This window comes from Alteromonas sp. 4NS20-0143 (genome assembly GCF_057542855.1).
Window position 1 is genome coordinate 115,343 of record NZ_BAAJLR010000001.1, and the last position, 57,671, is coordinate 173,013.

Below are 57,671 nucleotides of genomic sequence, written 5' to 3' on the forward strand. Positions count from 1 at the left end.
TCGCCTGTGGCAGCTATTTGTCCAGATATAAGAGCTATCGCGTCTATTGTTACGTCTGGGGTTGGTTATTCAGTATTGCCCGATTACCTTTGCAAGCAAGGCATAAAGCAGGGTGAGCTTATCCAGCTGGGCAAGCCTGGTCCAGAGAATGATTTATACTTAGTGTGGAAAAAGGGCGCACTTTCTAACCCGAGAGTAGATTTTGCTAAGGACGTTATCACTGCATTTACTAACTTAAATTACCTTGCCGAATATCCAAGCTAGAACGAGGGCTAGTACGAGGGTGAAAGACTCAAAACGCAGTACAGGGGGCACTGTACTGCGCATTTCTTTTAAACTGAACAGGCGAGTTAATCGAACCAAAAGCTAGAACGTGCCTACAATTTTTACTGAGCCATCAACTTTGCTCTCATCAATGAAGCCGATAGTGTTCGGGTTTGTAGCAACGAGCGTTAGCATTTCATCTTCGTTTGAAATCATTTCAGGCGGCGTCCCTCGACCCGTGAACACAAGTTTTGACCAAAAGGCTGAGTATTGAGATTCAGACTTTCCAAGTACGTCTTTGTTAAATGTATCTCGAAGTCCATTACCTGTTTCAAACGTAAGGGGGATAGCTCTGCTCCCATCAGGAAACGCCTTTGATTTACCAAGATAAATGCGTTTCACCATTTCAACGTCAATGCCCGAAGCATTGTTGGCATTAATGATGATAGCCGTGCTAGCAAATACAGGCGTTGAAAGCAAAAGACACAGTGCGAAAATAAATTTCATGAAGGTTACCTTTAATCGTTGTAAATAAATCCGTTATAGAACGCTCGTCATTCAGATGGTCTGAAAACAGTTTAGCCAATAAAGGAAAGAAACAGTGAGTCGTGTTTACGTCTGTTAAAGTATAGCTGAAAATAACACCATGCTGCGATTGTACAATGGTAGCAAAACGTAGAATGAGTATTGGCGAGGTATTGATGGCAAAACCCCGAAAAAAAGCCCCGGAAAAAACCGTTCAGATCTATTGTGCTAAGTGTAAAACCTTACTCTATAAATACAAAAAAGGCGGTAAAGGGGCGTTGGTTAAGTGTTTCAAAGAGCGAATAGTTGAGGACTTCACAAAAGAAGAGGGCATATGCCCTAACTGCGAACAGCAATTTGCACGAGATGCATTAATTCGAGGAACTCCTTCTCTAAAAATGATTGGCGGTAAGGTGAATATGAAGTAAATGATAAAAAAATTTGCTCTATGGAAAAAGTTACCTAAATTTAAGTATATGGAGTGCGTTAACTAGGGAAGGTGCCTGAATAACAATAATTAGCAACTAGCATTAACAACCTTCATGAGCGAGCGAAAATTGTATGTCGATCCAGCGTAAGTTTTTATTAGCAATTAGTTCTGTCATCGCCTTATTAGCCTTGGTTATCGCAATTATCACAGTAGTCACCACGTCTTCCAGTGTCGTAAAGCAGATAGAAACGCAAAAACAAAACACAGCAGACAGGCTCGTTAATATTCTCACCGTTACTGACGCTATTGTACTGGAGCGAGTAAAAAGCAGTATGTCGCTGCTCAAGCAGCGAGGCGAAGCGCTGGGCGTTCCTAGTCATGGTGGGGTTGTCACCGTAAAAGATACACCAGCTCAACAATTATTTCTCGGTTCTCAAGCGCAAGCTAACGACTTTTCATTGGTAGACGGGTTGACTGACGTAATGGGCGGTACCGCCACCTTATTCAGTAAAACGGGCAATGATTATATTCGGGTCAGTACCAACGTTATTAAAAACGGTGCGCGAGCTATCGGTACTAAGCTCGCTCCATCCGGTAAGGCTATAAAACAAATAGAGCAACAACAGGCCTATTATGGTGCGGTAGATATTCTAGGTAGCCCTTATCTCACTGGCTATGAGCCCATGTTCAACGCCCAAGGCCGTGTTATTGGCATATGGTATGTAGGCTATTCTGCAGATTTAAACGTGCTCGAGGATGCAATTAAGAAAAGCCACCTTCTTGATGAAGGCTTCGTCGCCTTGAGAGATGGTAAGGGCAATATTCGCATGCACTCGTCTCATGTCAATGAGCAAACAGTGCAGTCTGCACTCAGTAATAGTGATAAATGGTCGACAACGATCGTGCCTTTTAAAGCGTGGGGCTACGATATTATTTTGGTCGCGTCGGAAAGTGAAAAATCGTCGCTCATAAGCGCGGCTGTTTTTGCGGTGATTGCAAAAGTACTGGTGGCCAGTGCAGGTGTACTTATTACGATATGGTTGCTCGTTAAATACATAGTGGGTAGGCCCCTAGAGGAATTTATTGCGGTGGTAACAAACTTAACCTCTGGCGAAGGCGACCTTACTTTTAGGTTTGAAGGCAAAAGGGGTGATGAGTTTGGGCAAATGGCTAGAGCCTTTAATCAACTATTAGGCCAGCTTCAAGAGACATTGCAAAACGTAGATGCCACAACCGGCGGTATGCTGACTAAATCACAGTTGCTTAACAAAACCGCAGAGCAGTCTAGCGAGTCAGTGTCGTTACTTTCTTTAGAAACCGATAAAATTGATTCAGCCATCGTTCTCCTGCAAGAAAATACTGACAACGTCTCTGCCAGTATTACCAGTTCCAGTGAAGCTGCCACAGCCGCAGATAGCGACACCAGAACCAGCGTAAGCGTGCTTGCGCAAACTATCGATGATATTCAAGCCCAGGCTAATGATGTTGATGAGTCAGTTAAAGTCATTGATGAGTTAGCGCAAGCCAGTGAAGAAATTAGCGGCGTGATGGAAGTGATACGCAATATTGCCGAGCAGACAAACTTGCTGGCATTAAACGCGGCAATTGAAGCGGCTAGGGCGGGTGAGCAAGGACGAGGCTTTGCTGTTGTAGCTGATGAAGTTCGCTCTTTGGCAAGCAGAACGCAGTCATCGACAGAAGAAATTCGCATTACGATTGAACGTTTACAACAAGGTAGCAGAGAAGCCGCATCAAAAATGAATCGCAATAAAGATACGGCTTATAATACCCTTGAAGTCACTAAAAATGCAGGAGTCTCACTGGAACAAGCACTAGGTGCAGTGGCTCGAATTACTCGATTAAACCAAGAGGCCTCGCATACTGCACAAGGGCAAAAGGAGGTGGCAAGAAACGTTATTCAAGGGGTTGAGAGTATTAAGGCCGTTGGTGATGCCAATCGAAACTATGCCACCGAGGTGGCAATAAGCTGCAATGAGTTGGTTGATCAAATTAAACAAATGCAAGCGCAGCTTAGGCGCTACCGTTTCTAAGGAGAGGCCGCTAAGGCCTTTTCAATTAAGCCATTGACTCAATCAACTATTTGCGACGAATCTACCAATTGTCAGGCTTGAAACGAACGGTAACAATTTCATTATTGATTATGACAGCTTGGCATTGCCGTAGTCCTTGTTCCCTTTTATTCTATGCAGTGGAAAAAACATTGCAGCGGCGATATCGCACTGCTTCACACATGGAATAATTATAATGAAACGAATAACTGCGCTGTTTAATACGGCAGCGGTGCTGCTCACATTAAACATGCTATTGAGCAGTTTTGCTAACGCAGCCGATGTTGCTAACGCAGTCGATGTTGAGTATCGTCTGCCATCGTCAGTAAGCCCCACCTTTCAACGTATTCACTTAAATGTCGACCCGGATAAACCATCGTACTCGGGGACGACGGAGATTGACGTTGTTGTCAATTCACCGACTCAAAAAGTAGGTTTTTATCAGCACGATCTATCCATTACGTCTGCTGCGTTAGTCAACGCTGAGCAATCGTTGTCGCTAAGCGTTATGGAAAGTGACTATGATATTAATTGGGGGACGGCTGAGAACGTTATCAAGCCTGGCAACTACACGCTTAAAATTGCGTTTGAAGGCAATGTAAACACGTCGTCAGACGGCATGTACCTGTCTCGTTTTGAAGAAAACAATTATATCTTTACCCAGTTTGAAGACATGCACGCTAGAAAAGCGTTTCCAAGCTTTGATGAGCCTATTTTTAAAATTCCATATCAAATGACCATTAGCGCGCCTGCCCATCAGGTAGTGGTATCAAATACGCCTGTGCTTGAAGAGTCGGTAAGCGGTGGTTTGAAAACCGTTCAGTTTGAAAAAACAAAGCCTATGCCGACCTACCTTATCGCTTACACAGTAGGCCCATTTGATAGCACTGAGATGACAGGGTTGTCTGTGCCAGGTCGTATTTATGTGCCAAAAGGCTATATCGACAAAACGAAGTTTGTTATCAAGCACACCCCAGAAATACTGACGTCTTTAGAAGATTTCTTTGGCATCAAATATCCATACAAAAAAATGGATTTTGTGGCTGTACCTAACTTCACACATGGCGCTATGGAAAATGTGGGTCTAATTACCTATCGCGATAGCCTATTGCTTTTAGCTGATAACCCAAGTGTTACTGAGCGCTCTGGCCCACTTAATGTGATTGCGCACGAACTTGCCCACCAATGGTTTGGCAATTTAGTGACCATGGCCTGGTGGGACGACCTGTGGCTAAACGAAGCGTTTGCTTCATGGGTTGCAAGTCACACAATGAAGACGTTATATCCTGAGTTAAACTATGCCGATCGCCTTGTTCAAGAAGGCGCTTTTGGTGCAGATGCAAGCCCAACGGTAAAGCCCGTGAAAAAAGTAGTGAAACGTCAGCCAGACGTTATGGATGGTTTGGGGCTTAATTACTCAAAAGGCGAATCAATTTTGCAAATGATTGAGTCGCTAATCGGTACCGACAGCTTCCGTGAGGGCGTGCGTAATTACATGAAAACCCATTCATGGGGTAATACGGTAGCTGGTGATTTGTGGCGAGCGCTTGATGGCGTATCCGACTTTAATTTAAGCGCAATGATGAAAGCCTATTTAGAACAGCCAGGCTACCCCATCATTCATATTACAGAAGACGGTAAGGTCACTCAGTCTCGCTTCCATTTTGCTGGTGCATCGGTAGAAGAAAAAACGTGGGCCATACCGCTTAAGTTGACCTACCAACAAAACGGCGAAATGAAAAGTGAGGTTGTGTTTATCGACAAAACCACTACAACGCTTCCTCAGCTAGCTGAGGCTGACTGGGTGTATCCTAATGACAATGCCACAGGCTATTTTCGCTGGTCTGTCTCGCCTGCGCAGTTAGACAATTTACTGGCAAATATTGAGGTACTGAACAAGCGTGAAAAGAAAAACGTGTTGTATAACTACCAAGCGCTGTTAAATGCTGATGAGGTTGGTGTTGATAGTGTGATGAAAGTACTCAATGCATTAAGTGCTGACGAAGACCCTGCCGTTATTCGCGCAGCTGTAGGTGTACTGCAAGAATTTGATTACTTAGTTAATGATAGCAATCGCGATGCGTATGCTACCTTGCTTACTAAAAATTATATGCCGCTATTAGATTCACTGAGCCTTACTCAGGCAGATGATGATTCGACAGACATTATTCGCCTTCGCAACCAGCTGTATGGCTTTCTAGGTATGTATGCCGATAGCGATAGCTTGGTTGAGAAGAGTAACGTGCTCGCTAAAAAGTACATCGACGATACAACAAGTGTTTCTTCTGGCCTTGCCGGAACTGCCATTGCTATTGCGACAAAAAATAGTGCAGATAAAGATAACGCCAAATGGTTTAACGATGTGGTAAGTGCATTTAAAAAAGCGCAGTTGCCAAACGTAAAAAGTACGCTGATTTATTCCATGCGTTTTGACGACAAGGAATCTGTATTCAAGATGTTAGACTTGGCATTAACCAATGAGATAACACCAGCAAACACCATGTATATGGTTGCTCGGGTGGCAAGAAATCTTGATGATCATACCTTGTTGTATCAGTGGCTTGATAATAACGCTGACGCCTTGATTAAGAAGATGCCAGACTATCACGTAGCGCGCATGCCTGAATTTGTGTCTTTAAGCTGCTCTGAAACAAACCTTGCCATGGCGAACACGTTTTATAGCAAGATTCAAGACCGTTACGAAGGTATGTCGCGAGGTGTTGAAATTATGCAAGACGAATCTCAACAGTGCCTTCGCTTAAAAACAGCGTTTCAAAGTGACTTTGATAAGTTTCTTGCTAATTACGCCAAGTAGCTATATCAGAAATACATAGCAGGCAGCGCTGTTTGCTAGCAGTTAGAAAAAAGCACCGAAAGGTGCTTTTTTATTGCACGTGCCGACATGATGTCCGTCACACACTAACCGATTTACACTAACCGACCCGCAAAACCAACTCACAGTAAACACTCATTGCGAATACCCTGCCTGATTAAAGTTTATATTTACACGCGGCTTAAAATGAACCACACTGGCTAAAAGAACACGTTTCTTACAGCGGTTAGCCCGTAACGCTTATTTTGTAATCTCTATTGTGAATGCGTTAACAAATAGCTTTGCCTGTAAAAATACTCTGTCGAAAATAATGAGGCGCTTTAATGCTAGATACCATCTCTTTTTCACAACGCCAGCGACTGGCTTACATCGATTTTTGCCTCTTATTTAAAGGCGCTATTCATCGACAAGACCTTATTAAGCGCTTCGAAGTGGGGCTGTCTGCCGGCTCTCGAGACTTTACGTTGTACAAAGAGTTAGCGCCTGACAACTTGGTGTATTCAGCGCAAGAAAAGCGGTATTTTCAAACAGAATCCTTTTTGCCACTCTTCGAGCACGATGCTAGACGTACGTTAGTCAAATTAGCCAATGATATTTCAGATGGCTTTGATGCTATCGGTGATATTCATTTTCCCGTTGAAAGCGCATCGTCCCTTAACGTGCCAGATATATTTGTCGTGGCTAAAGTAGTGCAAGCTATTGTGAATCAAAAAGCCATGAGCGTGATTTATACGTCGCTTTCAAGCGGCTCTGGCGCGCGAGAGCTGGTTCCCCATAGTATTGTTGATAACGGGCAGCGGTGGCATGTTCGCGCATTTGATAGAAAGTCTCAGAGCTTTCGAGACTTTGTATTAACCCGTATTAGCAAGGTTACGGTTAAAGATACACCTAATGAAAATGAGCTCAAAGACTGTGACGAGGCGTGGCAAAGAATGATTCCCCTTGAAATTGTTCCTCACCCTAAAAATATCAAATACCCTACTGCGATAGAGCTAGACTACGCCATGGAAGAAGGCGTATTGGTACTTCAAGTTCGTGCTGCAATGGCGGGGTATTTGCTCAGAAGGTGGAACGTGGATTGCACTAAATTAGCCAGTCTGCGAACAGGTGAATATCAATTGTGGCTGAAAAATCAGGCAAGCTTGGCAAATACAGACAATCTTGCTATTGCACCGGGCTATACCAGTGAGGAAGTTGAGTATCAGTAACATGATGCTAACCATTACGCTATTGCTCTAGCTGATGTGCAAGCCAGAGCAATAGCTATAATGCTAAGAATAAAACTCTGGTAAAGGTGCAATGGGTTAATGGGTTAATGGGTTAATGGGGTAATGTTAAGCATTAAGGCTAGGTCATTCACCTAGGTACTTTTTGATGCAGGTAATTAGGGTGTCTTTGTCTATAGGTTTGGTAAGAAAGTCGTTCATGCCAGCCGCCAAACACTCCTCTTTATCCTCGGTGAATGCGTTCGCTGTTAACGCAATAATGGGTGTTTTTAAGTCTAAAGTGGCTCGAATAGATATGGAAGATTCAATACCACTCATCACCGGCATATTGCAATCCATGAGAATGAGGTCAAAGGTATGCTTGATACAGGCCTCAAGGGCGTCTTGCCCATTTTTAACGTGCAAAATAATGAAGTTTTCTTGCTGTAAAAGTGCTTTGACAATTTCCGCGTTAATCTCATTGTCTTCCGCTAGCAGTATGCGTTTTTTCTTTACCTTAGTTTTTGGCGTTTCAGAAATAGGAGAAGGGCTGGCAAGTAATTTACGCAAATCTTGTTCTATTTCACGTCTATTGATGGGCTTAGCGTGTGAACGCCATATCACTTCCGTAAGCGTGTCCTGACCGTTTAGCCTTTCTAATTCCGCGGACACTACAATTATCTTAGGCAGGGCACTGTGCTTACTGTGTTTCAATTGTTCAATGAGGTCTAAACCACTTACGTCCGGCATTGCTAAATCGACGATAATAGCGTCGTAGTCAAAAGGCGTGTGGTTTAAAAAGTCGCTGGCCGAAGAATAGCAGGTACCTTCAATATGCAGAGAAGCCAATATATGGGCCAGATATTCTCTACTCGTTTGTAAGTCGTCGATGATGGCACAGCGAATATTTGCTTTAGACTGAACGGACATGGGCGGTAAACGGGCCTCCTGTGTGTTCATAGTAAATGAAAAGGTCGTCCCTTTTCCTACCGCTGAGCGCACGTCTATATCGCCACCCATCAGCAGCGACAGCTGTTTTGCGATGCTTAAACCAAGCCCCGTTCCGCCAAACTGGCGGGTAGTGGTTTGGTCGGCTTGTTCAAACTTTTGAAAAATTTTGTCAATGACACCTTCTTCTATGCCAATCCCAGTATCGATAATATCAAACGTGAGTAAAAGTGAATCGCCCGACATGGCGTGACTCACATTCAATGAAACGCTGCCGGATGAGGTAAACTTAATTGCGTTGCTCAGTAGATTATGAAGAATTTGTGAAATACGAGTCACGTCGCCCTCGATAATGGGGGGAAGACTAGCCTCTTTATGGTAATGAAACTCGAGCCCTTTCTTTTGGCAGAAAACACGTTGCAACGACACTACGTCATCTAACACTTGAAGCAGATCGACAGGCACTTTTTCTACTTTAATTTTGTTTGCTTCAATCTTTGAAATATCGAGGATATCGTTGATAAGAGAGAGTAGCTGCCTACCTGAACTCTTCGCTTTTTTAAGGTAGATATTGCTTTTACTAGGCGTATCAATGGCGAGTTCAATCATCCCAAAAAGCCCGTTCATCGGCGTTCGCAGTTCATGGCTCATGCTAGAAAGAAAGTCGGACTTTGCTTGGCTTGCCCGTTTTGCGTTCTCTGCTTCTTCCATAGCCACGTTCTTCAGTTTAGTGAGACGGGCTAATGAACGACGTATTTGCTTTTCCATTGGCGTAAAAACAAATACCGCCTCAATAATAAGCAGTAGTAAGGTTACTAACCAAAGATACAGCGCAAAATTTTCTGCATTGTTCACACGGGCGTTGGCCTCGTTTTCAAATAAGGTGACGGCCATATCTAAGTGCTTAAGAAGTTGCGTGGAATCTGCAATTATCGAAGATGAAGCAGATAGTTGAACTGATGCGTTTAGCAAAGGTGCTGTGGAGCATTCTTTATTGCTTTCACTGACTTCACTCATTGCATTGGTTGTACTAGATGCATTCGCAAGTTTGTTTCTGCCGCTTTTTACATAGGTATTAACGGCTTTATCGAGGTTTACATTCCCAAAATATAAGTCTTTGTGTGCGGCTGATAAATTATCAAGGGCGATGAGTTTTGCGTGGTTACTTTCGAGCTTATCTAATGAGGATGCTAAATAGCTTTTGGTCTGCGTGCTGCCACACAAATTAGTGGCTGACTGTAACAACGCAATTCTTTGAGAAAGCATTCGCTGCTGGCCGGCAATATTGATTATTTCTGCATCTTGACGCTGGTCGCTCAATAAATCGTTAATGATAAAAAAGGATAGAGAAACTGCGGTGGCAGTAAGCAAAAGGGCAAAAATATACTGAGACTTTATGGTCATTACAAACGCATTCGGCAAACCTTACCTTACAATGTAATAGACACACATTTTATGTGCAACTTGTCAGCTGTTTAATCTTATAGACAAGCTTAGGAAATTAGAGAAAATCGGAGAAAAAGTAGGGGGAATAACACTTTAACTATTTCTGTGTACGACTCAACTAGGCAGACTTCCTCTCTGTGCCATGTAAGAACCTCAAAGCCCTCGACTTACCTTTAGGTCTATCAGCTGGCGATGCAAAAGGCGCTTTAGACTCAGCAAGCACCTTATTAAAGGGCTTTTTTACCTTGCGCTCCAGTTTTTTAGGTTTATCAATTGGTGCTAGCGCTTTTTTGCTTTCAAAGAGTTCATCTTCGCTTGGCAAGCGAACCACACGAATACTACTGTGTTCAAAGTCTTTATTGATTAATCCTTTATCGGCATAGGCACAAAGAATATCTTTACGGGGATAAAGCCCCCATTTTTCACGAAAAACTTGTGCGTTATGGACAAAATCTAATAGATGGTTAACGGGGCATCGTGTGAGGTCACGTGCGGGAGAGAAAGCAATGGAAGGATGGTCGGTAAGTGATAATCCCACATTGCGGCACTGGGTGAAGAAGTCTTCGTCGTTTAGCCCGTAACCGTCGTAGGTTTCATCGAAGCCGTTGGTTTTTTCAAAGTCTGCCTTACGTATAAAAAACATTGCAGAAGCACTGCTATCGTTACTAAATTTTCCATGATTATTGTCCTGTTTGTCTACTGACCCTGTATTTTTTAGCAAACTCGCTTTCGGTAAAGCGTCGTTAAATGAAGTGTCGCTTGTTTGTGTTACAGAAAAAGGTTTATCTGTACTAATTTCGTTTTTGGTATGTAAAAGCTCAGCATACGGTTGATTGCGAGAGGTGATTGGAATAAAGCGCACCGGAGCTCTCATAATTGATGATGGAGCGAATGTTGATACCGCCTCTTTAAGGCATGCCGGCGAAAAAATAGTGTCGACACTGATATACGCTAACAGGTCGTTTTTCGCATCGAACATTCCTTTATTCCTTGCCTTCGCAATTGGGAGCTCTTCCTGGTTGACAAATTTATGTTCAATGTTGAACTTGTCGCTTGTGATTAAAGATAAATCAGACGGTGGTGTCATCCATACAATGAGTAACTCATCAGGAGTAGGGCTGCATGCCTCAAGCTGATAAATGAGGTTGCAGAGCTTTTCGGTTCTGTTCTTCACTATCGTTATCACACTTACTGGTGCATTCATTTAAACTATCCTTTTTCATCGCTATAAGAGGAGGCTTTTACCGGATAAGAGCGTGAACTGGATGTGCTCTTATACTTTCGTCTTAAACGACTGATTCTTAGCACTAGATAAGCAATAGTCGATCCATTGTTTAATTAATTGTTTTATATGGTTTTTTGTCTTTTTTTGCTTTGAAGTGTAGAGATGCGTTGCGCATCTTTGTAAATAAAAGGGTAAAAATTACAGGCAAATATCCACATCACTACAGGATAGGGTTTTTCACTTTATTTACACGATTAACGCTATGCGATAGAAGGGTTATTTGGTAATCTAACAACAATGGTTAAGTAATTATTTTTCAATAACTTATTAAAGTTATTTTTTTAGATTATATGCATTTAATACCAGTGTAATACCCATGTATTATCGATGTATTATCGATGTATTAGCCTTTTTTTAACCTTTAGCTATGCCTCACACGTAAAACTAAAGGGTCATCTTTTTTACTTTTATTTTCTTATTAATGGTGGTTAATTCTGTGTCATCCCAGTCCTCTGTAGAACTTCGACACTACGACAAGCAAACGCTACGCCTTGTCGATGTTATTTCAGGTATTTCACCTAACGCCATGCGCAGAGTGTTTGGCGGTTGGATATTCTTTGCTGCGGTGGTTGCTGTAATTGTTATTGTGGCCCCAGACCTGAGTACCCAGTTTGTTGGGCTAACACTTTTTGTATTGGTTGCCTTTACGCTTATCATGTTCGGCCAAAGCCGAATTTCAGAGGGGTGGCCTGCAATTATCAGCGACGACAACGTTATTGGCGTTGTTCGCGACCCCGTTAAACGAGAATACATATGCGTTGATAAATCATTAATTGTGGATGCGATACCCACATTAATAAAACCAAACAAAAAAGCGGTAGAAATTCAGCTACGCAGTGAACACCTCACTGTTGAAGATAATGAAGTTTTAAAACAAGCAGTGTGGCCGCGAGAAGGAAAATTGGTAGGACTCGCACATTTTAAACGCCGTGAAGATGCGTGTGAAAGCGTTATGTGGTGCACGAAAAAGTCGGCCTCAGCGAAGTCATAAGATGTAAATCGGAGCGCTTTCCCATAAGCCCTTTCACACAAGCGCTGCCAGCACGCAACGTTACTTCACTGACAGGTTGTAATGAGTGAGCCCCCAAATTGGGGGCTTTTTTGTATGCGAGCTATTTGGTTTGAGCTTGGCTTTAGTCCTTGTAACCGCTTTGGTCCTACTTTTCATTCGCCTCTTTAAGCACAAGCTCGGTGTAAAGTGGGTAATGATCTGAGCCAATATCAGAGAGCCTCTCTAGGTCTACTAGCGCAAAGTGTGAAGAATGAAAGACGTGATCTAGCGGCCATTTTATTAACGGGTAGTGAGCGTGAAATGTGTTGTAAAAGCCGCGTCCTTCCCTAGGATCTAAAAGTCCGCTTATCTTTTTAAATTTGCGAGTCGTAGGCGACCATGCCACATCGTTTAAATCTCCCGCAACGATGATAGGCCCCGCCGTCTGCGCCACTTCTTGTCCTACTATATTAAGTTCAATATCTCTTGGGCGAGCATATTCATTTTCTGTGGGGCTAGGCGGTTTGGGATGAAGAAACTGAAGAATGACACGCTCACCATCAACCTTTATGGCTATTTTTACCGACGGAACATCATCTTCCACTATAAAGCGAAGCGTGTGCTCATCAAATTCATACTTGCTGTACAAATGCATACCGTAAAGATTCTCCAAGGCGCAAAACTGCGTGTATGGGTAGTCTTTTTCAATAGGCTTTAACGCACGCTCCCACTTTTCATTTGATTCCAGGGTGACTACAAAGTCGGGCTTTTTATTGTTGATATGGTCGATAAGTTTTTGATAATTGCTGTTAGGCATAAAAACGTTACTGGAAAGAATGCTTATCGTACGCTGCTTTTGCGGGTTTCTTTCCCAGTGTACTTCTTTGCGATAAAGCCCAGTGTAAGGAAAAATCCAAATAGCCTGATACAGTAAACTTATGCCTAACCCTGCGACAAGTGCAGCATGCAGCCAAAAAGGCAGTGAAAGATCGTTATAGCAGAGTAGGGTGATAAGTACCGCAGTAATTAACACCGCGAGTTGTAACCTTGGAAATTCCCAGACCCTTACTAGCCAATGAGACGATGGCAGTAAAGGTGCAGCGCTAACTGCTATAAAAAATACCGAAAGTGATACAAGAAAAATGTCCATTAAATATCCATATTAACTGTTTAAGACTCACATAGGCTTAAGGCTGAGGTAAGCTATGTCTGTTCTATGCAAAGTGATGCAACTTGTGCAAGTGCTCAACCGCACATGCTAAATGCGTGCCTTTGAGTGTGAACATCCGCAAAAAATGCGTTTGGTTAAATTACTCTACTGGGTTCATCTTACCAGTACAACTGTGATAAACCCTATAACCACACTGACTAATGTCGAAAACATCTTATCTCTATGAACAGATCCTTCGGCGACTTGATGTACTAAGAACTCTAATACCTCAGTGCAATATTCAGAATTCAACCTGTACACCCAACACTCATCTATATTGAAGGATATGCTTCGCTATATAGGCGCTTGAGTTCGCTATATAAGCGCTTATATAGCTGCTTGAGATAAATAGGTGAGTTTATCAACTCAGCATTAATCTAAATGAGAATCAGTAAAAATTGCTTGAAAGTAAGCAAACTTTGCAAATATATCGTTCCTATTTGTAATTGGATTTAAATAAAGCCATATATAACAAGTGCTTACTGCGTTGGCATGAACTTAGCAACATATCTTGTGAGTTTCAACAAAGGAGAAATGTTATGAAACGTACAATACTATCTATTATTGTTGCTACATCATTGTCTACTGCTGCTGTTGCAGGTGATATGAATTCAGATAGCCAAACAGATAACGCATGGGAAAAAGGTGCCAAAGACGCATGGATTGATGGCAAAGCGGAAGCTACGCTGCTGTTCAATGGTAACCTAGATTCTTTTGATATTAATACCGACGTAAAAAACGGAGACGTTATTTTAACCGGTAAAGTCGATAACTCAGTGGACAAAAAGCTCGCTGAAGAGTTAGTTGCTAATATCGACGGCGTCATGTCAGTAGATAATAAGCTTACAATTATCGAAGACTCTGACATGGATTCAATGACCTCAGATATGTCTGACGACGTTGAAGACGGCGTCGATGAAGGTACAAGCGAATTGACTGATGCGAAAATCGCCACAGTAATTAAGACTCGTTTGCTGATGGACTCTGATATTTCAGGTTTTGACATCGACGTAGACGTTGAAGACGGCAATGTTGTGCTTACGGGCACCGTAGACTCTGATGCTGAGGAAGACTTAGCGGTAGAGATTGCGAAAAACGCCTCTGACGTGAAGAACGTTGAAAACAATCTCAAGGTTGTAACAAAAACAGCGATGAACTAATTACTTAGTTATATTGATAAAAAAGGGGCTTGCGCCCCTTTTTTGTGCTAATTATTTAGCTATTTAGCTATTTAGCTATTTGGCAAAATACTCATTCATTGCCGATTTCTTAAGGCCGCTTATTCAAAACGGGCGTTAAGCTTGTTTCTCTAGAGTTAATCTTTCTAGTTATTCAACATCTACAATTTTAAGTGTATTCGTCGCACCGACTTTTTCCATTTCATCGCCGTAGGTCAAAATAATACTATCACCGCTCTCCACTAAGCCTTTTTCTTTTAAACAAGCTACAACGTCGTGCTTAAGTTTGCCTGGCTCGCTGTTAGACGAGTCGAAAAATACTGGCTTAACACCGCGATAGAGGGCCATTGCGTTCAGCGTGCCCTCATGACGAGACATGGCGATAATTGGCAGTGATGTAGTAATTCGAGACATTAATTTCGGCGTGGTTCCGCTTTCTGTCAATCCTACAATTGCTTTTACGCTTGGCAAGTGATTCGCAGCATAAACCGCAGATAGCGCTATAGACTCACTCGTCGATGAAAACTGCTGATCCATGCGATGTTTGGAAATTTTTACGCTAGGGTGAGTTTCAGCTCCCTCGCAAACACGTGCCATAGCTTGAACAGTCTCAATAGGAAAACTTCCCGCCGCTGTCTCAGCTGATAGCATAACTGCATCTGTACCATCTAATACGGCGTTAGCCACATCCATAACTTCTGCACGAGTAGGCATAGGGCTATCAATCATAGACTCCATCATTTGAGTCGCTGTGATAACCACTTTATTGAGCTGACGTGAGCGAGCAATAAGTTTCTTCTGAACCCCAACGAGTTCTGCATCGCCAATTTCAACACCCAAATCACCACGGGCAACCATGACAGCGTCAGAGGCGCTAATAATATCGGTAATGGCGTCGTCAGTCGCAACGGTTTCTGCGCGCTCTACTTTTGCGCAAATTTTTGCATAGCAGCCGGCTGCTTCAGCAAGTTCGCGAGCGTAATTAAGATCAGCGCCGCTGCGTGGGAATGATACGGCAAGGTAGTCTACGCCAATGAGCGCTGCCGTTTTTATATCTTGCTTATCTTTTTCTGTTAAGGCCTCAGCTGACAAACCACCGCCCTGGCGGTTAATGCCTTTATTATTAGACAGCTTGCCGCCAACGGTAACTTCTGTAATTACCTTTCGACCTTCTACACCCGTTACCTTTAACTGTATGCGTCCATCGTCCAGTAATAGAATATCGCCAGCAGACACATCATCAGGTAGTGCTTTATAATCTATGCCTACGTGATCAACTGTGCCTTCATCTCGCTCAAGTTCAGCGTCTAATACAAACTTTGCACCAATCTGTAATTTAACGGCGCCTTCTTGGAATCGGGCAACGCGAATTTTAGGTCCCTGCAAATCACCGAGTATTGCCACATATTTACCCAGGCTTCTCGCCGCTTCACGAACACGTTTTGCGCGCTCAATGTGGTCTTCTGCTTGTCCGTGAGAAAAGTTCATGCGGACCGTGTTTGCTCCGGCAGCAATAAGTTCTTTAATTTTTTCAAGTGAATCGGTTGAGGGGCCTAATGTGGCAAGAATTTTGGTTCTTCTGGTCATGGGATTCCGTCGCTGCTTCTTTTATAGAAAAGATGGGTAAAGCTGATCTTTCAACACAATGAGCGCTGTAATCGCTTTACGTAATTTTATTACAGAATAGTAGAGTATTTTGACAAAAATGTGAATGGAAGAAAGAAAAACTCCCCACTGGCTTGACCAGTTGTCGTTAACTTTCCTCTATTTTGCGAGAAACAGATTAATAATCGCGGTAACGTTTGAGTATAGGTTACTGACGCTTACACGCAAGCGTCAGTCATGTATAAGTAAAAGAGAAGGGCATGGAAAATAATTGATAGAGAAAAGAGCGAAGAAAGAGGCGTAACCCCTAGCCATCCCTTTTTTCGTAACGAGAACCACGCAGTGTATCTTTCACCCGTTTTAGATTTTCTCTGAATTTATTACCACGGCGAAGCGTAAATCCGGTAGCAAGCACATCGATGAGGGTCAGCTGTGCAATGCGCGATGCCATTGGCATGTACATGTCGGTGTCTTCAGGTACTTCTAGCGATAATACGTAGCTGCACTCCTGCGCCAGTGGGCTATCAGCTGATGTTATGCCAACAACGGTGGCGTCGTTCATTCGCGATATCTGCGCAATTTCTACCAAGCTTTTAGTGCGACCTGTGTGACTTATCAGCACCACAACGTCCCCAGCCGAGCAATTCATACAGCTCATTCGCTGCATCAAAATATCTTCAAAGTAAACAACGGGCACGTTAAACCTGAAAAACTTGTTTAACGCATCGTGAGCTACAGAGGCCGATGCACCAAGACCAAAGAAAGAAATCTTCTGTGCTTGAGTAAGCAAATCAACAACGCGATTGACCACATTGACATCTATCGACTGTCTCGCTACTTCTAAAGAAGCCATTGTCGATTCAAAGATTTTGTTGGTATATTCGTCTGGGCTGTCGTTCTCGTCAACATGACGGTTCACGTAGGGCGTACCGTTTGCGAGACTTTGCGCCAAATGGAGTTTAAAGTCCGGAAAGCCTTTAGTATCTAGTCTGCGGCAAAATCGATTCACAGTTGGCTCGCTGACATCCGACATTTTAGCTAAGGTTGCTATACTTGAATGGATGGCAGTTTGAGGATTAGCAAGTATAATCTCAGCAACTTTCTTTTCTGATTTGCTAAACGCAGCTTTGTTTTGAGTTATTTTTTCTAAAATGTTCATACAGATACGGCAAGTAATTGGCTCGGTTTATTGTAAGGTACACCCTAATAGTACCCAATGTGAAAGCTGTGACAAGAAAAATGTAATTTTTTAACATTTTTTGTACTGTAAATGGTAATAGACAGGGGTCTATATCATCGAAAAGTAAAGAATCTCATCGTATAGTTTGTAGAAGTTGTAATTTTACTACATTTGGTGTTAACTATACGGTAATAATAGTCGTTAGTGTTGTAAATAAAGAACCAACACGGCACTTAAAACCACATTTAAAAGGTCGACGAATATGGTAATGGATAATTCCTACGAACCCTGTGATTTTGTACTCTTCGGTACACTTGGGGATCTTTCACGACGCAAGCTGTTGCCATCACTTTATCAGCTTGAAAAAGCGAATTTAATGCACCCTGAAACCACTATTGTGGGTGTTGCTCGCCATGATATGTCTTTGGAAGATTACATTGAAGAAGTGCATACAAACTTAGTCAAGTTTGGCGAAAAAGAGCTGTGTGAAGCGACATGGGAAAGAATGCGCGCTCGCCTTCATTACGCGTGTGTTGATATGAAAAATGTCGACAGCTACTGTGTGCTAGACGACCATGTAGACCCATCTCGTACCATGGTGTGTTATTTAGCAACACCGCCTGCTATTTATGGTGATATCTGTCGTGGTTTGCACAGCTGCAAAATTATTGATTCAAGCGTACGCGTTGTACTTGAAAAGCCAATTGGTCATGATCTTGAGTCGTCGAAAATAATCAACGAACAAGTTGCAGAGTACTTCGACGAGAAGCAGATTTACCGCATTGACCACTATCTTGGTAAAGAAACAGTACTTAACCTAGTGTCGTTGCGTTTTGCAAATTCAATATTCGCCACAAACTGGGATCATAACTGTATAGACCATGTGCAAATCTCAGTGGCTGAGTCTGTGGGTATTGAAGGCCGTTGGGGTTACTTTGATGACGCCGGTCAAATGCGTGATATGGTGCAAAATCATTTGCTGCAGATATTGAGCTTAGTGGCCATGGAGCCACCAACAACACTAGACGCAGACAGCATTCGTGACGAAAAACTTAAGGTGCTTAAGGCGCTTCGTCCGATCAATGCCACTAACATCAGTGAGAGTATTGTTCGCGGTCAGTACACATCCGGTTTTGTGAAAGGTGAAGAAGTACCTGGATACCTTGAAGAAGATGATGCCAACACTCAAAGTAAAACTGAAACGTTTGTTGCTATCAAAGCTGAAATAGATAACTGGCGCTGGGCAGGTGTTCCATTTTATTTGCGCACCGGTAAGCGCATGCCAAATAAGGTGAGTGAAGTTGTTATTTACTTCAAACGACAGCCTCACAACTTGTTCGGCGACAGCTTCAAGAACTTACCACCGAATAAATTAGTCATCCGTCTACAGCCAGATGAAGGCGTAGAAATTACCGTAATGAACAAAGTGCCGGGTTTGACTAACTCGGGCTCTATGGACCTTCAAAAGTCGAAGCTTAACCTAAGCTTTTCAGAAGCGTTTGCAGATGAGCGCATTCCCGATGCCTACGAAAAGCTATTGCTAGAAGTTATGCTGGGTAATCAGGCGCTGTTTGTTCGTCGCGATGAAATTGAGCAAGCGTGGACGTGGGTCGATTCAATACTCGATGCGTGGAAGTCATCAAATGAGCCTCCAGAGCCTTATCAGGCAGGTACCTGGGGCCCAGTAGACTCCATTGGTCTGTTAGCGCGTGAAAATCGCAGCTGGTACGAAAGCAAAACGGTAAAGAAGAAATAATATGGCACTCACTACATTATCATTCGACAACCCAGATGCGCTTACCAGCGCGTTTGCTGAAGATTTAGTTAGTATCCTTAAAACAGGTATTAAAACCCGTGGCCGTGCGTCGCTTATTGTTAGCGGTGGTCGCACGCCGTTAGCGTTGTTCAAGCAGTTGAGCGACACCGACCTTGAGTGGGATAAAGTAGACGTTACTCTTGCTGACGAACGTTGGGTAAATGAAGACCACGACGCCAGTAACACCAGTTTAGTAAAAAATAACCTTATTCAAAATAAGGCCGCAGCCGCACGCTTTGTTGAATTAAAAAGCGATGTAGAAGATGCAAACGAAGGTGTGAATGTTGCCGAGCGTAATTTAGCCAGCATGTCTCAGCCTTTCGATGCACTTATTTTGGGGATGGGGGAAGACGGTCATACTGCATCGCTTTTCCCATGTTCAGAACAGGTTAACGACGGCCTTGATATGAGCAGCGGGCGAACCTGTATCGCTGTTCAACCTACAACAGCACCTCATCAACGTATTTCACTAACGTTACCCGCTTTACTCAATAGCAGAAATATTTTCTTGCACCTTACCGGTGAGAAGAAAAAACAAGTGCTACTCGACGCTATTGAAAACGCCACCGAAGCGCAAAAGCCCATCACAGCCGTTGTCAATAGAGCGCCGGTTACCTTGATGTGGGCGCCATAGGAGACAAGAAATGAACCCAAAAATTGCCGAAGTCACGCAACGCATTATTGAGCGTAGCAAAGAAACGCGTAAAGCGTATTTAGAGAAAATAGAAAAGGCTCGTCGCCAAGGCCCACATCGCGGTGTGTTATCTTGCGGTAACCTTGCCCACGGTTTTGCCGCATGCGGCACAGAAGAAAAGGGCGACTTGCGTTCAATGACGAAAGCAAACGTTGCTATTATTTCTTCATACAATGACATGCTTTCAGCGCATCAGCCTTACGAGTCTTATCCCGCTATTATCAAAGAAGCGATAAAAGAAGTGGGCAGTGTGGCCCAGTTCGCCGGTGGTGTGCCTGCTATGTGTGATGGTGTAACTCAAGGTCAGTCTGGTATGGACCTGAGCCTAATGAGCCGTGACAACATTGCACAAGGTGCAGCAATAGCGCTTTCCCATAATATGTTTGATAGTGCCATGATGCTGGGTATCTGTGACAAAATTGTCCCTGGATTACTCATGGGTGCATTAACCTTCGGCCACCTACCAACGGTATTCGTTCCTGCAGGACCAATGCCTTCTGGATTGCCGAATAAAGAAAAAGCACGAGTTCGCCAAGAATTCGCGGAAGGTAAAGTGGGCCGTGACGCGCTGTTAGAAGCTGAATCACAGTCTTACCACTCGGCAGGAACGTGTACGTTCTACGGAACAGCAAACTCTAACCAGCTTGTGGTAGAAATGATGGGGCTGCATTTACCGGGCTCTTCATTTGTTAACCCAGGAACGCCTTTGCGTGAAGCGCTAACCAAAGCCGCTGCAGTGCAAGCAACTCGGTTGACTGATTTAGGCGACAACTACACGCCAATTGGCCATATTGTCGATGCTAAAGCTATTGTTAACGGCCTCGTGGGCTTGTTAGCCACAGGCGGTTCAACAAACCACACCATGCACTTAATTGCGGTAGCTCGCTCAGCTGGCTATATCGTTAATTGGGATGACTTCTCAGACATCTCTAACGCAGTGCCGTTAATGACGCGTATTTACCCTAACGGTTCAGCCGATATTAACCACTTTGTAGCTGCTGGCGGTATGTCATTGCTAATGAAGCAGTTGCTTGACGCTGGTTTACTGCACAATGATGTTAAGACAATTTGTGGCGAAGGCTTAGACTTCTACACCAAAGAGCCAAAACTTGTTGACGGTGAATTAGAATGGCGCGACGGTCCAACTGAATCACTTGATAAAGAAGTACTGGCAACCGTTGAAAAACCGTTTAAACCAGACGGTGGATTAAGTGTACTTGACGGTAATTTAGGCCGTGGCGTTATTAAAACGTCTGCTTTACGCACGCCACACTGCACACTGAAAGCGCCGGCAGTGGTATTTGAAGATCAGTTCGAATTAGACGCAGCATTTAAAGCGGGTAAATTAGACCAAGACTGTATCGTGGTTGTTCGCTTCCAAGGTCCATCTGCCATCGGCATGCCAGAGCTTCACCGCTTAACGCCTCCATTAGGTGTATTGCAAGATAAAGGCTTTAAGGTTGCGCTAGTCACCGACGGTCGTATGTCTGGAGCGTCAGGTAAAGTGCCAGCTGCTATTCATGTAACCCCAGAAGCCTATAAAGGCGGTTTACTTGCTAAAGTGCACGAAGGCGACATGATTGAGCTCAATACGGAAACAGGTGCACTGACTCTTCATGTTGATGATGCAACATTGGCAGCCCGTGAACCAGCTCCTGCTAATTTAGCGAGCCACCATGTTGGAATGGGTCGCGAGATGTTTGCCGGAATGCGCGCAATACTGACTGGCGCTGAAGAAGGAGCTTGCTCTCTTTTTTATACTCAGGAGCAAGTGTAATGAGCCAGAGATTTGTGGCTGACGTTGGCGGAACCAATATTCGTCTGGCTCGGGTTACCGAGTCTGGCGTAGCCGACATTAAAAAATATATGTGCGAAGAATTTGCCAGTATCGATCTAGCCATTGCACAGTATTTTTCAGATATGCCTCATGTTTCCTTTAGCGAAGGCTGCATTGCTATTGCGTGCCCCGTACTTGGCGATCAGGTAGAAATGACCAACCACAGTTGGGCGTTTTCACAAAATGCGTTGCGTTCACAGCTCAAGCTAGATGCACTGTTTGTGATAAACGATTTCACTGCAGTAGCTCACTCACTTCCTGTGCTAAGTAGCGACCAAGTTATACAAATTGGTGAGGGTACTGCCACTGAAAACGGCAACATTGCTGTTTTCGGCCCAGGCACAGGCCTTGGTGTTGAGCATATCACCATGACGGATTCAGGGTGGCAGACGTTAGACGGAGAGGGTGGTCATATCGACTTCGCTCCGGTTGATGAAACTGACATTGTTGTTTGGCGTCATTTGCAGTCTTCTTTTGGAAGAGCATCCGCTGAAGAAGTGATGTCGGGTCGTGGAATTTTGAACATTTACACGGCACTTGCTAAACATGCTGACAAGCCGGTTGCTTTTCAAGAGCCAGCGCAAATTACTGACGCAGCCCTTGCAGGAACCTGCGAGATATCTGCAGCTGCCCTTACTCAGTTTTGCCGAATAATGGGAAGTTTTGCCGGTAACTTGGCACTGAATATGGCAACCACTGGAGGTATCTTCATTGGCGGCGGTATTGCTAACCGCTTTCCAGATTTTATACACAATAGTGACTTCAGAGCGAGATTCGAAGCTAAAGGTCAAATGAAGCACTATGTAAAAGATATTCCTACCTATTTGATAGCAGAGCCTGATCATGGCCTTTTAGGCGCAGCTGCTTATCTGAATCAAAACACAGCGAGTTAAATTATGACGACTAAATGGAAGTACACTCCAGAGGAAATTTTTGCGGCCGGACCTGTGGTTCCTGTATTGGTTATCAACGACGTAGAAAAAGCCGTTCCTTTGGCAAAAGCGCTGATGGCCGGTGGAATAAAAGTGCTAGAAGTTACCCTTCGCACACCTTCTGCCATTGACGTTATTAAGCGTATTGCGCAAGAAGTACCTGACTCTCTGATTGGCGCCGGTACAGTAACCAATGCACAGCAGCTAAAAGCAGTTGTTGATGCGGGTGCTAAATTTGCTATTAGCCCTGGTATGACTGCTGATTTATTGAAAGCGGGTATGGACGCAGAAATACCGCTGATTCCAGGTATTTCATCAACGTCAGATTTAATGAAGGGTAAAGATGCGGGTTACACGCATATGAAATTTTTCCCTGCTGAAGCATCTGGCGGCGTGAAAGCTATTAAATCAATCAGCGGCCCGTTTCCAGACGTGACATTTTGTCCTACTGGCGGCATTGGCCCTAATAACTACAACGATTACCTTTCACTGAATAACGTGAAATGTGTGGGTGGTTCGTGGTTAGCACCTGATGACGCGATTGAGTCAGGTGATTGGGACCGTATTACGCAGTTAGCGAAAGAAGCGGTTGCCGGTGCAAAGCATTAATTATACTGGCTTAAGCACAAGCTAAACGTATCAGCATTAAAAAACCTGCCAATTGGCAGGTTTTTTGTTTTACTCAATGGGTGTATGTCTGACGTTTCACCCACGCTACACTTTAGACTTATTTCGGTACTATTATCTGAGCCAGTTCAAACTTTTCTCCCGGCTCAAGCTTAAGCCCTTTTGTTACCGACGATTCTACGCACAGCATATGCTTGTAGCCAAACGGGTCCATATCAGAAATAGACGCTGCACCTTGCCATGGGTTCCACACCACGAGTGAGTCGTTACCTTCTGAGATGACATCAGTAAATTCAGTGCTATCGACCGAAATGGTTGCTTGTTTTACCGCGGATAAGTGAATACGGTCTGTTTCGGCATCAATAGTGTAGGGTACAGGTGTGGGCTTTACCGCCCAGTCATCGAGCTTATCTTTATACTCACCCGTTATTCCAACAAGCTCAGTATGTTTAATATGGTCTACGTGAAAGTAGGTGTGTAATGCTGTGTTAAACGAGAAAGGAGCCACACCCGTGTTTTCAGTTTCTATGGCCACACGTAGACTTGCGCCTACGTGTATTCGAAGTACAACGTTACAGTCGTGTTCAAAGCCTTCTGCACGGGTAAATGAAGGGGTCAAGGCTAGCGTTGTTCCACTTTCGTCTTCTGACGACTCTGCGAGTTGCCACACTTGAGTTCGTAAAAAACCATGAGACGGCAACTCACCAGCCTCTTTGCCGTGGTCGTTAGCAAACCACGGCCAACAAATAGGGATACCCCCTCTGATAGGGCGTTCGCCGTTTAAATAAGCATGAGGGCTAACCCAGAGCCTGTCTTTACCGTCTAAAGCGGGCACAAAGGATAAAACGTGCCCACCGAACAAACTGATTTTTGCCGACGCAAACTCATTGTTGACGTTGAGAAATGAAAGTCCGTTAGACTCACTGATAGAAATTGACGGTACCGGCGACATAGATGCTCCGCTAAAAAATAAAGAAAATGAAAACGTAAAACTTAAACGACAGAAATAAAATAACAGAGCTTATACGTCAGAGCTTAAGCTAGAAGTGACGAAACATTACCACTGTCACAGAAACAAAAAAGGCGCAGATGTGACATCTACGCCTTTAGATTACCTTAACTGTAAAACAAATAAAGCGCTAACGCTGCAAAATTTGTTATTGCTAAGTTATTTAGAGATGTGAGCAACCAAATCAAGTACTTTTGACGAGTAGCCCCATTCGTTATCATACCAAGATACCACTTTAACGAAGGTGTCAGTAAGTGCGATACCCGCTGTCGCATCAAAGATTGATGTATTTGCGTTGCCAATGAAGTCATTAGACACAACAGCGTCTTCGGTGTAGCTCATAATACCTTTAAGCTCACCCTCAGAGGCTTCTTTCATTGCCGCACAAATATTGTCGTAGCTTGTTGGTGTTGCCAAGTTTACGGTTAAATCAACCACTGAAACGTTTGGCGTTGGAACGCGAAATGCCATACCAGTAAGTTTACCGTTAAGCTCTGGAATAACTTTACCTACCGCTTTAGCAGCGCCAGTTGACGAAGGAATGATGTTCTGGCCAGCACCACGGCCGCCGCGCCAGTCTTTCATTGAAGGACCGTCAACGGTTTTTTGCGTAGCGGTTGTTGCGTGAACAGTTGTCATTAAGCCGTCAACAATACCAAACTTGTCGTTAAGTACTTTCGCAAGCGGTGCAAGACAGTTTGTGGTGCACGATGCGTTAGACACAATGCTTTCACCCGCATAGCTGTCGTGGTTAACACCCATTACAAACATTGGCGTGTCATCTTTAGATGGCGCAGACATAACAACTTTTTTAGCACCCGCTTCGATGTGTTTAGCGGCTGTTTCTTTCGTCAAAAATAGACCTGTTGATTCAACAACTACATCTACGTTAACGTCACCCCATTTCAAAGAGGCAGGATCTTTTTCTGAGGTGATGCGGATAGTTTTGCCATTAACGACTAGACTTCCATTGTCCACTGAAACTTCACCGTTGAAAACGCCGTGAGTTGAATCGTATTTTAGTAGGTAGGCGATATAATCTGTGTCTAGTAAGTCGTTAATTGCTACAACTTCGATGTCTTGACGCTCTGCTGCTGCGCGCATTACTAGGCGACCGATGCGGCCAAAACCATTGATACCGATGCGAATTGTCATAACGTACCTCGAAAATTTAAAATAAAATGAAAATAAATTACGTAAAGTATGGATCAAAATGCCATAATTAGCAAAATAAAAAGATAAAGTGTTGCAAAATTACGAACAAATACTTATGCAAACGTATTCAGTTTCGCCAGCGCGTCGTTTCTAGAATAATGTTAAAAAATTGTTTGTAGACGCTTTCTGCAAGTTTGCCTATGCCAGCGTCTTTTGCCGAATTACAGGAATGACTCATAATGACAAAACAACTTCTGCAACAACTGGTTGAAATGCGTGGAATCGAGACTCACTACGTCGACGCATGGGGCAAGCCAACAACCATAGCAGAACCGAGTAAAGCGAAGTTATTGAACGCGCTTGGCTACGACACATCCAGTGATGAAAAAATTCAGTCTCAAATAGCTCAAGATGTTTCCTCCGTTTGGTTGTCGCCCCTTAATCCCGTTCAAGTAGTAAGAGCTACTGAGGCAATTTATTTGCCTGTGCGCTTACCTATCGAACTTGTTAATGACGAGCATGTGTTTGAGATTACCTTGGAAGATGGTAGTCAAAAACAGTACCCGTTTACGCCTGTGGACCAAGAAATGACGTCAATGGCCCATATCGATGACGTAGAGTTTCATGAGTACGCAGTGAAACTGCCTTTGGACTTCCCTCTGGGCTATCACAATATAGTACTTAAAGCCGACGACGACCAACTTGGCACCTCAAGACTCATCGTTGCGCCAGAAGCGTGCTATAGCCCAAAAGAAATCAAGGAAGGGAAAAAAATTTGGGGCCTAAGCGTTCAGCTTTATTGTGTACGCAGCGAAAACAATTGGGGTATCGGTGATTTTTCTGACCTAGCAAAACTGATTGATAATGCTGCGGGTGTGGGGGCTGACTTTATCGGTCTTAATCCAATACATGCACTTTATCCGGCAAACCCAAATGCCTGCTCCCCTTATGGCCCAAGCTCACGTCGTTGGTTGAACTATCTTTATATTGATGTCACTGCCGTTGAAGGCTTTGATGATAAATCCGTTCAAGATGTGGTCAATGCAGGTGACTTTGTCGACACCTTGAAACATGCCCGAGACGCTGAACACGTAGATTACGAAGCGGTAGCCAAGCTAAAGCTTTCCGCCCTATACGCCTTGTTCAATATCTACGATAAACAGTTTCTACGTGGCAAAACGCCGCAAAACAAAGCGTTTAATGCCTTTGTTGAAGCCGGTGGTGAGAGTCTTGATATGCTTGCGGTGTACGACGCATTGCAGTCTAAGTTAAAAGCCGATGGCAAAGAAAGCTGGGGATGGCCTGTATTCCCTAAAGCATACAAAGATTACCACAACTCTGCGGTTGCAAAATTTAAGAAAGATAACGCTCACGACGTTAAGTTTTATCTTTTCTTGCAGTGGGTTGCTGCCCAGCAGCTCGACATGGCAAGCAGCAGAGCACTTGATGCTAACATGACCATTGGTCTTTACCGCGACTTGGCCGTTGGCGTGAGTGAAGGCAGCGCTGAAATTTGGGGTAACAAAGATTTATACTGTACCGATGCAAGTGTGGGTGCACCGCCAGATATCCTTGGTCCGTTAGGCCAAAATTGGGGTTTGCCGCCCATGGACCCTCAAAAGCTCTACGAGCAGCAGTATCAGCCTATTATTGATTTGTTTGCGTCGAACATGGCGTCTTCTGGCTCATTGCGTATTGACCACGTGATGGCACTCCTTCGCCTGTGGTGGGTGTGTAAAGGTGATAGTGCGAAAGAGGGTGGGTACGTTTATTATCCTGTAGATGATTTACTTGGGATTTTAGCGTTAGAAAGTCACCGAAATGAAAGCTTAGTCATTGGCGAAGACCTCGGAACAGTGCCAGAGGAAATTCGTAGTAAGCTTGCCCAAAACGGCGTTTATTCATACCGTGTGTTTTTCTTCGAACAGGCCGATGACGGTGGTTTTTATTCACCAAGTCACTACCCTGAACAGTCGATGAGTACATTAACAACCCACGATATGCCAACGCTTATTGGCTACTGGCATTGTTTAGATTTAGAGTTGGGTAAAGAGATTGGGCTGTATCCAACGGATGATATATTGCAAACTCTGTATGCTGATAGGCATGAAAACAAGCAGGAGATCCTTAATACACTGCACGGGCATCACTCTATCCCAGAACATGTGGGACACGACGTCAATGTTACCGGTATGAATCGAGAGCTTAACAACGGTATGCAGGTTCACATGGCTGGCGGTTCCAGTGCACTGCTAAGCTTGCAATTAGAAGATTGGTTAGAAATGGATAAGCCTGTAAATATTCCGGGCACGTTCAATGAATATCCAAACTGGCGACGAAAGTTGACACAGAATATTGAGTCAATTTTTGAAAGTCATGATATAAATACGTTAGCGTCTAAACTTACTGCTGCAAGAAAACAAGCGAGTCATCGTTAAACTTGCAGGGTAATTTACTGAGAGGTGCGCTATGTTGCCTCTCACTATGACTTAGTTAGGCCCGCGTAACGCGGGTTTTTAATAGGAGTAACAAATGCAGTTAGTGCAGAAGGTCGTTGAGCAGTTTGAACAGGCAAAGTGTTCACAACCGTTTTCCCAATTAGGTGTTATCGAGGGTGAAGGTGAACTACTCCTTCGCATATGGCGTCCAGAAGCAACATCGATAACGATAACGTGGGATACTCCTGCACTGAAAGATATTTCGTTACTTCCTATTTCAACCTCAGGTTTATTTGAAGCTTCAATAGATAGAGACAGCGCTAGTCATGTTTATCGCGTTGTTGTTAATAAGGGGCAGCAACAGTACGACTATATTGACCCATATCAATTTAAAGAACAGGCTTACCATGCGGTACACTTCATCGATAGCACGCCGTTCAACTTGTATCAGCAGGCTGGCGCTCAATTGCTTGCGGTAGATGCATCAGATAATACATCCATAGACGGGGTGAGATATTGTGTGTTCGCACCAAATGCGTCGGCAGTATCGGTGATAGGTGATTTTAACCAGTGGGATGGTCGCGTTCATCCTATGGAAAAAACATCCATGGGATACTGGGTGTTGTTTATTCCAGGTATGGCCGAAGGTGAGCGCTACAAGTATCAAGTTAAAGACTCTCGTGGCTACGACCTTCCGCACAAAGCCGATCCTCTAGGATTCAGCGCTGAGCAATATCCTTCCCACGCATCAAAAGTGTATAACCACGACAGCTACACGTGGAATGATGATGAATGGCTAGAGAAACGAAAAGCGAATAAATACACTAGGCCCATGAGCATCTATGAAGTTCATTTAGGTTCATGGAAACGTCCGAATAGCGAGAGCGATGCACGCTACCTAAGTTATAAAGAGTTAGCTGATAACTTAATCGATTATGTTAGCGATATGGGCTATACCCATGTCGAGTTGTTACCTATTTCTGAGTTTCCGTTTGATGGTTCGTGGGGATATCAGCCAGTGGGTATGTTTGCACCCACAAGTCGCTTTGGCGCCCCTGATGAATTTAAGTATTTTGTTGACCGCTGCCACCAAGCAGGTGTAGGCGTTATTATTGATTGGGTACCTGCTCACTTCCCAGAGGATGGCCACGGCCTGGCGCGTTTCGATGGTACTTGTGTCTATGAATATGAAGATCCAAAGAAGGGTTGGCACCCTGACTGGAATTCATGCATTTACGATTTTGGCAAAGACACCGTTCGTCAGTTTTTAGTCGCCAACGCGTTATTCTGGTTAGATAAATTCCACATCGACGGTTTGCGCGTCGACGCCGTAGCGTCAATGCTGTACTTGGATTACTCACGCAATGATGGCGAATGGATCCCCAATGTGGATGGCGGCAACGAGAATTACGAAGCTATTAGCCTATTGCGCTGGATGAACGAAGAAGTCTACAAACACTTCCCTGACGCGATGACGATTGCTGAAGAGTCAACGTCTTTCCCTAAAGTATCTCGTCCTGTGTTTGACGGTGGTTTAGGGTTTGGTTTCAAGTGGAACATGGGGTGGATGCACGATTCATTGCACTACATTGCCAAAGACCCCGCATACAGAAATTACCACCACGGCGACATCACCTTCAGCATGGTTTACGCATTTGACGAAAGCTTTGTTTTGCCAATTTCTCACGATGAGGTTGTGCACGGCAAGGGAAGTATGTTGCGTAAAATGCCGGGTGACGAATGGCAGCAAACAGCGAATTTACGTTGCTACGCTGGGTTTATGTACGGGCACCCGGGCAAAAAGCTAAACTTTATGGGTAACGAGTTAGGCCAGTCTTCAGAATGGAATCACGATAGCGAACTAGACTGGGGGCTCTTGAACTTCGACCGCCATGCAGGGGTGCAAGCTGTTTACAAAGCACTTAATCATTTATACAAAACAACCCCTGCGCTTTATGAACAAGATCACCACGCCGATGGTTTTGCATGGATAGACCACAGTAATGCAGGGCAAAGCATCGTTTCATTTGTTCGAAACGCAAAGTCCTCAAAACAAAAAGTGTATGTCATTACAAACTTTACACCAATACCTCATGAAAACTTCAGGGTAGGGGTAGACTCCAAAAATGCGCTGACGCTTGCGCTTAACACCGACGATGAGAAGTTTTGGGGAAGCGGTATGACGGTATTAAGTAAAGCTACACCGCAAAAAACGGCGTGGAATGACAGAGACTACTCGGTAGAACTTACGATACCGCCCCTTGCGACAATATTTTATGTGGTTAATGAAAAGTAGCTATGAAAAGTAACTATGAAAAGTAAATAGGCGCGGTACGCCATAGGCACAGAAAAACGCCCCCTTAGTTATAATTTCGCAAAGTGAATGAGCAGTGAATAAAAACGTGAAGCTGAATAAAATAAACAATATAAAAAGCGGTACATCATTTCCTTTAGGAGCCACTGTAAACGCAGACGGATGTAATTTTGCAGTGTATGCACCTGGGGCATCCACCGTTATATTGTGCCTTTTTAACAGCGATACAGAGCAAACTACTCACGAGCAAGCGTTACCAGAAAAAACCGGGGACGTGTGGCACGGTTTTGTAGATGGCATTGCCGCCGGGCAGCTTTATGGCTATCGCGTTGAACGAGCAAAGGGTGACCTTGACGAAGTAACGCGAGAAAAGCTGTTAATCGACCCCTATGCAAAGAAAATTAGCCGACCTATTAAATGGAATCGCCGCCAGTATGACGATGATTCACAGTTTATGGTCCCTAAATGTTTAGTTATTGATGACGCGGCATATGCGCAATGTGATACCTCTCGCCCGAATATAGCGAAACACAACCGCATTGTTTACGAAGCCCATGTTAAAGGCCTAACAAAGTTACACCCTGACGTTCCTAAGGCACATCAGGGCAAGTTCCTTGGCGCCGCCCACCCAAGCGTCATTAATCATATTAAAGCACTAGGCGTCACCACCGTGCAATTTATGCCGCTGTGCTCGTTTATGCCAGAACCCTTTATTACAGATAAAGGGCTAACCAATTACTGGGGATATAACCCTGTTAATTTTTTTGCACCAGAACCGCGCTACGGTGTGTCTGACGCACTGGCTGAACTTAAAGAGATGGTGAATAGTTACCATGAGGCCGGTATTGAAGTCATTGTGGATGTGGTATTTAACCATACTGCAGAGGCCGGATTTGGCGGTCCAATATTGTCCTACAAAGGGCTGTGTCCTCATGAGGCCTATTTACTTGAGCAGACGGACGCCGGTGAGGTATTTTATTCAAATCACTCTGGCTGCGGCAATACTATTAACACAGCGCAACCTTTTATGATGGGGCTTATTCTTGATGCCATGCGCCATTGGGTAAACGTTATTGGTATCGATGGGTTTAGGTTTGACCTAGCAGTGTCTCTTGGTCGGGAACCTCAGCATTTTAACAGTCAGTCGGGCCTACTAAGAGCAATTAGTGCAGACCCGGTGCTCAGCGACAAAGTATTGCTTGCTGAGCCGTGGGACATTGGTCCTGGAGGCTATCAAGTCGGTAACTTTGAATCACCGTGGCTAGAAGTGAATGACAAATACCGAGACACCGTTCGCGCGTTCTGGCGCGGCGATGATGGTCAAACACCTGACTTTGCAACCCGCCTAATGGGCTCTAGAGATATATTCCATAAAGGCCATCGCCATATCTCTACGTCAGTCAACAATATTACGTATCACGATGGATTTACTCTGCACGATATGGTGACCTACGCCGATCGCCACAACCTCGATAATTTAGAAGACAATCGTGATGGTCATGGGAACAACCTGTCTGCCAACTACGGCGTTGAAGGGGAGACCAAGGACAGTGCCATTTTGGCAGTTCGTGAACGCCAAAAACGCAACTTGTTTGCCACGCTTATTTTTTCCCAAGGAACCCCGCATATACTCGGTGGCGATGAACTAAGCCGAACGCAAAACGGAAACAATAACGCGTACTGTCAAGACAATGCCATAAGCTGGCTGAATTGGGAGATGAATAAAAGCAAACAAGACTTCCTGCAGTTTTGTCAGTTTGTTATTCGCTTGCGTCAATCATCCACTTTATTGAGCGAGCTAAAACTTCACGATGATTCGTTTACGCTGTCGAGGAATGTGAAAGCCATTAATTGGTTTAAACCAGATGGTTCTGACAAAGCCTCCGAAGACTGGAATGCGCATCACAACAAGGCTTTTGGCGTTGAAATTAAAGGTTACCGTGACGGTAATGTTAAGCCCGAGCATTGGTTTTTATGCGTTAACGCCAGTGAAAATGACGTAAGGTTCCATCTGCCAACGTCAAAACGCCTTGGCGGCTGGACACTACAGCTAGATACCCGTTATGCCTCACTTGATGACCAGCCTTCAATTTGTATTCAGCAGGTCTTTTTACAAGCAAGCAGGTCGTTAACCTTATTCAGTTTCTCTGAATTAACCCGTTAACAGCGAATTAACCTTTACCAGCGGTGGTAAATACGGCATACCGCACTAAATTTTCGATGTTTGACTGTTCTTTATATCATCAAGTGGTAACATGCTCTCCCATCTAAATGTGAGGGTTTTCCTATGCAAAATAATGGTGGCAGTTCGCACAAAGACACTTTGTGCGATATCGGTTTTATCGGTTTAGGGGTAATGGGTAACAACCTTACCATGAACCTAGTAGATCATGGTTATCGAGTGGCATGCTTCGACTTAGATCAAAATAAAGTTGATGCAATTCTTGCCAAAGATGACAGTGAAAGAGAAAGCAATACCCCCCCACGGGTTGAAGGTTGCAGTTCTTATACTGAATTACTCAGTAAACTTAAAGCGCCACACCTCATTATCCTCTCAGTGCCGGCCGGCGACCCCGTTGACCACGTATGTAACCACCTTATTGATGCAGGCATTCAAGCCGACGATATCGTTGTTGATACGGGAAATAGCTTGTGGACCGACTCAGTTGCTCGCGAAGAGCAGTACAAAGGCAAATTCATATTCTTCTCTACTGCTGTATCCGGCGGTGAGGTAGGGGCTCGTTTTGGTCCCTCGCTAATGCCATCGGGTAACCCTTACGCGTGGACGCGTATTGAGCCTGTTTTGAAATCTATTGCAGCAAAAGTTGACGCTGAAACCGGCAAGCCTATCGAGAGCTATGTACCGGGTAAGCCCGTGGTTGGCGGTGAGCCCTGCGCGACTTATATAGGCCCTGTGGGTGCAGGCCATTACGTGAAAATGGTGCACAACGGCATCGAATATGCCGATATGCAGCTTATTTGTGAAGCATACCAAATTATGCGCGATGCGCTTCACATGGCGCCTGCCGAAATAGCAGAAGTATTCCGCCGCTGGAACGATGGTAAACTGAATAGCTATCTTATTGAAATCAGTGCCGAAGTACTCGAACAGCTAGACCCTGAAACCAAGCAGCCTCTAGTGGATGTTATCTTAGACCGAGCAGGGCAAAAAGGCACTGGCCTGTGGACTGCGGTAAGTGCGTTGCAGGTGGGAAGCCCGGCTCAAACGATCACGGCAGCGGTATTTGCTCGCAGTATTTCAAGCCTCAAGGAAGAACGCGTTGCGGCAAGCCAAGTACTGGCAGGCCCAGAAGCCTCTGTGTTTGATGATGAACAAAAAATGTCAATCATCAACAAGCTTGAACAGGCACTATATTGCTCGAAAATCTGTGCTTACGCTCAAGGTTTCCAGCTAATGGCAATGGCAGGTAAAGAGCATGGCTGGACATTAGACTTTGGCGAAATAGCAAAAATATGGCGAGCTGGATGTATTATCCGCGCTGTATTCTTACAGTCTATTTCAAAAGCGTATGAAAATAACGAAGACCTGGCTAATTTGTTAATGGACCCGTATTTTGCAGAGCAAATTACCGAGTATCAGGCTGATTGGCGTGAGTCTATTGCGCAATCTGCACTAGCAGGAATTCCGTGTCCTGCAATGATGTCGGCACTGAGCTATTACGATTCGTACCGCTCAGCAGTGTTACCGGCAAACCTGCTTCAAGGGCAGCGTGATTACTTTGGTGCACATACCTACCAGCGCGTAGATAAGCCAGCGGGTAAAAAGTACCACATAGAGTGGAGTGATCCTGCAAGACCAGAGACTGCTATAAAACGTTAACGTTAAACACATAGCGAGTTAGCGTAAGGGTGTATTTGGCAACAAATACACCCTTTTTTGTTAGCCAGTTTACCCACATTATTTTGTTAAGAGTGAGGTTTAACAGACTGGCTACAAAGGTGAGCACTGGTAAACCGCTAACGTGAATTGGATTATATTAAACAAAGAGAGGGCGTAATGTCAGACGATAAATGGAAAGAAAAGCTGAGTGAGCAAGAATATCGTATTTGCCGTCAGGCCGAAACAGAGAGACCATTCACTGGCGCATTGCTCGATGAAACCCGTGGTGGTGTGTATGTATGCAAATGCTGCGATGCGCCATTGTTTCCCTCAGACACAAAATTTGATGCAGGGTGCGGTTGGCCTTCGTTTTATAAACAACTGGACGATGGCAATGTAGATTATCGCGAAGATGTATCTCACGGCATGCGTCGAGTAGAAATAATATGTAAGCAGTGTGATTCACACCTAGGCCATGTATTCCCAGATGGCCCAGAACCAACAGGCCAGCGATACTGCGTGAATTCAGTCTCTATGACATTTAAAAGTGAGAATAACGAAGTAGTAAAAGGCTAGCACCACGGGCTTGGTTAAAGGTAAACAGGTGGTTAAAATTTAAGCTTGTTTCGTTATCGCTTTCAATAATAGAAAAAAAACCGCCAACGAAAGGCGGTTTTTTTGTGTTTTATACGCTTTTAAAATGTAATTTACTTTCAATATCAGAGCTTATTGAGCTTTAATTTTGCAGCATCAAACGTATTGCTATCGAGGGCACTGATGATGTCAGCGGTGACCGAGTCTAGTATATCTGTAGGTAAGTCGAAGCGTTCACCTAACTGCACGCGCTGAGTGTCAGGTAATCTATCGTCATACTCTTCTGCTACGCCATACCACACATAAGCCATTCGGTAGTTGTCTGCATCAATGCCTATTGATGCCAGAGAATGATAAACGCCAATATCAATGTCGTCACTGTCGGTATACAGGCTTAGTGCGCGATAAAGTGTCTCTATGGTTCGCGTAGGATCATTCTTAATTTGCACAGAGGCCAAATTAACCAGCAGTTCAGGATCTTTGACTTGGTTACTCGCTGCATAACGTTCGAAGCGATGAAACGCGTCGTCATCACCGAAGCGCGTCCAGTGATAATAGCTTAGGTGAGGGTCTAAAGAGTCTTTTGTTTCTCGGGCTAAACGCTGCAATTCTCTTCTCGCGGTAATCACCCCTTTTAGACGCGTTGCTTCCTTGCCTTTACGCTTTATATGCTCAATGTGCTGTACTTCTTGAACGCACTCAAGGTAGGTTTCGAAAGACAGGAGTAGGGGGTATTTATATGCATCACTCGACGGGTTTTGATTGTAGTAACGCAGCCTAATAATCTCTGCTCTTTGCGGCGTGCATCGAGCATCTAAGCTCAAGTCTACGCACATGTTCTCATGTTCTGCGCAAATTTCTTTGATGGTAGGCTCGAACCAATCACTACAGCCACTTATCACAACTAACGACGCCACAAGGCAGACAGCTTTATAATGACTTGTTGGAAACTTACTAAATAATGTACGTCCATTCATAAAATATACTGCATTTTTGAAATTAATAGACAATTTGGTCTTCCCTGCGTGTTTAATTAAGATACGTCCCACGATCGTCAGGCAAAAACTCACCTACGTGTACCCTAAGAATAATAAAAAGCTGACGTGAAACCAACGTAAATTTACATCCATGAAGGCTGAAGCATGAATCAACAGTACGAGCAGGAATTACAAAGTAGCTGGCAAGAGCGTCAGGAATACGCAGAAATTATGCTGCCTCTAATAGGTAAGCTGTATCGCAACAAAGCCGTAGAGATTTCCGTATACGGCCGCTCTCTTCTCAATGCCAGTGCTATCGACATCATTAAAGCGCACCGCAAGGTCCGTTTGCACGAAGGCATCAAGTTACGTTTGCGTGAAAGCTACCCTATATTGGAAGCGCTCAGTACAATGAAGATTGCTCCAGCGCAAATTGATATCGGCAAGTTGGCGTTTGACTTTCACTATGGTTCTGCCGTTGATAACGATGACTTAACTGCTTACCTCACTGACAAACTCAGTGATGTGGTTGATAAAGACGATAATCAGCAGCCTCAAGATGTTGTGCTTTACGGTTTTGGTCGAATAGGTCGTTTACTAGCTCGTTTGCTCATCGAGCGTCAGGGTAAAAACAACAAGCTTCGTTTACGTGCCATTGTAGTGCGCGGCGGTCGCGATGGCGATTTGGAAAAACGTGCAAGTTTACTTCGCAGAGACTCAGTACACGGTCCATTCAACGGCAGTATTACGATTGACCACGAGCGCAATGCACTAAAAGCAAACGGCTCGTTCATCCAGGTTATCTATGCGAACAGCCCTGATGAAGTGGATTACACACAGTACGGTATCGACAACGCTATTATCATTGATAACACCGGTATTTGGCGCGACCGAGACGGATTAGGTCTTCACTTAAAAGCAAAAGGCGCAGCAAAAGCGGTACTGACCGCGCCTGGTAAAGGCGATATTAAAAACATCGTACATGGTGTGAATGATGGCGAAGTGACCCTTGATGACACCATTGTATCGGCGGCCAGCTGTACCACCAACGCTATTACACCAGTGTTAAAAGCCCTTGATGAAGAATATGGCATTAAGAATGGTCACGTTGAAACTGTTCACTCTTACACAAACGATCAAAACCTTATCGATAACTATCACAAAGGGGACCGTCGAGGCCGAAGTGCTCCACTTAATATGGTGATCACGGAAACCGGCGCAGCGAAAGCAGTGGCGAAAGCATACCCTAAATTAGGCGGTAAGCTTACGGGTAACGCGATTCGAGTGCCTACCCCGAATGTGTCTATGGCAATTTTGAACCTTAATTTAGAGAAAGCCACAGACAAGCTATCGGTTAACGAATTCTTACGCGATACCGCCTTATTCTCTAAATTGCAGCACCAAATAGACTACACAGCGAGTAAAGAAATTGTATCTACCGATTTGGTAGGTTCAAGAGCTGCATCAGTCGTAGATTCACAGGCAACTATCGTGTCTGATGACCGATTAACGCTTTACGTATGGTACGACAACGAGTTTGGTTATAGCTGCCAGGTGCTTCGCGTAGTTCGCGATATGGCTAACCTTAGCTTTCCAACGCTACCGCTTTAGTAAGTTAAGCGGCTGCTGAAATCAGTGCACCGCCGCTAGCTAGAGCACCAAGCGTTAATTGATTAAAAAACCGACCAACAAGGTCGGTTTTTTATTAGTGTAAACAAAATGTGTACTTCATGCTGGTAAAACCAGCCAGTGCACATGGTATTTGTGTCGCTGACTATGCTAAATTAGCGCACAAATAATAAGGGAAACGACAGTCTATGCATATCTCCAGTCAATTCGACAGCGGCAACATCAATGTTGTGAGCGCAGAGTCTCCAGAAGATATTCTTCTCACTATACCGAAAGACAACCAATCAGAATTTGCCCAATGGTTTCATTTTCGTCTTGTGGGCGAAACGTTTGTCACTCACAAAATGACCATCCAAGGGTTGGCAAAATCTGCGTATCCAGATGGTTGGAAGGGGTATAACGTCCTTGCTTCTTACGATAGGCAAACCTGGTTTCGCGTTCCAAGTGAATTTGACGGCGACAATCTTACCTTCTCACTCACGTTAGAACAGCCAAGCGTGTATTTTGCGTATTTCATTCCTTATAGCTATGAACGCCACCTAGATCTAGTTCACGACGCGCAAATGTCACTGTTGTGTGAGCACCGCTTTCTAGGGCTAACGTTAGATGGCCGTGACATGTCGATGTTAGTTATTGGCGAAGAAACACCTAACAAGAAAAAAGTATGGATAACAGCCCGCCAGCATCCTGGTGAAACCATGGCTGAATGGTGCGCAGAGGGCATTATTTATCGGTTACTGGACGAACAAGACGGTTTGGCTCGACAGTTGCTTGATAACGCCGTGTTCTATGTCGTGCCAAACATGAACCCGGACGGCAGTGCCAGAGGGCATTTGCGTACAAACGCTGTGGGCACCAACTTAAACCGCGAATGGGCAACACCGACACCTGAAAAAAGTCCTGAAGTACTGTTTGTATTAAAGGCGATGGAAGATGCAGGCGTGGATATGTACCTCGATTTGCACGGTGATGAAGCACTGCCGTACAATTTTGTTGCAGGCGGCGAAGGAAACCCGAGTTATAACGACGAAATAAAAGCGTCAGAAGATACATTTAAATCGGCTCTACTTAATGCAACACCAGAGTTTCAAGATGAATTTGGCTACGACAAAGACGCGCCGGGTAAAGCAAACCTAACGGTGGCGTCGAATGCAGTGGGCGAAAAATTCACTTGCATGGCGTATACCGTTGAAATGCCGTTTAAAGATAATGCAAACGTGCCTGACGATGTTTATGGTTGGTCTGTTCAGCGATGCCGTCAGCTTGGCGAAGATATTCTCGTCGCTGTTAATGCTGTGGTAAAAAAACTCAATAACGATAAATAAAAAGAAGCGCCCGCTTCTAACAATAAAGGCCTCAGAGAATGAGGTTTTTTGATAAAAACAACAAAACGAAATAATAAAAAAGGGGAAATACCTTGGAAGGGTTATACGGTTTACTTATCACGCTTGATAGCTTCTTGGGGGGCGCAAGTTGGTTTCCTTTTGTGCTTCTTGGTGTGGGTTTATTCTTCACAGTTTACTTGAAGTTTCCGCAAATTCGATTCTTCAAACATGCATGGCAGGTTATTACTGGTAAGTTTGATAAAGAGAGCGATCCTGGTGATACCACACACTTTAGAGCGTTAACCACGGCACTTTCAGGTACCGTTGGAACAGGTAATATATCTGGTGTTGCTTTCGCTATTTTTCTCGGCGGCCCGGCGGCGCTATTTTGGATGTGGGTTACGGCCTTTTTAGGTATGACGACAAAGTTCGTCGAAGTGACCTTGTCGCACAAGTACCGAGTTAAGACAGAAGACGGCACGATGGCCGGCGGACCTATGTACTACATGGACCGTCGCTTAAACATGAAGTGGTTAGCCGTCGCATTTGCAATTGCCACTGTAGTAAGCTCGTTTGGAACGGGTAACCTTCCACAAAGCAACGGTATTGCACAAAGCATCGAAGCCACCTTTGGTTTCGAACCTTGGCTTGTGGGTAGCGTGCTAGGTATTTTGCTTGCGCTGGTTATTCTAGGCGGCATTCAACGTATTGCGGCATTCACCGCCCGCGTTGTTCCTGCAATGGCGGTTATCTACCTCATTGGCGCTATGGCGGTTATTTTTGCCAACCTTGAGAATATCATTCCCTCGTTCTTATCGGTAATCAGCGATGCGTTTACCGGGTCTGCCGCAGCAGGTGGATTCTTAGGTGCCTCACTTGCCTACGCATTCAACCGTGGTGTAAACCGAGGTTTGTTTTCAAACGAAGCGGGGCAGGGTTCTGCGCCTATCGCTCACGCGGCTGCTAAAACCAAAGAACCTGCATCAGAAGGTATGGTGTCTTTATTAGAGCCATTTATTGATACTATTCTAATTTGTACTATTACTGGCTTAGTGATTCTTTCTTCTGGCGTGTGGAAAGAGAAGCATGAAAATGTATTCGACCGTTCAGACATGTTCTTTGTAGCAGGCGAATATGATGATAGTGAATCAAAAGATGTCGAAACGCTATACGGCTTTTTAAACGGGGTTGAAGGTAACGAAATTAAACCATTTACAGGTGCGATTACCGTAGTCAATGGCACCGCAGTAAGCGGCGATTTCACCCTAATAAACTCTCGTTCAGTAGCAGAAGACGTGAAGTACTCGGTGGGCAGTGAAGATTTATTTACCGGTACGTTGAAAATAGAGGACGGTAAACCGCTAAAAGAGAACCTAGAGGTAAGCGGTAAGTCCTTGGTTCACTCTGCTGCACTGACTACTATTGCATTTACCCGAGGCTTCTTCGGTGATTTCGGGCAATATATCGTGTCGGTTGGTTTGCTTTTATTTGCGTTCTCAACGGCTATTGCATGGTCGTATTATGGTGACCGTGCGATGACATACCTTCTCGGTCCCCGTTCTGTCATGCCTTATCGAGTCATTTATGTCGCTGGCTTTGTATGGGCTGCGTTCTCAGATACTACATTGGTATGGGCGCTCTCTGCGGTAGCAATTGTGGTTATGACGCTACCTAACTTATTTGGCATATTAATGCTTAGTAAGGAGATGAAAGAGACAGTGAACGATTATTGGTCAAGAACCAAAAATAACCGCGATAAATGAATTAAGATTAAGACAAACAAGTAGTCTTAATCGGCTTCTAAACAGTAATAAAATGCGTGTTACGGCGTTATTCTTAGAATAACCCTTACACGCATTTTTGTTTGCGAAGTGTATAATCCGACTTCATTGTTGTAATCAACTTCAGTATGATACTCGTCCGCGAGATAATAGTACGCGCTGGCGTATTGTTTTCGTTTCTTACTCGCAGCGAATAAACAGGAGCAACACATGGCATTAGTTGACTGCCCGTCATGCAAGAAAAAAACATCTGACAAGGCAAAAGAGTGTCCACATTGCGGATTTAAAGTTGGCGATGCAACGTCTGAAGATGTTGAGCGCAAGCAAAGCCTTAACCGTTTTCAAAAACTTCAAAGCATTCAAAATCAATCACTGCTGGCTATGCTGATATTTGTGGCAAGTTTTGGTTTTATGTATTGGGGTGGAACTAGACCGGGTGATTTGCAGCACAACCTCGCTATTTTAGGCGCTATTGTAGGTTTCGCTTGGTACCTCGTAAACCGAGCTCGAATTGTAATGATAAAGCGTTTCTCATAAATGAATATAGATGCACTAGTAAGTAGCATGACGCCAGAGGTTTACGAACGCTTGCGTCAAGCCGTAGAGACCGGGAAGTGGGTTGATGGAACGCCACTTAACGAAGAGCAAAAGGCCAGCACTATGCAGGCCGTGATGTTGTATCAGGCGAAAATTGAAAAATCGTCTGAACACATGACAGTAGGAGAGGGTGGCGAAATTGTGCATAAAAGCAAAGCCGATTTCAAACGCTCTCTATCGGACCACCAAAATGATAACAACACGATAGCGCGGTTCAAACAGGATGATATTTAGTCGTATATTTGCTCCTTCTCATACCAGTCAAAAGCCAGAAAAAAGACTGGAAGCCATTGAAAAACTCTCACCGGAAAAACCTCAAGACAAAACGATTCTACATGAGCTGGCTTTTAACGATGATAATGCAGACGTTAGTCTTGCGGCGTTGGCAAAGTTAGATAGTTTCGTGCTATGGCAAAAGATGGCACAAATTGCCAAGTCGCCAAAAGTAAAAAAAGCGGCCCAGCACAGTGTGAACGAAGCGATATCAGGCAAGGGCAGTGTAGCCCTTAGCGCAGAAGAAAAGTCTTCGTTTTTGCAAGAAACGGCAAGCACGGATGTAATCATTGATGTAGTCCAGCGCGAGCCTGAGCTGCTAGGCAATACTGAGTTGGCCTTTGCGCTATTAGCCAAAGTCGACAAGCCTTCGTTTACGCAACACGTTTTTTTACATGCGAATAATGGCCAATTACAACGCCAGCTTATCAGCAGTCAGTCTCAGACAAATACACTGCAAAAATGGGCAAAAAAACTGAGCGATTCCCCTACGCTTGATGCGATCAATAACCGAATCGATGAAATAAGGGCAGCAGAGCAAAAGCCTGTAGAACTTAAAAAGCAACTTACACTGTGCTTGTCTAAATACCGTGCGTTACTTGATAAAACCGATGTTGAACAGGTTGTAGATTTGCAGTCCAGTTACCACAGTGAGTTGGAAGGCTTGTTTGCACAAGCGTGCATTCTTTCAACTGACGATAAGCAAGAGTTCGAAGAAAAGCGTAGTAAAATTACTGAGCAAGTTACGCGCTATATAGACAGGATCCGTCCTGCGTGGGAAGAGAAGCAAAAGTCGGCGGTACTTGCGAATACACAAGCCCTTTGTGAACAGCAGCTAACTCATGCGAAAGAACAAGTAGGTTGGTTATTCAACACGCGCTTGTGTGAAGCCACGTTAGCCGATGTTGCAACGGTAAATGAAAGCGTAAGAGGTGTCGAGGCTACGCTGGAACAGTTGGGGCAGCTTGGCAGCAATGACAAGCGAGTCAACGAGATTCAATTAGCTGTTGATGGGCTAAATACAAAGCTTGAAGCTTTTTCCATGCAGCAGCAGTACGGTCAAAAGTTATTGTCTAGACTGAACGTCGTTGAAGACGTGGCGCAAAAATTAAACAGTGCTGATGTGAGTGATGAACACAAGCGCGACTTACGCAGCGAATTTGATACTGCGATAGAGGAATACTCAGCTATCAGTCGCGAGCTTATTGCGCAGCCCAAAGCGCTTTTACAGCGTTTTAAGGCAGCAACTAAGCAAGTGAGAGCCGATGAAAAAGCCGCTAAGTCAAAGCACCAAGACGAACTGAGACACGTTAGAAAGCAAATAAGCATTGTTGATAACCTAGTTTCACAGGGTAAGTTTCGTGCGGCGATGGCTAAGTTTAAGAAACTGTCTGATAATGTGGCTTCGCTGCCTGAAAGTTTAAAGAAAGACATCGATAAGCGTTTTCAGAAGACGGCTGACGACATAGCCAGGCTAGAAGGATGGCAGAGCTATATCGCCGCGCCGCGAAAACCTGCTTTAGTTGAAGAGGCCAAAGAGCTGGCCGCTACGCCAGCAGAGAACATAAAACAGCGCAGTGAGTCGATAAAGTATTTACGCAGCCAATGGTTATCGCTGAATACATCATCTGCAGGTGACAATGAGCAAGAAAATGCAGCGCTGCAGCAGGATTTTGATAATGCACTAGAAAAGGCGTTTGAGCCTTGTAGGGAGCATTACGCTAAATTAGATGCTGAACGAGCTGCAGCGTTAGAACTGCGTCGTTCGATTATTGAAAAAGTAGCGTCGGTACCCGAAGACATTGAACCAACTGAATTAAGCAAAACCCTCGACAGGCTTGCCAAGCAGTGGCGAGCTTGCGGTCAAGTTGAAAAGCAAGCTTACGAGGAACTCAAGGTCGAGTGGAAGGCTGTGTTTTCACCCCTTCAAAAGCGCGTTTATGGGTGGCAGAGTGACAATCAGGCGCTCAAGCAAACGCTAGTGGATAAGGTTAATGCGCTACAAGATGCTGATGATATTAGTGATGCAGCAGAGTCTGCGCAGCAACTACAGCAAGAATGGAAGCGTATTGGACATGCCGGTAAGCGCGAAGAAAGCCGGTTGTGGGCAGAATTTAAAGCCAGTAATGATGCTATTTTCGAACGTTTAAAAACCCAGCGTAAAGCGCAAACTAGTGAGTATACTGAGCAAGCTGAAAAGCTGTTGTCTTCTATCGCGTCTATCTCTGTAGAAGTTGACGACAGTACTTTTCACAGTGCAGTTCAGCCTATTCAAGAAGCCATGTTAGCACTGCCAAAACCACAGCGAGTGAAGGTAGAACGCAAGCTTGAGACGCTCTTTAAGCAAAGAGAGTCTATGCAGCGTGAACATGACGCAAAAGTGATAGAGGCGCGAGCTCATGCCATTATTCGGTTGCTGCAAAATGATGAACCTGAGTCTAGGAATGAGCTTTTAGAAATCTTAGGCAAACGTTGGTCGAATTTGCTGACTAACGTTAGTGCATCAAATGCGCCGAGGCACGATAGAGCGTGGTTAACGGTAGCGTTAGAGGTGGCGAGCGGTATGCCTAGTCCGCAATCTGATGCATCGGTACGTTCGAGTGTGCAGCTTCAAATGATGACGGCAAAACTTGAGCAAGGTGAAGCCCCAGAGGCCCAAGAAATATTGAGCGATTGGTTACAACATGGTGAAGTAAAAGAAGACGAAAGCGGTCTTTTACAGCGTGTAGTTACCATTATCGATAACAATCCGAGTATGTTGGCATAGATGGAAAATAGTGTAGAGTTTCAATTTGATACAGAGATGTCAGCGTATCGATTTCTCAATACTGTAAAACATGTTGATGCAGACGGGTTACGGGCTAAGTTTGGTCAAACTGATCATCATGTTAGTGTGAAGTACACCTATATTGTGGGTGAATTTGATGAAACCCTGTCGATACTAGATGACTTGGCAAGGGATCTCGGCGGTATAGAGGTTTCTTAACGTCGTTCTCTTTGCGTCAGCCAAACTCAGTTTAAACAAGGGCCAGTTTAAACAAGGGCCAATTTAATAAGGTCAGTTCAAACAAGGTCAGTTCAAACAAAGACCAGGACACGCAAACATAAAAAAGACCGGTATAAACCGGCCTTTTTTGATTTCTGTAAAATATGTAGGTAGCTATGCTTGTCATCTAGCTACACAACTACACAATTACATAACTACTTAGTAAATTAACAGTCGTCGTCTTCTGCTTCAACGCCTTCTTTAACGTCTTCACATGCATCTTCTACGGCGTTACCAGCGTCATTGGCCATATCGCCAATTTTGTCACCTCCGTCTTCAAGCGCATTGCCAGCGTCTGTGACCATTTCGTCAAGTTCTTCGCCTGCGCTTTCCGCGTCGTTTTCACTACATGCTGCTAGTGAAAGTACAAATGCTGATGCTGCTACTACTTTTAATAAATTCTTGAATGAACTCATGTCCTTACTCCTTTTCAATTACTACTGTATATAATATGTTGTTTACGCTTTCGGTGCTTTACCGCGCAAGGCATTCACTAGAAGTGATATGACAAGAAAGGCGACAAATACAAAAAATAATATCTGTGCAATTCCTGTTGCTGCCCCAGCGATGCCTCCGAAACCAAAAACTGCTGCAATAATGGCGATAATAAAAAATGTGATTGCCCAACCTAACATGACTTATTCCCTCTTGTTGCTTCCGTTACGTTCACAATAGCTGTTGCTATGATTAAGCTTCTGCTATGTATAAACTGTTGTTACATTAGTTAATGCTATCTTCGTGCCTAAGTTGCAAGTAATTGAAAATATTAAAGTAATTTTATTTTCTAAACATTTTCTTGGTGTGAAGTTCACAATGTATAGACAATAGTTACAGGTAAATTGCATTTTTTACATTCTTACTAAAATACTTGGCTATGTGATTGGAGCCATGTAATAAGTGCTACGTAATAAGGGCTACGTAATAAGGGCTACGTAATAAGGGCTACGTAATAAGGGCTACGCAATTTGCGTTGCGCATATAGGTAACAAGGCGATAGAGTTTAGTTGTTAGAATCGAGCAGATGATAAATGGTCGTGTGCACAATTGTTCACATAACATTATTCATAAAAAAAGGAGACGGCGTTTATGGCAAATACACATTCGGCATTTATAGGGCTTATGCAGCGTGCGCGCAACGTCAAGCGCTGGCCGCTAATGGCGCAGTTCCAAGATGAAATGCTATCGACTCACATTTATGAGGCGTCGGTGGTAGCGCATATGCTAGGCGCCATTGCATGTGATGTATTTAACGAAGATGTGGACCCAGATCGTGTGGCGGCAATGGCTATTTTCCACGAGGGAAGTGAAATAGCGGGGATGAGCGATATTCCGAGCCCGGTCAAATACCACGATCCTGAAACCACTGCGGCGATTAAAAAATTAGAACGTCGTTTTGAAGCTATGTTAATAAAAACTTTACCTGAAGCACTCCAGCAGCGATATCAATCGCTAATTGAGCAAGACAAGGAAGATGTTCATGTGACCCTTGCAAAGGCTGCTGACGTGCTCTGTGCTTATTTAAAATGTGACTACGAGCTATCCAAGTCGAATTCTGAGTTCTCCAACGCGATGCAAGAAATGGAAGTGCAGCTTAAGCGCTATAAGGAAAAGCTACCCGCCGTTGGCTATTTCTGTCAAATCTTCCTTGAAGATGCTAAGGGAACCCTAGATGAGCAAACAAAAGATTTAGAGTGGATAGAGCGAGCGAACACGCTCCATCTTGATAGTAACGAAAGCGGAGAGTAAAGCAAACAAGCCTATGTGTGTACTGCAAGCATTCGCGATAGGGAAGGTCAACGCTGATAGCAGCATTTAAAAATCGGCAGTCAAAAAACGGCATTCAAATAGCGGTATTCAAAAAACGGCATTCTAAAAGCAAATCACCGATGATGCAGTTTATTTCATTCTCTTGCGTTTTGCCCAAATAGCAAGCAAAGCAGGGCCTATATACATTGCAATACCGTACACGCCTGGCGCGATAGCATAATCAGGCGCTTTTAAAAATGTAATACAAATCAACATGGCGAGAGCCGCGTTCTGAACACCTATCTCAATAGCAAGGGTTAGAGAATCTTTAAACGAAGCTGCGGATACTTTTGCTAGTATTAATCCCATCAACACAGAGCTGAGATTAAGGGTAAGGCATACTAAAAATGCGCTTTCAAATGAAGTCGCTAAGTTATCGCGCTCTGACACGAGTACGCCCACAATCATTGCCAACATAAAATACATGGAAAACTGACGAAAAAAAGTTTCCGTCTTTGTCGCAAAGCCTGTGAAAAGACGTCGAATGATCATGCCTATCACTACGGGTAAGATAGATACGCCAATAAGTCCCAATACGGTTTCAACAACCGAGAAAGCAGGCGCATTTTCTTTTACAAAGTAATCGATAGCGAACTGAATAATGAAAGGCGTGGTAAAAACACAGGCAATAGTGGAGATGGCGGTTAAACTTACAGACAGCGCCAGATTAGCTTTCGCGATATGACTGATTAAGTTACTCGTTGTTCCCCCAGGGCATGCTGCCAAAATCATGATACCCACAGCAATATAGGGCGGCAGTTCAAACGCGAGACAAATAGCAAAAGTGAGTAGAGGCAACAATACTATTTGACCCAAGAAACCGGTCAAAATAGCTTTAGGCGCTTTAAGTAACCGTCCAAAATCAGAAATAGTTAGCGTTAAGCCCATTCCGAACATCACAAACGCCAACGCTAGAGGTAGTAATACCTCAGTAAGTACAGATGCCTGCACGCATACGCCCCTTAACACAGCAACTTATTATAGTGGCGCTAGTGTACTCTGTTTAACAATAGATAGAAGTGATGACCCGTTATTAAGATTGATTAATTCTACGAATGATAAAATGAGCACAAACGTATATCGGGCGCTTTAATGAAAATTGGCAAGGGCTGTCATGATAGCTGCCGAAAGCGTTAATAGAATTGCCCAAGGGCGGTCATGAAAATTGCCGAGAGCGTCAATGAAGAATAACGAGTGCACTGTCATTAAGGCTATAAAATCAAATAGCCCAAAATTTATTGAAAAAGTTCAGCACGTACTATTAAAAAGACCAGAGTGCTAAAGCGCTCTGGTCTCTATTGTTCAGGAGCTTTGCTGGCTATTTTTATTAAAAACACGCTATTCGCAATACCGTATTTGCCAAACGCTATTCGCAATACCGTATCTGCCAAGCTCTACTCACAAGGCTCATTTGAAAAGCCCATGTAGAGAAACGGTCTAGGCAGACTAGCTGGCAGTGGGGTTGTAAGGTAACGACGATTGGTGAGCAACAATACGTAAGTTTCCGTCACTGTCTTTAACATAGGCAAAGGTATACTCCACTTTAGTTTCGCCGCCATTGGTATCTGTGAAAAAGTAATTGCCCATGGCAACTGCCATTCTGCAGCTATTGTTGATAATGCCTACATTGTCAAATTTCACATTGGTATACGGTTTTATTGCAAAGCCCTTATCTTCTTCGTACGCATCGTTACCGCCCACAAAATAGGAAAGAGCGGCATCGAAACTTGAGCGAAATTGATCTTCGGCTGCCAAGGTTGGTTTAAACAGTACACTACTCAGATCGTACCCATACATATCTTGGATAAAATCAGCAGCTTCATCAGAATAGTTGCCGCTATTAGTAAACACTGAGCCGATTCTGACAATGCCGTTCCCCCACATTTTTTGCGCAGCAATGACCTCTCTTTCCGTAATGCAGGTGTTTGAATACAGTAACGAGTTGTCTAGTGCTTCTGCAGTAAGCGAAGCCTTTGCTTGCGCGCCACTTTTGGGAGGTTGCGTATCGGCTACAGCACTGCATGCAGACGCTAACAGGATTGAGGCGATAGCAGCGGTAATTTTTGAGCGAGTTGCTTTTACATTTTTCATAGCATACATCCTAAATTTAATAACAATAATTTTGCTAGAAGCATGTGCAATATCAAACTCATTGCAATGCGATAGCTAAAGGATATACACAACGAATGACGTGTACTTTTTCAGAGGATTAAAAACTGATTAACGCAGGGTTAATCTTAAACGCGTTCAGTGAAGGGGAGGCATCCGATGCGCTGAAATCTGATTAACAATGCATCGAATGTATTTTTTAAGGCTACGTCTTAGTAACCTTTGTTTTCTTCATCAAGCGGCGTTGCAAGAAGTTCAGATACCGAAAATGCGTTTACACCTAAGCTCTGCTCGTCATTCGACATTGAGGTGACGATTGAAAAGTATATGTCTTTCATTGCCGTTTTTTCAATATCACTTGGATTTGGCACAGTAGAAGGTTGCGCAACATCTGAACAGCCTGACATGGTGCACTGTTTATCTGACGGAAAAACCACGGGCTCATCGTTGCTCATGATAACTTCGCGAGCAAGCACACGTTTTTTAGTGATGTTGGTCTTTGTTACTGCTACGTAGTCGAAGTTATTTTGTTTTGCTATTTCTGCCGCTCGACGCAGCGCGTACTGCTGCACTTTGTCAGCAGGTGTTCTATCCGATGCCTTAAATAAAATACGGTATTCACCATTGCCCAGCTCTTCGCTTGAATAGCCGTAACTTTGTTCAGAATTTGCCGATTTATAAGGCGTTGGCGTGGCAACAGGTACTGACGAGCAGCCTGTTAGTAAAGCGGTGACTGCAATGCCCACGCCTAAGAGTAGGTGAGTGGGTCTCGATTTTACGTGGCTGCTTTTTAGAGCGTTTTTTTCCAACTTACGGCGCATTTACTACTTCCTTTCGTCACACAATTATAATTTAAACAGCGATAGCAAAGCAGTTCTGCCTATCGTTATGAGTGCAGTTTTACGGTTGCTCTTCACTTTTGGTTTTGCATCGGACATACCTTTATAGGCACCTAACCCTACAATACCTAACAATATTTCTGGTTTGCCCACTAAGTAACGGCATTGTTGCTTTGCTGTTTTTTCGGCAAGGTGAGCATGATGACGCTGCGCATAAAAATCCCGTTCTTTTTGTGCAATGTCAGTCATGTTTTTCTTCAACAAAAATTTATTTAACAATGCGTCTACCATTTTGGATGTCCTATAAACTATAGCGTAATTCTTGCTAGATGTTAGGTTAGGTGTTGCGTTAGATATCGGGTTAGATTCTGGGTTAGATGTTGTCGTTAAAAAGCGTGCTTAAAGAGAGCGCTTAAACAATGCGATTAGCCGTTCAAAGCTAACGAAACACAGCGATTTTTTCGCAATTCGATAAAACAACACGCTGAGCCCAAGGTTAAAACACAACAAGATAGCAGCGATAAAAATAATACTGATACCCAAAGAGTATAACGCGCCGCCAATCGCTACATTTACGAGCAGCCAGCACACAATGCCAATAACAAAGGCGGCAAGGGCTGCAAAAACTGAAATAAACAGCGACTTTTTGACGAGCATTATTTCGCTATTTACCAAACTTAAATAGGCCGCACCCTGTTTAGTTCGCTGTTTCGCCGCATTTTTAAGTGCGTCAATAACCGCTTCATAGGATGGGTCAGGGTAGGGTGCTTGTTGTTCGTCTAGGTTTTTTTTGTCTTTTGGGGAGGCGTCGTGATATCCAGTACTAACGCTGCCATCGGCGTTAACCGCTATCACAGCATTGTCTACGCCAATGAAATAGAGCGCCTGCTCCGATGGTGGAGTCAGGCGAAACGGATTTTCAGCGCTCATTGTAAAATGAGCGCTATGAAAATCAGGTATTGTTGCCATTATTACTTCTTACGGAATAATGAAGTAACTAGCATGCCCGCTGCAAACGCAAGCCCGGCTGTTGCCACTGGATTTTCAACGGCATAGTTACGCACAGAAGATGCCTGCCATTTTTGTTCAGCGAGACGTTTACGCTCTGACATATTCTCAGCCGATGACGTAGCGGTACGACGAATATTTTCTTCAGCAACACTCGCGTTATCCGCAAGCTTGTCTACAGACTGATGGAGCGACTCTTTCAGTTGATCCGTAACTGGATGACCTTGCTCATTAGAAGTATTTGCTTTTGTCGATGTATTTTTAGCTGTTTGTGTAGCCATAGTATTCTCCTTGATTTTACTAAATGCATCTTTCCCTATTAGTAAAGCAATGGCTGTACCACTGTGCAGGAGGTTCGTAATCTATTGATTTTCAAACATAAAGTTTTTTTGATGCAAGCGGCTATATTATGAGGCAGGAAGAATGCACACAGTATTGTGAACACCCTGTAATAATTTCGCGGATAAGAGTTTAGCAGATAAGCATGTCGAGACTGAGTGGCTCTAGGCTAAGTAGTTCTAGGCTTAGCTAATCCATAGCTAAGCCTTTTGTGGATAGGCCTTTTGTAGGTAGGTTAGTCGTTATAATGAATTAGCGGCTCAAGCAATAACACTTTCTAAGTCATCTTTCGTCACCGGCTTGAGCAAGGCGCTATCAATGCCAATTGTTGACATAATATCTTTATCTGCTTGATGCCCGCTAACAATAGTCAATATGCAGTTACGCTGCTGCGCTTTTAATTCTTTTGCTAGCTCGTAACCATCATAGTCGGGCAATGTTAAGTCCATAAGAACATGGTCAAATTGCTGTTCACTCATTGCTTGCAAGGCATCATTTCCACACAGGCTTTTTACAACATCGCATCCAAGATGTGTTAGAAATAATTGCAACAACTCTGCGGCATCTTCGTCATCCTCGACAACTAATACCTTCTTTTTGCCACTTCCTGCAGTGTCTTTCTCTGTCACCTCATCCGCTATCTGCTCTGTAGTTTGCTGTGAACCAGAAGAGGTTCGCGCTTTCAATAGTTCTGGAATATCTAAGTTGCTGCCACGCTGATGTGACAATGCCGACTCAGGGGCAAAAGGTTTTGTGGTCGGCATGTTCGATACTTGAGCTTCAACATTGGAAAACGTAATAGGGTTGTCTGCAGGTAAGTAAAGTGACAGCAAGCTGGCCAGTGCAAATCTATCAATAGGCTTGCCGATAACATCGTTAAAGCCTTCGCGTATTAGCGACTCTTTAAGTCCTTTTCGACTCGCCGCGGTAACTGCAATAACAGGGAGATTTTTACCATGTCGCCTTATGGCATGAAGGGCTTCAATACCATTCATTACTGGCATATGGATGTCCATGAGTACCAAGTTGAAAGGGGCGTTCTGCTCGTCAGCGTGTAACACTGCTTCAAGTGCCTTAACACCATTTTCCGCATAGCTAATATCGGCTTTTGATTGACTGACTAAGTGACCAGTAAGTCGCCTTATTTCTCTAAGGTCGTCTACAATAAGCACTTTTCCAGTCAACTTTAAATTTAAGTTAGCTGGCTCAACGATTGAAAGTTGACCTAAGGCAAGCTCTTCTATTGGCTGAGTACTTATATCCCCTGGGTTAATATAAAAACTAAAGCTGCTGCCTTCTCCCATGCGAGAGGTCACTGAAATATCACCATCAAGTTTGCAGACCAACTCTTTACAAATTGCCAGCCCCAGGCCTGCACCGCCATGATTGGCACGCATCACATCTTCAATTTGTTCAAAGGGATGGAAGATATTTTCAAGCTTATCAGGCGCCATACCAATACCGGTATCGTCCACGGTAAATCGCAACACGGTGTCTGGCTGAACAGACTGTTCTTCTAGCGCTAGGTTGCCCGCCTCGGGGGTTTCAATTTCAATGGTAAGTGTAATGGTGCCGTTATCTGTAAATTTCACCGCATTGGTAATTAAATTGAGCAATATTTGGCGAAGACGTGTTGGGTCTGTTTGGATAAACTCAGGCATCTTGGTTTTAGCAACCACATTGAGACTGAGCCCTTTGTCTTTCGCATTCAACTGCATCAAGGAATGTATATCGGTGAGAAATGACGCTAGGTTGACTCGCTTTACATTCAACTCAAGTTTGTCTGCCATGATGCGGGACATGTCGAGTAAGTCGTTAAGCAGGCTCAAGAGGTGTTTACCATTAGAGTGAATAATTGATAACTCTTGCTGAAACGGGCTATTTCTCGCGTCATCAATCAATAGCTCTGTGTAGCCTAGTATTGAGGTAAGTGGCGTTCTTAACTCATGACCCAAATGGGCAAGAAATTTGTCTTTTGCTTTGTTTTTTTGCTCTACTTTATTACGTTCTATCCGCTCGTTTTCAATGTCTCTTCGAACGAGAGCATAGCGAATAGTTCGCATAAAGCGGGGTGATTCAATTTCGGACTTTTGTAAGTAATCTGCGGCGCCTGCGCGCATCACCATTTCATCAACCATGGCGTCAGATTGACCCGTTAATATAACAACGGGTACGTTAAATTGATTTGCTTTTAAAATACTTAACACATCGAGCGCATTTTCTGCGCCCAATAAAAAGTCGAGCAAGCACAAATCGAAAGAGCGTTCTTTCAGTGCTTCTAATGCAGCATCGCTGTCGGTCACCCACGTCAACTCGAAATGTGTAGATTCGCACCGTTCTAGATAGTCAGAGGTAAGGAAGTAGTCATCTTCATCATCCTCAATCAATAGAATTTTTATTACCTCTGTCATCTAGTACTCCGCTACTCGTGTGGTAGTTCTACGAATTCAATCCAATAGCGACCAAGTGCTCGCATTAGGTCAACCAAACCCTCAAAATTCACTGGCTTGGTAATATACGAGGCACAACCTAAGTCGTAGCCACGCAACATGTCTTCCTCTTCTTTCGAGGTGGTTAAAATAACCACGGGAATACTGCGCAGTTTAGGGTCGTTCTTCAGTTCTTGAAGTGCTTCGCGGCCATCTTTACGAGGCATATTCAAATCGAGCAAAATGAGACTTGGGCGCGGATACTTTTCGGCATCCGCGTACTTGCCTTCATGGCGCAAGAATTCAAGAAGCTCTACGCCGTCTTCAACACAAAAAAGTGTGTTTAAAACACGAGACTCTTTAAGTGCATCAACGGTGAGTAAACGATCATCCTCGTCATCATCGGCCATTAGTATATTTATTGATTGGGCTTGTTTACGCATCATGCGAAGACTCTCCATTTTCGTTATCTGAGCCGAAAGGCTCGCTGTCTAGAGGTAATATTATATCGAACTTAGCGCCTTTACCGGGTTCGCTGGTGGCGGCTATGGTTCCGTTATGTCTTTCTACAATCCGTCGGCACACCGCAAGTCCAATCCCGGTGCCCTTATATTCACTTCTACCGTGCAACCGCTGAAATGGGGCAAATATTTTTTCGGCAAAAGATTGCTCAAAGCCAATGCCATTGTCAGTAACGGTAATTTTGATCCATTGATACTCATCAGACTTCAGTAATGTGCTTTGCTCATCACTGGTAAGGTCGTTACAGGTTATGTCTATAACTGGTGCCACGTCGGCTGGCTGAAATTTAAGTGCATTAGAGATAAGGTTCAGAAATAGTTGCTCTAACTGCGATTTATCACCACGAATACCCGGCATGTCTGCCACGTTGACTTGTGCAGACTTTTCTTCAATTGCGATTTCAAGGTCGCTCAACACACCAGAAAAAATGGTGTTTAGCTCTACGTCTACAAAATCCTTTCCGCGGGTGGAAACGCGAGAGAATGAAAGCAAATCTGAAATGAGCATAGACATACGCTCAGCAGCGTTAAGCATTCTCGCGAGAAAGTCTTTGCCTCGCTCATCAATCACATCGCCATAGCCAGACTCTATTCTATTGCCGAAAGCGCGGATTTTTCTTAAAGGTTCTTGAAGGTCATGCGAGGCGACAAAAGCAAAGTCTTCTAATTCCCTGTTGCTTCTCGCAAGTTCATCAGAATATACACTTAACTCTTGAGTGCGCGCTGCTATTTTGGCCTCTAATTCTTCGTTAATCCCTTCAAGATCAGACTGGTGTTTTTCGTTTTCTCTGGCATTAACCTTAAGCAGCAAAAAGATGGTGACAATAAGAAGTAGGGTAGTGGCTGAAGAAATAATTAACGTATTGACGGAGTCGCGACGCAGTTTCATCAAGCTAGCCAAGTGAGTCCCTTGGATATCTCGCTCAGAACTGTCTACTTCTTCAAAAACACGCTCGAATTGATTGTACAAACGTAAACCGCGGTCAGAACGCAAAAGGTCGGTGGCCTGGGCGCGCTGGTTTGAACGAGCTAGCTCTACAATCTCGACCATGCTATTGATTTTTTGTTTGGTTAAAACAAGCAATTCACTTATTCGGTCATTTTGTTCGGGGGTGTCTGAGGCAAACGCGCTGACTTCCACTTCTTCAGCGACAGATGAAAACGTATTAAGCGTTTCGGTGTACTCCATCAAATAGGCTTCATCACCGGTGAGTAAATAGCCTCTTTGCCCTGATTCTGCACGAAGTAACGCAACATGAAGCTTGTTAACGGCGCTAATAATACGATTTGTACTGAACAATTTTGCTTCAAGTGCAGATAAGTCGTCTAACGTGTCTACAACGTAAAATGAATTCGCGGTTATAACCGCTATCACCAACACTACCATCAATATCCAGCTATAGAGGGACGACAGAATTTTGTTAATCATCAGACCCATCCGATGCAGACTCACCCATCTTTAAGGTCATTTCAGCTAGCGTATTGCTACAATCTTTTGCGCTTGCAATTATCTTGTCTAATGCCTCAAGAGCTTTCTGAGGTGGGATATCGCCATTGAGCGCCATTTTCACTAACTCCGCCTGCATCGAAATGCGATTTAGCGGTTTACGAGCGTCGTGTACAAAAACGCTCATGGTCGAAAATTCTTCGTCAGTCATTCTATTTGGCCTTTTACTGCTCGTCTTTAGTCAAATCGCCGTAGGCATGCAGTCGGTTGTAAAGCGTTTTAGTGCTGATGCCTAGCATTTCAGCTGCCATTGTCTTATTGCCATTCACTTTTTCAAGCGTGGCGTAGATAAGCTCTTTTTCTACATCCTCAATAGTTCGGCCTGCTTGCAAAGAGGGCGTAGTGCTTTGCTTTTGTGCAAACGGAGATTCAATAGTTTTTGGCAGCTCCAATACATTACTTTCTGGATCGCTCATTATTGCCGCGCGGTGAACAAAGTGGCGAAGCTCTCGTACGTTGCCCGGCCAATCGTAGGCCTGAAGAGTGTCAAGCTGGGTGTCGTCCCATTTAAATTTGGCATTGTTGTCTTTGTTAAACTCTTCAATGAAGGTTTTTGCAAGAAGAGCAATATCTTCTTTTCTTTCGCGAAGCGGTGGAATGGTAATGGGGAATACGGCTAGTCTGAAGTAGATGTCTTCTCGCAACACCTTGCTTTGCGCAATCTCTTCCATGGTTCTGTTAGTGGCTGATACAACGCGACAATTGACGGGAATGGTTTTGGTACCCCCAACGCGTATTACCACTTTATTTTCTAAAACACGCAGTAAATTAGGCTGCATATCGATTGGCATTTCGGTAATTTCATCTAAAAACAGCGTGCCGCTTTCTGCTTGTTCAAATACACCTTCTTTGCGGCCCACAGCGCCAGTAAAAGCGCCTTTCTCGTGGCCAAATAGCTCACTGGCAATTAACTCTTTAGAAAACGCACCACAGTTAGTCGCCACATAGGCGCCCTCACTGTCTGATGCTTTATGAATTGCCGCAGCGACCACTTCTTTACCTACACCACTTTCCCCTAGCAGCATGACGTTTGCACTGGTTTTACTCACTCGCGATATTAGCTTGTAAAGATCTTTCATTGCCGGCGATTCACCGATAAGAAGGTCGAAGTGCTTTTCAATTTTTGCTTTTTTCGGTGCGGCCTTTTCTGATTTTTTCGTTAATACTGCTTCTATGTCTTCTCGTTGAATCGGTTTAACAAGATAGTCAATATTTGGTCCGCACAGTCCTTTAATAACGCTTTTTACTGATGGGTGACCGGTAATGAGTGTCACACGAGGGCGCTTTTCTAATTCGTCTAATTCGTCGAACAAGTGGGCTCCGCTGCCGTCTGGCAACATGAAGTCGAGTAAGATATGGTCGAATGTTTCTTTTTCTAGCCAGTTTCTTGCTTCTTGAAGCGTAGCCGCCGTGAGCACTTCGTGCCCCAAAAACTCAATAATGGTACAAGCTACTTCTGTAAATTCGGCGTCGTCGTCGACAAGTAATACGGTAAGCACGTGAGATTCCCTCTTTATCTATTCCATAGGTATGAAAACTGGAACAATATCAATTATATAATTTCGCATTAAGACAAAAGTCTACCATTAAGTATGGAAGAAGTGACCTCTGCATTGTAATTTTATTTAATGCCTTGGAATGTGAACATAAAACACGCAACGGTATTACCGTCAGCTTATAACCTTTACCCGAAGGCATGTTGGTGTTTTGGCTCGAATTTTATTTGTCATGCCACAAGCACTATTTTGAAAGGGAGTTTTGCAAAAATCATTCCCTTTGCTGTGGTTTTACTCGCGACCTTTTTTATCTGTTTTTTAGGTGCGGTAGCAAGAAAGGTATAAGAGCGGTTATGAGTGGTGTAATCGCAAGCATACCAACAAAGGGCTAATATAGGGCGAAGAGCATATAGGCAAGGGCGTTTGTGGAACGTCCTAACGCGTTTTAGATAGACCAAAACGGCACAACTCGTCGCGCGTGTTGCGCATTATATGGCTAGCTATTATTTACTTATCGCCTAATCATTAGCTAAATATCGACGATATGTGAGCTCGTTACTAGCAAAGCATGCCTATTGAAACGGGCAATACAACTGCTAAGAAAAGTGACTTTCACCAATAGCGTGACAATATTACTCGGTGGTTTGAAAATATTACCCGCTTTGTATTAGTTACGTATCGTCCTTAATACAATCCCAATCCATAAAGTCAGAGGTGGGCAGCTGCATTGTCTGATAGCGAAGTTCGCCAATGAAGGCTCTTGCGGCTGGACCTAGTGCGTCGCCATCTTCAAAAGATAAATAAAGCAGTGCCTTTCTTAGCGCCGCATTATTATTAAGTGGTAACGGCTTTAACAATCCGCTTTCGAGCTCATTTTTTATAATAGCTATTGGTAGCCATGCAAACCCAAGCCCTTGAGCAATAATATCAACCGACGTTCTTATATGGCTTACGGTCCAGCGCTGCTCAGCGCCAAGCCAACCTGCGTCTACTTTGCGTTCTGCTGATGAATCGCGAACTACAATTTGCCTGTGAGATTTCAAATCTTCGAGGGTTAGGGTGCGGTTGAGTTGATGAAGGGGATGGTCTTTATGTGCCACCGCCGCGAATTCTATTTCGCAAAGGTCCTCACTGAAACCACTGGGGTATAAGAAAGGAGAAATGCCAATGTCTACATTCCCGCTTGAGAGTAAGGTATTACTGCCGCTTAGCACCGTCTCTTCCAACTCGACGCGCAATAGAGGGAATTCCTCAGAAACTTTATTAAGCACATTATAAAGAAGGTGTGAGGGGAAAATGATGTCTACTGCTACTCGCAACGTGGTCTCGGTGCCTGAGCGAAGGCTATGCGCAATGGACTCTAGTTTCTGAGCCTCATCGAGAAGAAAAGTCGCTCTGCGGTACATTACCTCTCCCTGGGGGGAGAGTTTGACCTTGCGACCACTGTTCTCAAATAGCACCACGCCTATGGCATTTTCTAGCTTTTGAACAGCATGATGGACACTGGATTGGCTTTTATGTACCACCAAAGACGCTTGATTAAAGCCGCCAGCATCCACCACG

Annotated in this window: 48 protein-coding genes (2 of these 48 running past the window's edge); 25 read left to right on the forward strand and 23 right to left on the reverse strand. The window is 44.1% G+C overall.

The features are described from left to right. Positions 1-264: the end of a LysR family transcriptional regulator gene (locus AC27HD_RS00480; protein WP_032096664.1), read on the forward strand. 645 nt of this gene lie to the left of the window's left edge; the window shows 264 of its 909 coding nt (coding positions 646-909); the start codon falls outside the window, past its left edge; the stop codon is at positions 262-264. 102 nt (positions 265-366) lie between these two features. Here the strand turns inward: AC27HD_RS00480 and AC27HD_RS00485 are convergent, their stop codons facing one another. Further along, positions 367-771, reverse strand: a complete 405-nt coding sequence (locus AC27HD_RS00485; protein WP_032096663.1) for a type 2 periplasmic-binding domain-containing protein — start codon at positions 769-771, stop codon at positions 367-369. Between the two features lie 194 nt (positions 772-965). Between AC27HD_RS00485 and AC27HD_RS00490 the strand changes: the two genes are divergently transcribed. The 4 genes from AC27HD_RS00490 (at position 966) to AC27HD_RS00505 (ending at position 7,329) form a co-directional block, all read left to right on the forward strand. Continuing rightward, positions 966-1,217: a hypothetical protein gene (locus AC27HD_RS00490; RefSeq protein WP_032096842.1), complete on the forward strand. Its 252-nt coding sequence runs from the start codon at positions 966-968 to the stop codon at positions 1,215-1,217. Positions 1,218-1,350: 133 nt separating this feature from the next. Then, positions 1,351-3,270 (forward strand): methyl-accepting chemotaxis protein, encoded by a 1,920-nt coding sequence (locus AC27HD_RS00495; protein WP_487103105.1) that lies wholly within the window; start codon positions 1,351-1,353, stop codon positions 3,268-3,270. Positions 3,271-3,484: 214 nt separating this feature from the next. Then, the gene (locus AC27HD_RS00500) at positions 3,485-6,103 is read left to right on the forward strand and encodes a M1 family metallopeptidase (RefSeq protein ID WP_487103107.1); all 2,619 of its coding nucleotides are present in this window, start codon (positions 3,485-3,487) and stop codon (positions 6,101-6,103) included. 341 nt (positions 6,104-6,444) lie between these two features. Further along, a complete protein-coding gene (locus tag AC27HD_RS00505; RefSeq protein WP_269520320.1) occupies positions 6,445-7,329 on the forward strand; it encodes a WYL domain-containing protein in 885 nt (294 codons plus the stop codon). A 144-nt stretch (positions 7,330-7,473) separates the two neighbouring features. Here the strand turns inward: AC27HD_RS00505 and AC27HD_RS00510 are convergent, their stop codons facing one another. Then, the gene (locus AC27HD_RS00510; protein WP_487103109.1) at positions 7,474-9,678 is read right to left on the reverse strand and encodes a response regulator; all 2,205 of its coding nucleotides are present in this window, start codon (positions 9,676-9,678) and stop codon (positions 7,474-7,476) included. A 160-nt stretch (positions 9,679-9,838) separates the two neighbouring features. Beyond that, positions 9,839-10,924 (reverse strand): glycosyltransferase family 2 protein, encoded by a 1,086-nt coding sequence (locus AC27HD_RS00515; RefSeq protein ID WP_487103111.1) that lies wholly within the window; start codon positions 10,922-10,924, stop codon positions 9,839-9,841. 517 nt (positions 10,925-11,441) lie between these two features. Between AC27HD_RS00515 and AC27HD_RS00520 the strand changes: the two genes are divergently transcribed. After that, a complete protein-coding gene (locus tag AC27HD_RS00520; protein WP_487103113.1) occupies positions 11,442-11,996 on the forward strand; it encodes a hypothetical protein in 555 nt (184 codons plus the stop codon). Positions 11,997-12,162: 166 nt separating this feature from the next. Here AC27HD_RS00520 and AC27HD_RS00525 read toward each other — a convergent pair whose 3' ends face one another. After that, positions 12,163-13,146: an endonuclease/exonuclease/phosphatase family protein gene (locus tag AC27HD_RS00525; RefSeq protein ID WP_487103115.1), complete on the reverse strand. Its 984-nt coding sequence runs from the start codon at positions 13,144-13,146 to the stop codon at positions 12,163-12,165. A 599-nt stretch (positions 13,147-13,745) separates the two neighbouring features. Between AC27HD_RS00525 and AC27HD_RS00530 the strand changes: the two genes are divergently transcribed. Then, positions 13,746-14,366 carry a BON domain-containing protein gene (locus tag AC27HD_RS00530; protein ID WP_269520315.1) on the forward strand — a complete coding sequence of 207 codons (621 nt, stop codon included), beginning with the start codon at positions 13,746-13,748 and terminating at the stop codon, positions 14,364-14,366. 168 nt (positions 14,367-14,534) lie between these two features. Here the strand turns inward: AC27HD_RS00530 and pyk are convergent, their stop codons facing one another. Then, complete coding sequence (gene pyk, locus AC27HD_RS00535) at positions 14,535-15,971, reverse strand: pyruvate kinase (RefSeq protein WP_349377845.1); 1,437 nt, start codon at positions 15,969-15,971, stop codon at positions 14,535-14,537. A 325-nt stretch (positions 15,972-16,296) separates the two neighbouring features. Then, positions 16,297-17,148 carry a MurR/RpiR family transcriptional regulator gene (locus tag AC27HD_RS00540; RefSeq protein ID WP_071979900.1) on the reverse strand — a complete coding sequence of 284 codons (852 nt, stop codon included), beginning with the start codon at positions 17,146-17,148 and terminating at the stop codon, positions 16,297-16,299. 283 nt (positions 17,149-17,431) lie between these two features. Here AC27HD_RS00540 and zwf point away from each other — a divergent pair, with 283 nt between their 5' ends. Genes zwf through AC27HD_RS00565 form a run of 5 tightly spaced genes read left to right on the forward strand, consistent with a single transcriptional unit; the run spans position 17,432 to position 23,057 of the window. Then, a complete protein-coding gene (zwf, locus tag AC27HD_RS00545) occupies positions 17,432-18,925 on the forward strand; it encodes a glucose-6-phosphate dehydrogenase (protein ID WP_487103118.1) in 1,494 nt (497 codons plus the stop codon). Between the two features lies 1 nt (position 18,926). Further along, positions 18,927-19,619, forward strand: coding sequence for a 6-phosphogluconolactonase (gene pgl, locus AC27HD_RS00550; RefSeq protein ID WP_334031222.1), 693 nt, complete (start codon positions 18,927-18,929; stop codon positions 19,617-19,619). A gap of 10 nt (positions 19,620-19,629) precedes the next feature. Next, positions 19,630-21,456: a phosphogluconate dehydratase gene (gene edd / locus AC27HD_RS00555; protein ID WP_487103120.1), complete on the forward strand. Its 1,827-nt coding sequence runs from the start codon at positions 19,630-19,632 to the stop codon at positions 21,454-21,456. Continuing rightward, positions 21,456-22,409 (forward strand): glucokinase, encoded by a 954-nt coding sequence (locus AC27HD_RS00560; protein ID WP_032096653.1) that lies wholly within the window; start codon positions 21,456-21,458, stop codon positions 22,407-22,409. Before edd ends, AC27HD_RS00560 begins: the two co-directional genes overlap by 1 nt. A 3-nt stretch (positions 22,410-22,412) precedes the next feature. Then, complete coding sequence (locus AC27HD_RS00565) at positions 22,413-23,057, forward strand: bifunctional 4-hydroxy-2-oxoglutarate aldolase/2-dehydro-3-deoxy-phosphogluconate aldolase (protein WP_487103122.1); 645 nt, start codon at positions 22,413-22,415, stop codon at positions 23,055-23,057. A 118-nt stretch (positions 23,058-23,175) separates the two neighbouring features. On the opposite strand, the gene AC27HD_RS00570 is transcribed toward AC27HD_RS00565, so the two are convergent. Together AC27HD_RS00570 and gap are read right to left on the reverse strand one after the other, a co-directional pair. Continuing rightward, positions 23,176-24,027 (reverse strand): D-hexose-6-phosphate mutarotase, encoded by an 852-nt coding sequence (locus AC27HD_RS00570; protein ID WP_487103124.1) that lies wholly within the window; start codon positions 24,025-24,027, stop codon positions 23,176-23,178. Between the two features lie 216 nt (positions 24,028-24,243). Then, positions 24,244-25,239, reverse strand: coding sequence for a type I glyceraldehyde-3-phosphate dehydrogenase (gene gap / locus AC27HD_RS00575; RefSeq protein ID WP_032096650.1), 996 nt, complete (start codon positions 25,237-25,239; stop codon positions 24,244-24,246). Between the two features lie 239 nt (positions 25,240-25,478). Here gap and malQ point away from each other — a divergent pair, with 239 nt between their 5' ends. From malQ to msrB, 5 genes are all read left to right on the forward strand, one after another. Further along, the gene (gene malQ / locus AC27HD_RS00580; protein WP_487103126.1) at positions 25,479-27,677 is read left to right on the forward strand and encodes a 4-alpha-glucanotransferase; all 2,199 of its coding nucleotides are present in this window, start codon (positions 25,479-25,481) and stop codon (positions 27,675-27,677) included. Positions 27,678-27,771: 94 nt separating this feature from the next. After that, complete coding sequence (glgB, locus tag AC27HD_RS00585; protein ID WP_487103128.1) at positions 27,772-29,973, forward strand: 1,4-alpha-glucan branching protein GlgB; 2,202 nt, start codon at positions 27,772-27,774, stop codon at positions 29,971-29,973. 94 nt (positions 29,974-30,067) lie between these two features. Continuing rightward, positions 30,068-32,155 (forward strand): glycogen debranching protein GlgX, encoded by a 2,088-nt coding sequence (gene glgX / locus AC27HD_RS00590; protein WP_487103130.1) that lies wholly within the window; start codon positions 30,068-30,070, stop codon positions 32,153-32,155. A 123-nt stretch (positions 32,156-32,278) separates the two neighbouring features. Then, positions 32,279-33,832 (forward strand): NADP-dependent phosphogluconate dehydrogenase, encoded by a 1,554-nt coding sequence (gndA, locus tag AC27HD_RS00595; protein ID WP_032096647.1) that lies wholly within the window; start codon positions 32,279-32,281, stop codon positions 33,830-33,832. Between the two features lie 177 nt (positions 33,833-34,009). Beyond that, a complete protein-coding gene (msrB, locus tag AC27HD_RS00600; protein WP_032096646.1) occupies positions 34,010-34,408 on the forward strand; it encodes a peptide-methionine (R)-S-oxide reductase MsrB in 399 nt (132 codons plus the stop codon). Positions 34,409-34,551: 143 nt separating this feature from the next. On the opposite strand, the gene AC27HD_RS00605 is transcribed toward msrB, so the two are convergent. Next, positions 34,552-35,403, reverse strand: a complete 852-nt coding sequence (locus AC27HD_RS00605) for a DUF2989 domain-containing protein (protein WP_487103132.1) — start codon at positions 35,401-35,403, stop codon at positions 34,552-34,554. A 165-nt stretch (positions 35,404-35,568) separates the two neighbouring features. On the opposite strand from AC27HD_RS00605, the gene AC27HD_RS00610 reads away from it, so the two are divergent. The 7 genes from AC27HD_RS00610 (at position 35,569) to AC27HD_RS00640 (ending at position 43,994) form a co-directional block, all read left to right on the forward strand. Next, positions 35,569-37,014 carry a glyceraldehyde-3-phosphate dehydrogenase gene (locus AC27HD_RS00610; protein WP_032096644.1) on the forward strand — a complete coding sequence of 482 codons (1,446 nt, stop codon included), beginning with the start codon at positions 35,569-35,571 and terminating at the stop codon, positions 37,012-37,014. 206 nt (positions 37,015-37,220) lie between these two features. After that, complete coding sequence (locus AC27HD_RS00615; protein ID WP_487103134.1) at positions 37,221-38,357, forward strand: M14 family metallopeptidase; 1,137 nt, start codon at positions 37,221-37,223, stop codon at positions 38,355-38,357. Positions 38,358-38,449: 92 nt separating this feature from the next. Next, on the forward strand, positions 38,450-40,120 hold the full coding sequence (locus AC27HD_RS00620; protein WP_487103136.1) for an alanine/glycine:cation symporter family protein: 1,671 nt from the start codon (positions 38,450-38,452) through the stop codon (positions 40,118-40,120). Positions 40,121-40,348: 228 nt separating this feature from the next. After that, a complete protein-coding gene (locus AC27HD_RS00625) occupies positions 40,349-40,675 on the forward strand; it encodes a Zn-ribbon protein (protein WP_032096641.1) in 327 nt (108 codons plus the stop codon). Next, positions 40,676-40,969, forward strand: a complete 294-nt coding sequence (locus AC27HD_RS00630) for a YeaC family protein (protein WP_032096640.1) — start codon at positions 40,676-40,678, stop codon at positions 40,967-40,969. It begins immediately after the preceding gene. After that, the gene (locus tag AC27HD_RS00635) at positions 40,959-43,775 is read left to right on the forward strand and encodes a DUF349 domain-containing protein (RefSeq protein ID WP_487103138.1); all 2,817 of its coding nucleotides are present in this window, start codon (positions 40,959-40,961) and stop codon (positions 43,773-43,775) included. The genes AC27HD_RS00630 and AC27HD_RS00635 overlap by 11 nt, the downstream gene beginning before the upstream one ends. Then, positions 43,776-43,994, forward strand: coding sequence for a hypothetical protein (locus AC27HD_RS00640; protein ID WP_032096638.1), 219 nt, complete (start codon positions 43,776-43,778; stop codon positions 43,992-43,994). A 227-nt stretch (positions 43,995-44,221) separates the two neighbouring features. Here AC27HD_RS00640 and AC27HD_RS00645 read toward each other — a convergent pair whose 3' ends face one another. Both AC27HD_RS00645 and AC27HD_RS00650 read right to left on the reverse strand, forming a co-directional pair. After that, on the reverse strand, positions 44,222-44,470 hold the full coding sequence (locus AC27HD_RS00645; RefSeq protein WP_032096637.1) for a hypothetical protein: 249 nt from the start codon (positions 44,468-44,470) through the stop codon (positions 44,222-44,224). Between the two features lie 42 nt (positions 44,471-44,512). Beyond that, positions 44,513-44,689 carry a DUF1328 domain-containing protein gene (locus AC27HD_RS00650; protein WP_032096636.1) on the reverse strand — a complete coding sequence of 59 codons (177 nt, stop codon included), beginning with the start codon at positions 44,687-44,689 and terminating at the stop codon, positions 44,513-44,515. A 451-nt stretch (positions 44,690-45,140) separates the two neighbouring features. Between AC27HD_RS00650 and yfbR the strand changes: the two genes are divergently transcribed. Beyond that, a complete protein-coding gene (yfbR, locus tag AC27HD_RS00655; protein WP_163106711.1) occupies positions 45,141-45,800 on the forward strand; it encodes a 5'-deoxynucleotidase in 660 nt (219 codons plus the stop codon). Positions 45,801-45,950: 150 nt separating this feature from the next. Here yfbR and AC27HD_RS00660 read toward each other — a convergent pair whose 3' ends face one another. The 12 genes from AC27HD_RS00660 to AC27HD_RS00715 form a co-directional block, all read right to left on the reverse strand. Next, on the reverse strand, positions 45,951-46,811 hold the full coding sequence (locus AC27HD_RS00660; protein ID WP_487103141.1) for a bile acid:sodium symporter family protein: 861 nt from the start codon (positions 46,809-46,811) through the stop codon (positions 45,951-45,953). Between the two features lie 495 nt (positions 46,812-47,306). Beyond that, positions 47,307-47,951 carry a phosphoribosyl-AMP cyclohydrolase gene (locus AC27HD_RS00665; protein WP_487103143.1) on the reverse strand — a complete coding sequence of 215 codons (645 nt, stop codon included), beginning with the start codon at positions 47,949-47,951 and terminating at the stop codon, positions 47,307-47,309. Positions 47,952-48,181: 230 nt separating this feature from the next. After that, the gene (locus AC27HD_RS00670; protein ID WP_487103145.1) at positions 48,182-48,790 is read right to left on the reverse strand and encodes a CC0125/CC1285 family lipoprotein; all 609 of its coding nucleotides are present in this window, start codon (positions 48,788-48,790) and stop codon (positions 48,182-48,184) included. A 24-nt stretch (positions 48,791-48,814) separates the two neighbouring features. Continuing rightward, complete coding sequence (locus tag AC27HD_RS00675) at positions 48,815-49,057, reverse strand: hypothetical protein (RefSeq protein ID WP_239060083.1); 243 nt, start codon at positions 49,055-49,057, stop codon at positions 48,815-48,817. Between the two features lie 150 nt (positions 49,058-49,207). Continuing rightward, positions 49,208-49,777: a hypothetical protein gene (locus AC27HD_RS00680; RefSeq protein WP_032096630.1), complete on the reverse strand. Its 570-nt coding sequence runs from the start codon at positions 49,775-49,777 to the stop codon at positions 49,208-49,210. A 2-nt stretch (positions 49,778-49,779) separates the two neighbouring features. After that, positions 49,780-50,097 carry a hypothetical protein gene (locus AC27HD_RS00685; protein ID WP_032096629.1) on the reverse strand — a complete coding sequence of 106 codons (318 nt, stop codon included), beginning with the start codon at positions 50,095-50,097 and terminating at the stop codon, positions 49,780-49,782. A 318-nt stretch (positions 50,098-50,415) separates the two neighbouring features. Beyond that, complete coding sequence (locus AC27HD_RS00690) at positions 50,416-52,566, reverse strand: response regulator (protein ID WP_032096628.1); 2,151 nt, start codon at positions 52,564-52,566, stop codon at positions 50,416-50,418. Between the two features lie 11 nt (positions 52,567-52,577). Next, the gene (locus AC27HD_RS00695) at positions 52,578-53,030 is read right to left on the reverse strand and encodes a response regulator (RefSeq protein WP_032096627.1); all 453 of its coding nucleotides are present in this window, start codon (positions 53,028-53,030) and stop codon (positions 52,578-52,580) included. Continuing rightward, a complete protein-coding gene (locus AC27HD_RS00700; protein WP_487103148.1) occupies positions 53,020-54,534 on the reverse strand; it encodes a sensor histidine kinase in 1,515 nt (504 codons plus the stop codon). The genes AC27HD_RS00695 and AC27HD_RS00700 overlap by 11 nt, the downstream gene beginning before the upstream one ends. After that, positions 54,527-54,763 (reverse strand): hypothetical protein, encoded by a 237-nt coding sequence (locus AC27HD_RS00705; RefSeq protein WP_032096625.1) that lies wholly within the window; start codon positions 54,761-54,763, stop codon positions 54,527-54,529. The genes AC27HD_RS00700 and AC27HD_RS00705 overlap by 8 nt, the downstream gene beginning before the upstream one ends. Before the next feature lie 13 nt (positions 54,764-54,776). Beyond that, positions 54,777-56,111, reverse strand: coding sequence for a sigma-54-dependent transcriptional regulator (locus AC27HD_RS00710; protein ID WP_032096624.1), 1,335 nt, complete (start codon positions 56,109-56,111; stop codon positions 54,777-54,779). 668 nt (positions 56,112-56,779) lie between these two features. Further along, a protein-coding gene (locus tag AC27HD_RS00715; protein WP_032096623.1) for a LysR family transcriptional regulator crosses the window boundary here: on the reverse strand, positions 56,780-57,671 show its 3' portion. The gene runs 41 nt beyond the window's last position; only the last 892 of its 933 coding nucleotides appear in the window; the start codon falls outside the window, past its right edge — the gene reads right to left on this strand; the stop codon is at positions 56,780-56,782.

What these genes read in the sequence shown, in the direction of transcription:
- AC27HD_RS00690 (WP_032096628.1), bottom strand. Translation starts at nt 52,566, where the DNA reads ATGACAGAGGTAATAAAAATTCTATTGATTGAGGATGATGAAGATGAC.
- AC27HD_RS00675 (WP_239060083.1), bottom strand. Translation starts at nt 49,057, where the DNA reads ATGACTGACATTGCACAAAAAGAACGGGATTTTTATGCGCAGCGTCAT.
- zwf (WP_487103118.1), top strand. Translation starts at nt 17,432, where the DNA reads ATGGTAATGGATAATTCCTACGAACCCTGTGATTTTGTACTCTTCGGT.
- yfbR (WP_163106711.1), top strand. Translation starts at nt 45,141, where the DNA reads ATGGCAAATACACATTCGGCATTTATAGGGCTTATGCAGCGTGCGCGC.
- AC27HD_RS00640 (WP_032096638.1), top strand. Translation starts at nt 43,776, where the DNA reads ATGGAAAATAGTGTAGAGTTTCAATTTGATACAGAGATGTCAGCGTAT.
- glgB (WP_487103128.1), top strand. Translation starts at nt 27,772, where the DNA reads ATGCAGTTAGTGCAGAAGGTCGTTGAGCAGTTTGAACAGGCAAAGTGT.
- pyk (WP_349377845.1), bottom strand. Translation starts at nt 15,971, where the DNA reads ATGACCAGAAGAACCAAAATTCTTGCCACATTAGGCCCCTCAACCGAT.
- AC27HD_RS00610 (WP_032096644.1), top strand. Translation starts at nt 35,569, where the DNA reads ATGAATCAACAGTACGAGCAGGAATTACAAAGTAGCTGGCAAGAGCGT.
- AC27HD_RS00615 (WP_487103134.1), top strand. Translation starts at nt 37,221, where the DNA reads ATGCATATCTCCAGTCAATTCGACAGCGGCAACATCAATGTTGTGAGC.
- AC27HD_RS00685 (WP_032096629.1), bottom strand. Translation starts at nt 50,097, where the DNA reads ATGGCTACACAAACAGCTAAAAATACATCGACAAAAGCAAATACTTCT.
- AC27HD_RS00630 (WP_032096640.1), top strand. Translation starts at nt 40,676, where the DNA reads ATGAATATAGATGCACTAGTAAGTAGCATGACGCCAGAGGTTTACGAA.
- AC27HD_RS00505 (WP_269520320.1), top strand. Translation starts at nt 6,445, where the DNA reads ATGCTAGATACCATCTCTTTTTCACAACGCCAGCGACTGGCTTACATC.
- AC27HD_RS00605 (WP_487103132.1), bottom strand. Translation starts at nt 35,403, where the DNA reads ATGAATGGACGTACATTATTTAGTAAGTTTCCAACAAGTCATTATAAA.
- AC27HD_RS00670 (WP_487103145.1), bottom strand. Translation starts at nt 48,790, where the DNA reads ATGCGCCGTAAGTTGGAAAAAAACGCTCTAAAAAGCAGCCACGTAAAA.
- AC27HD_RS00530 (WP_269520315.1), top strand. Translation starts at nt 13,746, where the DNA reads ATGAAACGTACAATACTATCTATTATTGTTGCTACATCATTGTCTACT.
- AC27HD_RS00525 (WP_487103115.1), bottom strand. Translation starts at nt 13,146, where the DNA reads ATGGACATTTTTCTTGTATCACTTTCGGTATTTTTTATAGCAGTTAGC.
- AC27HD_RS00705 (WP_032096625.1), bottom strand. Translation starts at nt 54,763, where the DNA reads ATGACTGACGAAGAATTTTCGACCATGAGCGTTTTTGTACACGACGCT.
- AC27HD_RS00500 (WP_487103107.1), top strand. Translation starts at nt 3,485, where the DNA reads ATGAAACGAATAACTGCGCTGTTTAATACGGCAGCGGTGCTGCTCACA.
- AC27HD_RS00515 (WP_487103111.1), bottom strand. Translation starts at nt 10,924, where the DNA reads ATGAATGCACCAGTAAGTGTGATAACGATAGTGAAGAACAGAACCGAA.
- AC27HD_RS00665 (WP_487103143.1), bottom strand. Translation starts at nt 47,951, where the DNA reads ATGAAAAATGTAAAAGCAACTCGCTCAAAAATTACCGCTGCTATCGCC.
- AC27HD_RS00625 (WP_032096641.1), top strand. Translation starts at nt 40,349, where the DNA reads ATGGCATTAGTTGACTGCCCGTCATGCAAGAAAAAAACATCTGACAAG.
- msrB (WP_032096646.1), top strand. Translation starts at nt 34,010, where the DNA reads ATGTCAGACGATAAATGGAAAGAAAAGCTGAGTGAGCAAGAATATCGT.
- AC27HD_RS00495 (WP_487103105.1), top strand. Translation starts at nt 1,351, where the DNA reads ATGTCGATCCAGCGTAAGTTTTTATTAGCAATTAGTTCTGTCATCGCC.
- AC27HD_RS00645 (WP_032096637.1), bottom strand. Translation starts at nt 44,470, where the DNA reads ATGAGTTCATTCAAGAATTTATTAAAAGTAGTAGCAGCATCAGCATTT.
- AC27HD_RS00560 (WP_032096653.1), top strand. Translation starts at nt 21,456, where the DNA reads ATGAGCCAGAGATTTGTGGCTGACGTTGGCGGAACCAATATTCGTCTG.
- AC27HD_RS00650 (WP_032096636.1), bottom strand. Translation starts at nt 44,689, where the DNA reads ATGTTAGGTTGGGCAATCACATTTTTTATTATCGCCATTATTGCAGCA.
- AC27HD_RS00485 (WP_032096663.1), bottom strand. Translation starts at nt 771, where the DNA reads ATGAAATTTATTTTCGCACTGTGTCTTTTGCTTTCAACGCCTGTATTT.
- AC27HD_RS00565 (WP_487103122.1), top strand. Translation starts at nt 22,413, where the DNA reads ATGACGACTAAATGGAAGTACACTCCAGAGGAAATTTTTGCGGCCGGA.
- gndA (WP_032096647.1), top strand. Translation starts at nt 32,279, where the DNA reads ATGCAAAATAATGGTGGCAGTTCGCACAAAGACACTTTGTGCGATATC.
- gap (WP_032096650.1), bottom strand. Translation starts at nt 25,239, where the DNA reads ATGACAATTCGCATCGGTATCAATGGTTTTGGCCGCATCGGTCGCCTA.
- AC27HD_RS00510 (WP_487103109.1), bottom strand. Translation starts at nt 9,678, where the DNA reads ATGACCATAAAGTCTCAGTATATTTTTGCCCTTTTGCTTACTGCCACC.
- pgl (WP_334031222.1), top strand. Translation starts at nt 18,927, where the DNA reads ATGGCACTCACTACATTATCATTCGACAACCCAGATGCGCTTACCAGC.
- AC27HD_RS00700 (WP_487103148.1), bottom strand. Translation starts at nt 54,534, where the DNA reads ATGATTAACAAAATTCTGTCGTCCCTCTATAGCTGGATATTGATGGTA.
- AC27HD_RS00490 (WP_032096842.1), top strand. Translation starts at nt 966, where the DNA reads ATGGCAAAACCCCGAAAAAAAGCCCCGGAAAAAACCGTTCAGATCTAT.
- AC27HD_RS00570 (WP_487103124.1), bottom strand. Translation starts at nt 24,027, where the DNA reads ATGTCGCCGGTACCGTCAATTTCTATCAGTGAGTCTAACGGACTTTCA.
- AC27HD_RS00540 (WP_071979900.1), bottom strand. Translation starts at nt 17,148, where the DNA reads ATGAACATTTTAGAAAAAATAACTCAAAACAAAGCTGCGTTTAGCAAA.
- AC27HD_RS00680 (WP_032096630.1), bottom strand. Translation starts at nt 49,777, where the DNA reads ATGGCAACAATACCTGATTTTCATAGCGCTCATTTTACAATGAGCGCT.
- edd (WP_487103120.1), top strand. Translation starts at nt 19,630, where the DNA reads ATGAACCCAAAAATTGCCGAAGTCACGCAACGCATTATTGAGCGTAGC.
- AC27HD_RS00695 (WP_032096627.1), bottom strand. Translation starts at nt 53,030, where the DNA reads ATGATGCGTAAACAAGCCCAATCAATAAATATACTAATGGCCGATGAT.
- AC27HD_RS00635 (WP_487103138.1), top strand. Translation starts at nt 40,959, where the DNA reads ATGATATTTAGTCGTATATTTGCTCCTTCTCATACCAGTCAAAAGCCA.
- malQ (WP_487103126.1), top strand. Translation starts at nt 25,479, where the DNA reads ATGACAAAACAACTTCTGCAACAACTGGTTGAAATGCGTGGAATCGAG.